This is a genomic window from Geobacillus proteiniphilus (assembly GCF_001908025.1).
Taxonomy (GTDB): domain Bacteria; phylum Bacillota; class Bacilli; order Bacillales; family Anoxybacillaceae; genus Geobacillus; species Geobacillus proteiniphilus.
This window is the reverse complement of record NZ_MQMG01000025.1, coordinates 1-48,287: the sequence shown is the minus strand read 5'-3', so window position 1 is coordinate 48,287 and position 48,287 is coordinate 1. Positions and strand designations below refer to the sequence as shown.

Annotated in this window: 35 protein-coding genes and 3 pseudogenes; 30 read left to right on the top strand and 8 right to left on the bottom strand. The window is 47.9% G+C overall.

Going from position 1 to position 48,287, the window contains the following annotated elements; all coding sequences use genetic code 11:
- From BRO54_RS10115 to BRO54_RS10055, 12 genes and pseudogenes are all read left to right on the top strand, one after another.
- Nucleotides 1-417, top strand: a 417-nt coding sequence (locus BRO54_RS10115) for a DUF262 domain-containing protein (protein ID WP_239691245.1), incomplete at its 5' end; no start/stop codon positions are given.
- A 250-nt stretch (nucleotides 418-667) separates the two neighbouring features.
- Entirely contained in the window at nucleotides 668-928 is a 261-nt protein-coding gene (locus tag BRO54_RS10110) for a hypothetical protein (protein WP_074043866.1), read from the top strand.
- A gap of 1,132 nt (nucleotides 929-2,060) precedes the next feature.
- Entirely contained in the window at nucleotides 2,061-3,827 is a 1,767-nt protein-coding gene (locus BRO54_RS10100; protein ID WP_074043864.1) for a GmrSD restriction endonuclease domain-containing protein, read from the top strand.
- A 490-nt stretch (nucleotides 3,828-4,317) separates the two neighbouring features.
- On the top strand, nucleotides 4,318-6,360 hold the full coding sequence (locus BRO54_RS10095; RefSeq protein ID WP_074043863.1) for an McrB family protein: 2,043 nt from the start codon (nucleotides 4,318-4,320) through the stop codon (nucleotides 6,358-6,360).
- Nucleotides 6,361-6,366: 6 nt separating this feature from the next.
- Nucleotides 6,367-8,412, top strand: coding sequence for a hypothetical protein (locus tag BRO54_RS10090; RefSeq protein ID WP_074043862.1), 2,046 nt, complete (start codon nucleotides 6,367-6,369; stop codon nucleotides 8,410-8,412).
- 738 nt (nucleotides 8,413-9,150) lie between these two features.
- Entirely contained in the window at nucleotides 9,151-11,571 is a 2,421-nt protein-coding gene (locus BRO54_RS10085) for an MBL fold metallo-hydrolase (protein ID WP_074043861.1), read from the top strand.
- Nucleotides 11,553-13,010, top strand: a complete 1,458-nt coding sequence (locus tag BRO54_RS10080; protein WP_074043860.1) for an HAD family hydrolase — start codon at nucleotides 11,553-11,555, stop codon at nucleotides 13,008-13,010. Before BRO54_RS10085 ends, BRO54_RS10080 begins: the two co-directional genes overlap by 19 nt.
- A 20-nt stretch (nucleotides 13,011-13,030) precedes the next feature.
- On the top strand, nucleotides 13,031-14,809 hold the full coding sequence (locus tag BRO54_RS10075; RefSeq protein WP_074043859.1) for an Hsp70 family protein: 1,779 nt from the start codon (nucleotides 13,031-13,033) through the stop codon (nucleotides 14,807-14,809).
- Nucleotides 14,810-14,837: 28 nt separating this feature from the next.
- On the top strand, nucleotides 14,838-16,529 hold the full coding sequence (locus tag BRO54_RS10070) for a HEAT repeat domain-containing protein (protein ID WP_074043858.1): 1,692 nt from the start codon (nucleotides 14,838-14,840) through the stop codon (nucleotides 16,527-16,529).
- Between the two features lie 78 nt (nucleotides 16,530-16,607).
- The gene (locus tag BRO54_RS10065; protein ID WP_074043857.1) at nucleotides 16,608-17,885 is read left to right on the top strand and encodes a hypothetical protein; all 1,278 of its coding nucleotides are present in this window, start codon (nucleotides 16,608-16,610) and stop codon (nucleotides 17,883-17,885) included.
- A gap of 204 nt (nucleotides 17,886-18,089) precedes the next feature.
- A pseudogene (locus BRO54_RS10060) lies at nucleotides 18,090-18,311 on the top strand (IS4-like element ISGka3 family transposase); the annotation flags it as partial.
- Nucleotides 18,312-18,514: 203 nt separating this feature from the next.
- Nucleotides 18,515-18,895 (top strand): hypothetical protein, encoded by a 381-nt coding sequence (locus BRO54_RS10055; protein WP_239691244.1) that lies wholly within the window; start codon nucleotides 18,515-18,517, stop codon nucleotides 18,893-18,895.
- A gap of 355 nt (nucleotides 18,896-19,250) precedes the next feature.
- On the opposite strand, the gene BRO54_RS10050 is transcribed toward BRO54_RS10055, so the two are convergent.
- From BRO54_RS10050 to BRO54_RS10035, 4 genes and pseudogenes are all read right to left on the bottom strand, one after another.
- Nucleotides 19,251-19,859 carry a DUF4411 family protein gene (locus BRO54_RS10050; protein WP_074043856.1) on the bottom strand — a complete coding sequence of 203 codons (609 nt, stop codon included), beginning with the start codon at nucleotides 19,857-19,859 and terminating at the stop codon, nucleotides 19,251-19,253.
- Nucleotides 19,860-19,872: 13 nt separating this feature from the next.
- On the bottom strand, nucleotides 19,873-20,331 hold the full coding sequence (locus tag BRO54_RS10045; protein WP_013524778.1) for a MerR family transcriptional regulator: 459 nt from the start codon (nucleotides 20,329-20,331) through the stop codon (nucleotides 19,873-19,875).
- Nucleotides 20,332-20,474: 143 nt separating this feature from the next.
- A pseudogene (locus BRO54_RS10040) lies at nucleotides 20,475-21,399 on the bottom strand (RpnC/YadD family protein).
- A gap of 171 nt (nucleotides 21,400-21,570) precedes the next feature.
- Nucleotides 21,571-22,068: a L,D-transpeptidase family protein gene (locus BRO54_RS10035; RefSeq protein WP_013524776.1), complete on the bottom strand. Its 498-nt coding sequence runs from the start codon at nucleotides 22,066-22,068 to the stop codon at nucleotides 21,571-21,573.
- Nucleotides 22,069-22,309: 241 nt separating this feature from the next.
- On the opposite strand from BRO54_RS10035, the gene BRO54_RS10030 reads away from it, so the two are divergent.
- Nucleotides 22,310-22,510 (top strand): hypothetical protein, encoded by a 201-nt coding sequence (locus tag BRO54_RS10030; protein WP_011232749.1) that lies wholly within the window; start codon nucleotides 22,310-22,312, stop codon nucleotides 22,508-22,510.
- Between the two features lie 43 nt (nucleotides 22,511-22,553).
- Here the strand turns inward: BRO54_RS10030 and BRO54_RS10025 are convergent, their stop codons facing one another.
- Nucleotides 22,554-23,027: a hypothetical protein gene (locus BRO54_RS10025; protein ID WP_011232748.1), complete on the bottom strand. Its 474-nt coding sequence runs from the start codon at nucleotides 23,025-23,027 to the stop codon at nucleotides 22,554-22,556.
- Nucleotides 23,028-23,321: 294 nt separating this feature from the next.
- Here BRO54_RS10025 and BRO54_RS10020 point away from each other — a divergent pair, with 294 nt between their 5' ends.
- Entirely contained in the window at nucleotides 23,322-24,254 is a 933-nt protein-coding gene (locus tag BRO54_RS10020; RefSeq protein WP_074043855.1) for a DMT family transporter, read from the top strand.
- Nucleotides 24,255-24,455: 201 nt separating this feature from the next.
- Complete coding sequence (locus tag BRO54_RS10015) at nucleotides 24,456-25,349, top strand: Rpn family recombination-promoting nuclease/putative transposase (RefSeq protein ID WP_074043854.1); 894 nt, start codon at nucleotides 24,456-24,458, stop codon at nucleotides 25,347-25,349.
- Between the two features lie 60 nt (nucleotides 25,350-25,409).
- On the opposite strand, the gene BRO54_RS10010 is transcribed toward BRO54_RS10015, so the two are convergent.
- Nucleotides 25,410-26,423: a substrate-binding domain-containing protein gene (locus BRO54_RS10010; RefSeq protein WP_074043853.1), complete on the bottom strand. Its 1,014-nt coding sequence runs from the start codon at nucleotides 26,421-26,423 to the stop codon at nucleotides 25,410-25,412.
- A gap of 492 nt (nucleotides 26,424-26,915) precedes the next feature.
- On the opposite strand from BRO54_RS10010, the gene BRO54_RS10000 reads away from it, so the two are divergent.
- The 12 genes and pseudogenes from BRO54_RS10000 (at nucleotide 26,916) to BRO54_RS09940 (ending at nucleotide 38,588) form a co-directional block, all read left to right on the top strand.
- On the top strand, nucleotides 26,916-28,241 hold the full coding sequence (locus tag BRO54_RS10000; protein WP_074043851.1) for an extracellular solute-binding protein: 1,326 nt from the start codon (nucleotides 26,916-26,918) through the stop codon (nucleotides 28,239-28,241).
- A 1-nt stretch (nucleotide 28,242) separates the two neighbouring features.
- Nucleotides 28,243-29,121 carry a carbohydrate ABC transporter permease gene (locus BRO54_RS09995; RefSeq protein WP_074043850.1) on the top strand — a complete coding sequence of 293 codons (879 nt, stop codon included), beginning with the start codon at nucleotides 28,243-28,245 and terminating at the stop codon, nucleotides 29,119-29,121.
- On the top strand, nucleotides 29,108-29,938 hold the full coding sequence (locus BRO54_RS09990; RefSeq protein ID WP_074043849.1) for a carbohydrate ABC transporter permease: 831 nt from the start codon (nucleotides 29,108-29,110) through the stop codon (nucleotides 29,936-29,938). Before BRO54_RS09995 ends, BRO54_RS09990 begins: the two co-directional genes overlap by 14 nt.
- Before the next feature lie 41 nt (nucleotides 29,939-29,979).
- Nucleotides 29,980-30,927: an MTP-1 family protein gene (locus BRO54_RS09985; protein WP_074043848.1), complete on the top strand. Its 948-nt coding sequence runs from the start codon at nucleotides 29,980-29,982 to the stop codon at nucleotides 30,925-30,927.
- A 2-nt stretch (nucleotides 30,928-30,929) separates the two neighbouring features.
- Nucleotides 30,930-31,988, top strand: coding sequence for a BtaManbiosPhlase (locus BRO54_RS09980; protein WP_074043847.1), 1,059 nt, complete (start codon nucleotides 30,930-30,932; stop codon nucleotides 31,986-31,988).
- Nucleotides 31,989-32,635: 647 nt separating this feature from the next.
- A complete protein-coding gene (gene galU / locus BRO54_RS09970) occupies nucleotides 32,636-33,523 on the top strand; it encodes a UTP--glucose-1-phosphate uridylyltransferase GalU (protein ID WP_074043845.1) in 888 nt (295 codons plus the stop codon).
- Between the two features lie 85 nt (nucleotides 33,524-33,608).
- The gene (locus BRO54_RS09965) at nucleotides 33,609-34,922 is read left to right on the top strand and encodes an AAA family ATPase (protein WP_013524765.1); all 1,314 of its coding nucleotides are present in this window, start codon (nucleotides 33,609-33,611) and stop codon (nucleotides 34,920-34,922) included.
- Between the two features lie 2 nt (nucleotides 34,923-34,924).
- The gene (locus BRO54_RS09960; RefSeq protein WP_074043844.1) at nucleotides 34,925-35,356 is read left to right on the top strand and encodes a hypothetical protein; all 432 of its coding nucleotides are present in this window, start codon (nucleotides 34,925-34,927) and stop codon (nucleotides 35,354-35,356) included.
- A 21-nt stretch (nucleotides 35,357-35,377) separates the two neighbouring features.
- A pseudogene (locus BRO54_RS09955) lies at nucleotides 35,378-35,683 on the top strand (DUF488 domain-containing protein); the annotation flags it as partial.
- Between the two features lie 75 nt (nucleotides 35,684-35,758).
- Nucleotides 35,759-36,244, top strand: a complete 486-nt coding sequence (locus BRO54_RS09950; protein ID WP_074043842.1) for a macro domain-containing protein — start codon at nucleotides 35,759-35,761, stop codon at nucleotides 36,242-36,244.
- A 279-nt stretch (nucleotides 36,245-36,523) separates the two neighbouring features.
- Nucleotides 36,524-37,495 (top strand): MTP-1 family protein, encoded by a 972-nt coding sequence (locus BRO54_RS09945; protein WP_074043868.1) that lies wholly within the window; start codon nucleotides 36,524-36,526, stop codon nucleotides 37,493-37,495.
- 529 nt (nucleotides 37,496-38,024) lie between these two features.
- Nucleotides 38,025-38,588: a Uma2 family endonuclease gene (locus tag BRO54_RS09940; protein ID WP_074043841.1), complete on the top strand. Its 564-nt coding sequence runs from the start codon at nucleotides 38,025-38,027 to the stop codon at nucleotides 38,586-38,588.
- 300 nt (nucleotides 38,589-38,888) lie between these two features.
- On the opposite strand, the gene BRO54_RS09935 is transcribed toward BRO54_RS09940, so the two are convergent.
- Entirely contained in the window at nucleotides 38,889-41,663 is a 2,775-nt protein-coding gene (locus BRO54_RS09935; protein WP_074043840.1) for a DEAD/DEAH box helicase, read from the bottom strand.
- Complete coding sequence (locus tag BRO54_RS09930) at nucleotides 41,660-43,303, bottom strand: hypothetical protein (RefSeq protein ID WP_074043839.1); 1,644 nt, start codon at nucleotides 43,301-43,303, stop codon at nucleotides 41,660-41,662. Before BRO54_RS09930 ends, BRO54_RS09935 begins: the two co-directional genes overlap by 4 nt.
- Nucleotides 43,304-43,519: 216 nt before the next feature.
- Between BRO54_RS09930 and BRO54_RS09925 the strand changes: the two genes are divergently transcribed.
- The 3 genes from BRO54_RS09925 to BRO54_RS09905 form a co-directional block, all read left to right on the top strand.
- Nucleotides 43,520-44,836 (top strand): SEC-C domain-containing protein, encoded by a 1,317-nt coding sequence (locus tag BRO54_RS09925; RefSeq protein ID WP_079936265.1) that lies wholly within the window; start codon nucleotides 43,520-43,522, stop codon nucleotides 44,834-44,836.
- A 362-nt stretch (nucleotides 44,837-45,198) separates the two neighbouring features.
- Complete coding sequence (locus BRO54_RS09920; RefSeq protein ID WP_033026521.1) at nucleotides 45,199-47,394, top strand: YecA family protein; 2,196 nt, start codon at nucleotides 45,199-45,201, stop codon at nucleotides 47,392-47,394.
- Nucleotides 47,395-47,919: 525 nt separating this feature from the next.
- A partial coding sequence (locus BRO54_RS09905; RefSeq protein ID WP_193408809.1) for an SEC-C metal-binding domain-containing protein occupies nucleotides 47,920-48,287 on the top strand: 368 nt, incomplete at its 3' end.

Genomic DNA, 48,287 nt, shown 5'->3' with positions numbered 1-48,287 from the left:
GATTTTCGTCGAGAGGGTGCGAAATGTGAGTTTGACAGTACAGTAGAAAGTTTGCTTGATTTGCTTGAGAGCATTCAGGAATGCCGGACACAGCTTCCGGATTTTCAAAGAGGCTGGGTTTGGGATGACGAGCGGATTCGGAATTTGTTGATCAGTGTTTCTCTCTCTTATCCGATCGGTGCGGTGATGATGCTCCAGACGGGAAATCCGAATGTCCGTTTTGCCTCAAGGCCGGTTGAAGGGGTCGACAATCCTCGCCAAGTGGAGCCGGAACGTCTGATTCTTGACGGTCAACAGCGGCTGACAGCGTTGTTTCAATCATTGAAATTGAAAGCGCCTGTAGCGACGAGAGACAAGAGGGACAAGACGATCAAACCAAGGAGGGGTAGCATCGGGAAGGCGGCCGATGATGAATGAACACCCCCAATCATGCAAAGGGGTATGGAAAGAGGAAGAGGGGTTTTGGTGACAAGTGACTTGGAACAACACATCCGCAGGGAGATGAAGGGGGAAAGCTTGATGGGAAAAGAGGAACAGAGACAAGGGCTGCCGGAGAGCAGGCAAATCGAAGTAAAATATTTATAGGTGGAAGAGCGTTCAAGACGCGATCTGCGTTATACTGAAAATGAAAAATGGAATGGGACAATAAGGAGAGGAGGAAAGCAGAATGAAATGGGAAGACATTTGCCAAGCGTTTCCGAACCGTTGGGTGTTGATCGAAGCGGTGGATGCTTATACCAATGAGGACAACAAACGGATTTTAAATCACATTGTTCCGATCGAAGCATTTTCTGATCCAATGGAAGCCATGCGGGCATATAAGCGGCTTCATAAAGAAACTCCTCATCGGGAATTGTACGTTCTTCACACGAATCGGAAAGAAATCAATATTTCCGAACGGAGATGGGCGGGGGTGTGGAGGGGATGATGCCGCTTCATATAGAGGACGGGTTGTTGCTCACGGCATTGCGGCTCACACATCGAGGGAAGACAATAGAGTTCCGCAGGGCGTTGGTTGATACTGGATCAACAGGGACGATCGTCTCCGTGGATTTAGCGGGGTAGGGGGAACGGAGTTTGTTTACGCAAAGACGGTAGATGAGGTGATGATCGGATTGATCGGAATAAAGCATTTTGAAGTAGAATTGGGAGCGATGGAGTGCGGTGTTGCGTTAGATGCCATTATCGGTCTCGATTGTCTTCTCTATATTGGAGCTATTATTGACTTGGAAGCTCTGTCTCTCTATAGCAAAAGGGTTTGAGTTTCCACTTCATGATGATTTTTGGTTTTTCATACTCCTCCAATAGCAAACTCTCCGTAAATGCCTCACTTGTGGTTTTTTCAATGCTCCCCCGTGTATCGCAAGCTTTGAACATCAAATTTTCTTTGGAGAGAACAAAACAACGGGTACGTTGATCCTTTACGGCGTACAGAGTCCAAGCTAAGAGATCGGCTTTGCTGCCATGATAATGCTAATTGCATCTCACATTTAGCAATATTTTCATAATATACAAAAAATCGGATATTCGCATAAAAATAATTTTTTGGTTCATCACCACAACGTGTACTTGACAAATGAGGCTTTTTCTCGTGTCACCATGTATGAAAATCGTTGATTTACTGATTTTTCCTTACAGAAGGAAGTATGACATGTTTTGAAACAGTCAAGTACAACTTTTGGTGAAGATCCAATTTTTTATACAAAAATTGTAAAATAATTAATTTTTATTCGGTAAAATCGGACTTATTTCAAATTTTTATTCAGGGTGCGAAATGTGAGTTATTTATATTTGTCGACCACAAGTTCATAATGGCGGTGGTATGGAATAAGAATATTTTTGTGAAAGTTCCGTATCAGGAAGAGGATTACAAATGCAAGTGTCGAAGTAAAAAGTTGCTTTCCTTAAAATTGGGCTCATCATTATGGAAAGTGCTGTTGCTGAAGTTTACAAATACGGTTGGGTGACGGGGAGCTGGTGTGGTATGGCGGTTTGACCGTATTGGGAAACGAAAGCGCACATAGTGGGAGAGGATTTCTTATGAAACGAGGAGGAAGAAAATGAGCGCCATTACTACGTTTGACAGTACGGTGGAGAGCTTGCTTGACTTGCTTGAAAGCATTAAGGAATGTCGAACACAGCTTCCCGACTTTCAGAGAGGCTGGGTTTGGGATGACGAGCGAATTCGAAATCTGTTGATCAGTGTTTCTCTCTCTTATCCAATCGGTGCGGTGATGATGTTGCAGACGGGAAATCCAAATGTCCGTTTTTCCTCTCGGCCGATTGAAGGGGTCGATACCCCCCACCAAGTTGAGCCGGAACGGCTGATTCTTGACGGCCAACAGCGGTTGACAGCGTTATTCCAATCATTGAAATTAAAGGTGCCTGTGGCGACAAAAGACAAGAGGGACAAGGAGATCAAACGGTTCTACTACATTGACATTGATAAAATTTTGGATCCAAACGTCGATCGGGAAGAAACGATCGTAAGTGTTCCGGAAGATAAAATCATTCGAGGGCCGGGGGGAAAAGTCGTTCTTGATTGTTCGGACTTGGACAAGGAATGCGAGGCGGGGATGCTTCCAGTGAACTTGCTTTTTGACCCTGCGGGGCTGTTGGAGTGGCAGACGCGCTATTTTTCGGATCCTGCGAAAATTGCGGAACGGTCATTGAAATGGCAAAAGCTTATGACGGACGTATTTCCCCGTTTCCAGCAATACCAAGTGCCTGTCATTATGCTTAGGAAGCCGACCCCGAAAGAGGCTGTTTGTCAGGTTTTTGAAAATGTGAATACTGGTGGTGTATCTCTGACTGTATTCGAGCTTCTTACGGCCACATTTGCGGCGGAAGATTTTAAGTTGAGGGATGATTGGACGGACAGGGAAGCGAAATTAAAGAAATCCGGAGAAATTTACAACAAAGTGTTGTCCGATATAAGCAGCACCGATTTCCTGCAAGCCGTCACGTTATTGGTGACGTACAATCGAAGAAAAACGGGGGACGGCGTGGCGGTCAGCTGCAAGCGGCGCGACATCCTGCAACTGGCGCTCGTAGATTACCAGGATTGGGCTGACCGTGTCACGGAAGGTTTTATTCAGGCGGCCCAATTTTTGCACGAGCAGCATGTGTTTTCAGCGCGGGATTTGCCGTACGGAACCCAGTTGATCCCGCTGGCGGCCATTTTTGTAGAATTAGGGAGAGAAGCGCATAATGTCCATGTCCGTGACCGAATCGCCCGCTGGTATTGGTGCGGCGTGTTGGGCGAACTGTATGGAGGAGCGACGGAGACGCGGATTGCACGTGACTTGGTGGAAGTCGTTGAATGGATTCGTGGCGGTATGGAGCCTACGACAGTGCGTGATGCCAATTTCGCCGCTGATCGCCTCTTGACGTTGCGTACTCGAAATAGTGCCGCTTACAAAGGCTTGCATGCGTTGCTCATGAGGGAAGGGGCGCGGGATTTCTTATCTGGCGTACCGATCGATATTCAGACGTACTATGGAGAATCGATTGATATTCACCATATTTTTCCGCGCGACTATTGCGAAAGACAAGGGATTGAGAAAACCAAGTATGATTCCATTATTAATAAAACCCCGTTGTCTTATAAAACCAACCGGATCATTGGCCATGATGCCCCAAGTGTATATTTGCGAAAATTGGAAGAAAAACGAGGCATTCCGGCAACGAAATTGGATGAAATACTGCAAACGCATGTCATTGATGTTGCATCCATAAGGGCCGATGATTTTGAGCAATTTTTTGAAAAAAGAAGGCTTGCCTTGTTGGGGATGATCGAGCGGGTGATGGGCAAGAAAGTGGAGTGAGCGGGACGGGCTGATGTTTTGGGGAGAGGTTGGCAAATTTTAAGTCTATGCTTCTATGAAAATCCGCACGATTTGAGCGGCTATTTTCATCTCGGGTAGAGTGCGGTATGGGCTTATGGACGTGTTGACCTAGTTGTCACGGTGGGTAGCCTTTGTGTTTTTGGGTGTCTTGAGTGTGTGGTTGCCTCAATGATGGCCGAAAACAACGGGGGTGGCAAGCTTTTTTTCTTTCAACCGTTGAAACTCAAGGGAAAACCGTGAGTGTGGAGGATAAACTTTTGACAATACCCTATAAAAAAGTAGGAGGTATGGTTCAAAGTGCCTGTCTCTTGAGCTTTGTCGAAGATTAGATCAAATAATCCAAAATTAACGATAAAATGGCTAAAAAGGTGGAGGAATTGGACAACGGATAATACCCACGCCTCTGAAGCTAGAACAGAGGGATGTTTTGCACTGTCGGTGAGCAGCAGGAAAAGGAGTTGCATCAGATATGGAAAGCAACGCAAGAAAATTGCAAGACTATTTAAATTCTCTCTTAAATGAGTTAGGGGCGCCGATCAACTGGACGCAGGAAGATGCTCATCAATTTTATGTGAGGTTTTGTGATCCGCAGCTTCTTGGCAGTCGTTTAATTTTAGAAGTAAGGTATGTGAAGGAGCTGCAGAATGACAACGTGTTATTAATAGCAGAAGTGCTGAATCCTGATACGTTTGCGCCGTTTGTCCTTCCTTTTAATGGAGATAAATGGACGGTAGCCTTGACTGTTCCGAATAATAGAAACAAGTATAAGAAAGGGGATATCTTAACTGCTGTTGCCGAGGAACTAAAATTCAATAAACTTTCGGATGAGAAGGAAAATAGAAAATTAGGAATGGTATTTATTAACGCAAATTCTATCCGGCGTGCTTCTTTTCAAACAAGTTTGTTAGCACGCTTCGGTGAGAGAATTGTGCAAAAGCTTGCGGAGCAGCTTGGGCCTTTGGAAAAAATTGCGCCGCTCATTGTATCGCAGATTGAATCACAAATAGAGAACGATATCCTAAGGTTAGAAGCGGAATTGAATAAACAAGAAAATGAGTTGCGAGCCAACTTTCGGGAGCAGGAGATAAAACTGCAAGAAGAATATCGTCAGAAGGAAGAGATGTTCAATAAAGAAAAAAGTAAAATCGATCGGCAATTAAAAAAGCTCGAAGGGCAGAAAAAATTAATCAGCGATGAAGAGTCTTTGCTAGATAAGAGAAAGAGGGAACTCGAAGAACAAAAAGAAGCTTTGAACAAAGAAGCCCAAAAGTTAGAAGGATATAAAAAAAGCCTAAAATCTCAATTTGAACGGTTCCGCCTTGTACATCCACTGTTAGGGAATGAAGATGATGAAGAGAATACTATTTCAAATGACCAAACCATTCATTGGAGCGATCAGGAAGATATGATAGCGACTATTCAAGGTGCTTTGCACGAACAATGCGATCTTCAGTATGAACGTGATGTTATTGAATGTTTTGTAGGCACTTTAAAGACGAATCAGCTTATTATTCTGCATGGTCCGAGCGGAACAGGCAAATCCAGCCTGGCAAGAAATTTTTCTAAAATCATTAAGGGGGCAAAGACATACACGATAAGGGTTCAGTCTAGTTGGACGGATAAGCAAGATATACTCGGGTTCTTTAATCCAATTGATTATCAATATGTCTCCACTGAATTTTTGGATGCGTTAGTAGAAGCAAAGAAAAATCCGCAATCTTTGTATTTGATTTGTTTAGACGAGATGAACCTGTCCCATGTAGAGTATTATTTTGCGGAATTTTTGAGCGCCATGGAAGAAGAAAATCCTAAGATTACCCTTTACTCTAAACATTTTCAAAAGTTGGCTTATGAAATGATTAAACCTTACATCACTGTGGATGAAAACGGATTTGAGTTTCTTGATGAAGAGAAATGCAAACAAATACAGAGCGATTCTGAAAGATGGAAAGTGCAAAATTGTTTTGATTTGTGCTACCGGTATCCTGCAGAATTTGAAATTCCACGTAATGTAAGATTTATTGGCACGATGAATATGGATCATACCGTAAAGGGACTAAGTCCCAAAATGATTGATCGTAGCTTTGTAATTGAACTGCGTTATCCAGAGGATGAGGAAGGTTTAATAGAAGAACTGGAAAAGATAAAAGTATCTAAGTTGATTTCCGTTGATTTGGAGAAAGATTTAACGGTGACTGTAATGGATGAGGATTGCAGGCAAAAGGCCAAAGAACTCAATCCGCTGCTGGATCAATTAGGAGCTAGATTGAACCGCAGAGCTTTAGACCAAATTGGTTATTACGGAAGTGCGGTAAACTCTCATTTGAAATTTGATCAAATCATTCGCGGAAAAATATTGCCGAGAATCCAAGTTTCACGAAGCGAAGAAACAGTTCAAGCATTGGAGCAGCTATTACAAAAGCTCAAGCATCAATCGGATATTTCATTATTCACTCAAATGAAAATAGAAGAAATGTTAAGTCAAGGGCGGACCATTACATATTGGAGATGATGCGAAGTGGAATTATGGATCGCTGAGATCAAGTCTACAAGCGAACGCCCTATACAAAAATTAATCAGTCCGCTGATTTTTAATGGAGAAAGCAACTGTTATATTGCTTCTGAATATGAAGGGACGATTGTTGTAAAAACATCGAATAATAAAGTCCAAAAAGTATTCTTGTCCCATTATGGTGTAACGTCGAGAGAGCAGCGAATTCCTTTAATTTATGATGAACAATGGGATGTTTGGTATGATAAAGGCGATGAACTTGAGGAACGAAGCCCCATCGGTATTAATCAATGCGGCACTTTTTTCTTTGAGGCGGAAGATGGAGACGGGTATATAATAGACAGGTCTAGCGACGTTTATATCACAAGCAGTTTATTGACAGAGGAAGAATTTCAGCAGATGAAAGACGAAATCGTCCATATGCTTGAAGATTTATTGACGGCTAACGAGGGGCCTGCGACGCCAATGAGATTGTGGAGAGAAAATGTTGAGGCGGCTCAATATGCATTGGAACAGACGAAAAAACTTCATGAAGTGTTATTGGAATTGGAAGATGCGCCCCATGAACAATTAATACGTGAGCAACAATTAGTCCCTTCTTCCAAAATAAAACGGTTTAATGCAGAATTTTTGATCAACCGCAAGCTTTTTCCGTTTAAAGATAAGTTTTCGATTCCTGTAAACGTGCGTTCCATAGATATTTTGGAACATAGAATGATACGCTGGGGGCTAGAGAGGTTAATAGATTATGCGGACCGTTATTTAAGACAGGCGCGGAACAGAAAAAGAGATTTATGTCAAAGAAGGGATTTTTTAATTTATGCATTATCTAGTGAGAAAGATCAGCGTCTAGGAATTTGGGAGCAGAAAAGAATCAATAATTCTATAAAGAAAGATTTGGTTCATGTTTCCGAATTCCTTCGGTTAGTTTGCGAGAGTGAGCGTTATTGGGAAGAGATTGTTGATATAGCAAAGAAATGTTTAAATTTGCATTACTTGAATGTAGGCGAAGAGGAACTGGCGCAAACGCACTTGTTTACATTTTCGCCTCTTTACAGTGAAGCGTATCAATATTTAGACGATTTGTTGAATTTAAAGCCGTTGAAGCAATTGTCAAATACATATGCTCCTTTGCAAAAGTCACCAAAATTATATGAAGTATGGTGTTTGCTTTCGATTATTCATTCATTAATTTACGAATGCGGTTTTATCCCGGTTCAAAATCCGTATACCCAAATTCAACGACGTCTTCAAAGAAAAAGGGGGTTAGAAGGAATATCTTTTACCTTTCACCGCCCTGTTTATCGTTATGAAAATAGTTATGAGCTGCAAGAAATGGATTTAACACTTGAAGTTTATTATGAACGTCCTTTTTTAGATGCGGAAAAATCTTATAGACCTGATTTTACTTTTATTTTCCGGGATTCGTTTCGAACGGAGACGGCTTTTTTGGATGCAAAGTATAAGCCATTGCCTAATCGGGAGTATTGGGCTGAAATCGTTCGTGATGTATCATTTGAAAAATATTATGAACCTTTGCCGAAGAAGCCTATAGCATCCTTTTTAATGCATCCAAATAAATTAAAGGATGTTTCGATTCATACATGGAATGCGGCAATAAATCATAGGAAACAAGAAGAACTTAGGCACCGTTTAGGCAGCTTTGATTATAAGCCTAGCAATAAAAAAGGGTTTGTAAAATGGATGAATATGCTGCTGCATTATCATTTAGGGTATAACGGAGTGTGCATGCATTGCGGTGCACACTTTCCTGCTAAGTGTGAGTACGATGTTCAACAGAAAAAGAAAAAGTATTTTACATGCAGTAATCCGGAATGCGAAGCCTTTTGGGTAGAGTCTTTTTGTTTCAACAGAAAAGGAAGAATTTATGCGAAAAAAGATGCTCATGAATCATCAACTGCCACTTTGTTTAAATATACTAAACATTCAGGAATGAATTATCATAAGGAAACACCAGACGAATGGGATGTGTTTTGTCCAGTTTGTAACAAACGGGCTCAGGATCGATTTACCCGAGTTCGACAGTTTTGAGGCCATTTTAGGCACATGAAAAAGACTAAAATGCAGTAATATCAAGGATTTCGCGGTATGGATCCTAGAAAAAAGCCGAATTGAATAGGCACACGAATTGACCATTTTTCCTTATTGCATGTACATGCAATAAGCCACACAAAAATAAAACTGCCGTGGCGTATCTCCAGCTTGCTCACAACGAATGGGAATCAAATGACAATTTGCAAAAATCGAATACTCTGTTCAGTTGACTGATTCTTTGATAGTTTGGATGGCGTCAGGTAGTAAGAGAGTGCCTCGCACTTAGATATTTTTCTACAAAAAACGTGAGCCTTGATCAGCATTCGAGCTGGCAACCAAACAAACACAATTCCTTACGGCTCTAGTGCTGGAGCCCCTTTCGAAGATGCTAGGCATCGCCTCTCATCCCTTTTGTATCAAGGGTTGAGAGGCATTTTGTTTGCCTAGTCATTGTCGAACTCGGGTAGGACATGTTCTGAAAAAATCAAGCACAACTTCTGGTGAAGAGCTTGATCCTCTTCCGCCATAACTATGGAGGACTTTTGGTGCATTGGTCTGTTTGCGGTGGCGCGAATGAAAAACTCCTGAGAGTTCTTGGGTAGTTCCTCGTTAGTTTTTTTGTGTAAGTATGTAGAAAATTATATTTTATTCGACGTATTTTGACAAAAAAGTTAGGAATAATTTGCTAAAATATATTTTGACGACATAAAAATAACGGGACTAGGGGACGAAAGAATGGGCAGAAATGAGGAGCTTTTTCACAAAGCTGTTTTTCTAGAAAATCGGCACAGGTTCCAAGAGGCAGCTTTTTATTACGAGGAATTGGCTAAACAAAAAGATATTACGTTAGATATGCTCCATGCTTTGGTTCAATATTTCTATAAAATAGGGAACTATGAAAAAGTGTTGTCATTGGCCAAAGAAGCCCTAGAAAAAGGCGGAGATCTGGAAAAATTTGTTCCGATATTTGTAGAAGTATGGAGGAAAGCTGGAAGTAAGATTGAAGAGCTTTGGGGGGTATACGAACAATACGGAGTCTCCAAGCAACCGAAAGTTTGCCTTCCGATTCTGCAGCAATTATGGGCGCAAGGCGAAAACGTATATTTGGAAGCAGTGGAACTATGTGAAGTCACTGAGCGGCTTTTTGCAGAAAGTATCGCTTATCAAGGCATCTATATGGATGTTATCTTATTTCTCATAGTTTTGGAAATAGAAAAAGAGAATTTTCCACAGGCCCGTTTTCACCTGCGAAAATTGTTATTTTTGCAATCTGATTTATCGAATAAGGCTGATGAACTGTTCGTCTGTTCTGTCAAACTCGACTTGCTGGAAGAGTGGTGGAAGAATGAGAATTTAAAAAATTTGTCCCTTTGTCTTTGTGAAGAAAACTGGGATTTCTTCCTAATTGTGCAAAAAATGCATCAACGAAAGATCACGAAAGAGGAATGGCAACAGTTTTGTCAGAGAACATTTGTCGATCCATTTTTGGCTGAGAAGCAATTTCTCTATATGGTTTACGGAAAGTTGGCTATCGGTGAGGAGATCTCCTCACAGGAAATAGAGAAAGTGAAACAATTCCATACTCACTGGCTGGCGGCGAAAATCGTTGTGATGGTCGATGGATTGAAGGGGTATGATTTCCTGCATCATCACTTTATTCACTATGCGGACGTGGGAGAATCGGTGCGTATTTTCCACCGTTTAGAGAAAACGAGAGGAATTGGGAAAAAACATGATCTCGATCAAGTGACAATAACCGTACTAGGAGGAGGGGAAAAAATTGGCGGTTCATCTATACTCATATCCGTTAAGGGGCATCATATTTTATTAGATGCTGGGATTTATTTGGAAGGCGAAAATGTTATCCCTAATTACGCACTTTTAGACCAATTAAATATTAGTGGGCATGATATTGACGCGTTGATTATTACCCATGCTCATATAGATCATAGCGCGGCAGCTCCGTATTTGCACCGCAAATATCCGAACATGCCGATTTATGCTACAGAAGAGACGAAACAGTTAATGGAGGTGATTCTGGCCGACTTGTTTAAGCAGTATAGGGCAGAGGAAATCGGATTCGACGAGGCTGATTTGTACAAAACGCTTGAACATATCAAATGTGTCCGCCATTCGTTTTTCATTCCTTCCAAGGACGATGAATGGAAAGTGACTTTTTATTATGCGGGGCATATTTTGGGGGCCGTAGCGGTATTGTTGGAAATAAAGGGAGTTTCTATTTTTTATACCGGTGATTTTTCTATAACAGATCAAAAAACGGTAAAAGGGATGGTGTTACCTTCAAACTTACACGTAGATGTTTTAATTACAGAAAATACATATGGGTCGCTACCAATGAATGCCTGTATGAGCCGAAAAGAGCAAGAAGAGCAGTTAATAAAGCAAATAAAGAAAGTAATGGACCGAGGAGGGAATATACTCATTCCGGCTTTTGCGCTCGGGCGTGCTCAGGAGATTATACTGATTTTGCACGAGTATTTCCAAAGTAATCGTTTTTTTCCTTTTTTTGTTTATATTGATGGTTTAGTAGTTGAAGTTTCTCATATATATGATTCGTATTTATCTTTGGAAGGCAAACATGTTTCCTTACTTACTAAAGGGATTTGGGAAGCGAGGAGCTTTTACCGTCAAGGGTCATTAGAGGAGTTTATTGAGCGTGTGATGAGTCAGGGGAAAAATTGCATTATAGCCAGTTCGGGAATGCTAGCTGATGGCAGCGCCTCGTCCCGTTATGCAGAAAGGATCGTATCGGATAAAAAAAGTGCCATTGCGTTCTCCGGATACGTAGATGAAGAGAGTGCAGGGCATTCTTTATTAAATCATCAAGTAAACATGGTGAAACTGAACGGGCGTCTATATGCCGTTGAAGCGGAAATTTTATCGATACGATTAAGCGCTCATGCCAGTCGGGAGGAAGTCATAAAAAATGCTGTGTCGCTAAATCCGTCAGCAGTTTTCCTTGTTCACGGGGATCATGAACGGAAATATTCTGTTCCTCGTTCGCAGGGAGAGGTGTATCCAACGGTCTTTTCTTTGTTAAAAAACAATATGACGGTGCCTGTGATTGCAGCTAAAAATCATACGGTTTATACATTTTTGAGAGGGGAAGTATTTGAATGGCGTTACAATGGTTAGAACAGTTTGTAAAGTATCAAGGGCTTTCTAGAGAGTTTTGGAATTTTATTGACAGGGAAGGAATTAATCGAAAAGATTTAGACCAACAACTAGAGCAATATAAACTCGATACATTTTCAAGACGGGCTCAATTTTTATGGAAACTACAGTCCATAGTGGAAAAAGTCGTTTTCGAATATGTGAATGAACAAAACAATAGTGATGTGGCTGATTTGGTTGCTAAAGAATGGAATTTGCGGTCTTACCCAGAGATTGATAAGTTTATAGCCCGGGCGATGATAGATCGTTTGCCGATCCGCCATGACACCATGAAAAAAGCATTTCAAGCAATATGCAACGGCCATTTTCTGTCCTATGAGCTGTATGCACAAGGGAATCAGCAGTTGTTCGTGCAGCTGTTTGTCCGAACCACCCTGCTCCTTGTTGATCACCCAAGTGATGTAGTTCAACTAGGGGAAATAGTTTTGCCTTCACTGTTTCAAGGAATTGATACAAAAGGCGAGATAATGAAGGCACTCCATTCTTTACTGATGACGAGAAAAGACGGTCTTGCAGATTATAAGGCGATGCACCAGTATGGCCAACTGTTTTCTCCAGACGAACTTGTTTTCAATCAAGGAATGCTTCGTATTATCATTCCAATTTTAAAAGAAAAAAAGCAAGATGAAGTAGCGGTAAAATTTTTGCACAACATAGGTAAGAAAGTCAGTCACTTGATAGGGGAAGAAATGGATCTTATAGACATGGAACCAGAGAATAAAGAGGAACAGAGTGAAGAAATTTCGTTTGCCGAAGGTGCGCAGGAAACGTATGAGAAGAGTGATGTCCAAGGGAAAGAAGCCACTGTTGCCCTATCATCGGCTAAGCATGAAATGGTACAGCGTTTGATTATGGAGGTAGATGAGTTCTCCGCTCGGATTAAAGGCGGATTGGAGACGCTGGAACAGCAACTCGCTTATCCTATCGGAGAGGATTATGCACCGCATGAGGAATATGAGGAGGTGATTGCGCGGCTGAAAGAGGAAAATCAGCGTCTGTATATAGAAATGGAAAAAATAAGGAAGAAACAAGCAGAAAATGAATGGAGACGATTTAAACAGTTTGTGCAGGCTGTCGGCGGCAGTCAGCACCACTATTTGCTTTCTGAATTATATGAGGAAAGTCAGGGCAGATCGTTGGCGAATTTGGAAATGACAAAAGGGCGCTTAATGAACTTATTTAATGCGTTGAGTCTGTTCGGTGTCGAACCTACTACTTATGGATATAGCATTGGTCAAGAATTAACAGTAACAAGACAAGAATTGAGGGAACGGTTTATGATGCTTCAACCGATCGCTAGTTCTACCGATGAGGTGCGCGTAAAAATTGTTCGTTGCGGTTGGACGATATATGGCCAGGTCATTGTGCAACCTTTAGTAGAAGAAATGAAAGAAAGCTGATAGGAAGGTGTTGGTAGGAGATGGGAAAATTAGAGTGCTATGTCGGAATTGACTTAGGAACGACAAATACAACGGTTTCGATTGCGTATTTAAGCCCCACTGGCCAACTGCAGGCAGAAACGCTGGATATCGGCCAAGTGGATGAGTATGGAAACTATATTGAAGAAAAACTGCTGCCAAGCGTACTTTACATTGATGAAAACTCTATTCCTTATGTGGGGCGCTATGCGAAAAAAATGGCGCGGATGGAACCGCAATTCACCGCCAGTAAGGCCAAACGCTATATCGGGGAAGACAAGAAATATCGCTGGAAGATGGCAAATGGCCAGTATTTCACGCCGTCCGAGGTTTCTTCGTTTTATTTGAAGGCGGTTAAAAATGCAGTTGAAAAGCGGTTTCTAGGCCAGAAAATTGATGGGGCTGTCATTACTATTCCAGCCAACTTTAACTTCCAGCAACAAGGGGCGACGCGTGAAGCAGCCGTATTAGCGGGCTTTGACCGGAATAAAATCATTATGATTCCGGAACCAACGGCAGCGTTGATCGATTTCCTCAATCAAGAAAAAGGGGCATCCGATCAATACAGTGCTTTCGATTTAAATAGCGGCCCAAAAAACATTTTGGTGTTCGACCTTGGAGGGGGCACATGCGATGTGACTATTCATCGCGTGAGCCGCAATCACAATGGAGGGTTTGACATTACTGAGCTTTCCATCTCCCAGTATACCGAGCTTGGTGGGACCGACTTTGATGAGTTGATTATGAGAAAGCTCATGGATAAATGGTTGCATAAGATGATGACAGAAAAACATCTAACAAAACAGCAGTTTCAGGCATTGTCACAACATGTGCGTCTTCAGATTAGGGAGTCACTTCTAGCCATGGCGGAGGAAGCGAAAGTTCAAATTGCGAACAAGATCAATATGACATTACAGATGAATCTCAATGGAAAAAGTTATGTGGAATTGTCGGACGAACAGAAAAAGGAAATGGACTCATATAATTTTGTTCAACTCATGGCCAATGTCCCTGAAGACCTGCGGGTTAGCCTCCATATTACCAAAGCAGAGATTGATGAGGCCATTCGTCCGTTGCTGGATGCCCAATATGCTTATGAGGAAAAGAAATGCATCGAATATCCGATTCGCAATGCCATTAAGGAAGCACGTGTCCCGTTAACGATGGATGATATCGACTATGTATTTTTGGTAGGGGGAATGACTTACTACCCAACAGTACAAGAGCGCATTTATCAATTGTTTGGACGCCGCGTTGTTCCACTTATGCCTGTTAACTCTATGTATGCTGTATCGAGAGGGGCGGCGATCTACCATTATAATCGCAATCGGATTCGTCTCTCCAATATCGATGAAATAGGAAAGACAGGAATCACGATGCCGCAAAACATTTACATTGACGTTTTTGAAGGGGAACCTGTCACCTTGATCAAGAAATATACGGAAGTTCCATTTCAAAAAACTTTTGCGAATGGTTTTTATGTGACAGGTGGGGAACATAGCGATTACGTTACGGAAATGGAGCTCGAGCTGTTTACCGCTGATGATCCAAAAGCGATGGAACGGAAGTTTTTACAAAATGCTGTATTAGAATTTTCTAAACCGGTTAGAGTAGGCGCACCGCTAACGATTCATCTTGATGTCGATCAAGATCGGAATGTTACTGTCAGCGCATGGCTTACAGAAGACGAAACGCAAAAAATTCATGTTAACTTTGGCATTCCTGAATATGACGATGATAAGAAACAACAAATCCGCAATCTCCAGGATCATTTGAGATGATTGATAAAAAAGGAAGGGAAGGGACACAATGTTCAATATTTTGGAAGTATTGCAGGAGAAAAATCGGAAAAGAGCACAAGAGTTAGAACGTTTGGCGGAAGAGGTGACATCGCTACGACAGCCTAAATATGACGAGCAACAGATTGAAGAAATACTGACAAAGCAAGCACAGCAACTTAGTGAAGGCGAAGACATAGATTTATTTTCTGATATCAGCGGCCCTGAGGTCGTGGGGGAAGAGAGAAAAAAAAGGGTGACAAGCAACCGTGGGGGAGTCATGTATATCGATTTGAGCTTTTCTTCTCTTCCATCCAAGTTGCAACCTTTATTAAAAGAAATAGAAATAATCGCTAAAAGCGATGATGAGCGTGTTGTTCAAAAAGCCATGAAACAGATTGAACAGGCGGGAGTGGACGCAGTCGGATTGATTTTCCGCGAAGTCCGCATGTTTTATCGTAAGCCTGCCAAGAGGGCTTTACTGGCGGAATTGCTCAGTCGCCTTACATTATTAAACTTGAAAGGGAGAATTATGATTAAAGGAGTGCTGGAGCACGCGACGAACCGTCAACATTTAGAATTAGCCATCCGCACGGCGGGGCTCATTCAGGAACGGGAAGTCATTCCTCTCATTTTAAAGCTTGCCGAGGACCCTGAACTGTTCCCTTACTGCTTTGAGGCATTGCTGGAAATGAGGGATTCTTCTATCATTCAGCCGTTAATTCAGCTTATTCAGCGCGTTGATCCTGCTCGAACGGAGACAATTGAAAAATCGATTCAAATTGCAAGGCGGTTCTCTCTTCTGAAACCTGCTGTCATTTACGATTTGTTTGAGGCGCTAATTGCCTGTAATTTGCGGCAAATTCGCCCTATTTATACGACGGGCATTCGTTCGTTTAAACATGAAGCTATCCCGATTTTGATGGAGATTATCAGGAAGGAAACAGATCCATATCGAATTCGTCGTGCATGCCAATTATTAGGAGGAATTCGCAAACCGATCGTTGCCCAAAAATTGAACGAGGCATTGGGTCAGTTTCCTGAAAAGAAAGCAGCGATTATTGAAGGGATTGCCCATACTCGCGATCAAAGTTTCGCCCCCCTTCTACTCGCTCATTTACAAGGGGACAAAAACAAAAAAATCAAAGAGGCCTGTTTAAAGGCATTGGCTTCTTGTGGAACAAAAGATCAAATCCCGCAAATCCGTCCATATGTAAAGGACGATTCCATTCGCGCAGAGGCGCTGTATGCGTTAGTCAGTTTAGGAGACCGACAGGCGATGGATGAGTTTTTGCATTTTTTAGTCCGCGGCAGTGCACAGGAACAACATGCTTTCAGCGGGCTCGTAAGTTTATTAAATGAAAAATATCATCTTTATATGGCGGAAAAAATGGTCAATATGGAAGACCGTGAAGCTCTAATGGTCTTAGCAGCGTTGCAAAAACCGAATCGCCTCACGCCTAAAATCGGAGTTTATTTGCAGAAAAAACTTGATCAGCAGCCGAGCGCTCCTGTCCGCTTGGAAATTTACCGGCTGATTATCAAATTCGCTAATAGTACGAGCAATAAATTGTTGCCTCTCTCAGTCGTGTACGAGGCAAAAAATCGTGAAACAGACATTGCGGTAAAAAGGGAAATTGAGCAGCTGCTTGATCGATTGCCGAAGCGTTTTGGCGGTGTGGGTACAAGCGAACATCATATGGAAACAGACGATATTTTTTAAACATGCGGGGAATAGTTCGGTTCCCTGCCTCTTTATTGAAATAATTGCATCCATCATCCATAAAAGGGGGAAGGATCGATGGCAAAAAGCAAGACGGGAAAGACGTTGCGGAGATTAAAATATATAGAAGTAGAAGGGGTGGATAAGGTATATTTAGATGCTTGCCTGCTCGCTCACTTCAATCTCGGACAGTTATGTGAGGCGCTTGAGGATGAAAAGACGTTATTGGCCAAAACAAATTTAACGATATGGAAATTAAAAAAAGGGGAAGTGACAAAACAGGAATTAATCCGTAAAGTCAGCCCACATATTAACAGTAATTACCGACTATATAACTTTTTTGCCAATATAAACAGTGAAATGTTGCGATTATCAGAGGAACGATTTGAAAACTTTTCTTCCTTATCTCTAGAGGAAAAAGCGGATTACTTAGACGGCCTCGTTCAAAAAGGGGAGATGAGCTACAGCATATATATTACTTGGCTTCGTTTTCACGAGCTGTTGCACCACCGTATTCCCAAAGTTTTAGAGGAGTATGGGGAAAAGTTTGAGGAGGAAACAGGTATTAAACTCCCTCCTTCTTTTGAGATTAAACGAGAGGCAAAGGAGGGCGAACAGATGAAAGAGGGGTTATACGGAGAACTAACGAATATCATCCAGACATTAATGGACATTCGCGATCGGGTGAAACAAGAAAGTTTTAGAGATCAGTATGAGGAGAAGAAGAGGGAAGTAGAAATGTTACAGGAGCAGTTAAAAAGAATGGAAACCCAGCTTGGTTCGAAAGAGAAGCAACTGGCTAAACAAATGAAAGAAACATCAACACTCTTAAAAAAATTAGAGGAGGAAAAGCAAAAAGTTAAACAGAAACAGAAAGAAGCAGGGCAGCTTGGACAAGAAATCGGAAAACTAAGGTTACAAGTTGAAGAATTAGAAAGGGAAAATCAATTATTAAAGCGGGAAGTCGAAAGTAAAAACAAGAAAATGGAGGTTATAACCAAAGAAATAGAAGAACGGTCAGAAAATCGTTGGAAGCTGGAAAAGGTAAAACTACAACAAACATATGAAGAGCGCATTGTTCAGTTGGAAGAGACGGTGCGACAACTAGAGGTTCAATTAGAAACATCACTTCGCGATTTCGAACGGGAGCGCATCGCCTACCAAGATGAATCTACCGCTTTACGGCAACAGGTGGAACTATATGAACAAATGATAAATAACCTTCAAAGCCAACAACAGTCTTGCAACAATGAAAAAAGTATCCTTGTTGATTCAGAAGGTGAACAGACTCAAAATGATGAGTGGTTTGATCGCTTTTTCGGAGATTTGCCTGTTAATAAACCAGAGGAAGTGTAAAATATTGTGCTTACGCCGCTTGAATCCCGCTGGTCCTTTGATCATTATATAGATGCAATTTAAAGCTTTTAACCTTCGTAGTTTTTACAGAGCGATTGGATTGACTGTCAGGAGACTGGAACAATGCCGCTTCCAGGTGGTTGTTCGGTCTTCCATTACACCAAGGTTTGTGATCAAGGGGCTGACCCCATAGCCATCAAGCTAAGAAAACAGAAAAAGGAATTGAGCGAATATAAGGCGATGAGTATGACCAAGGAATTCGGCATGGATTTCTTTCAAGCCTTATGGTGTTCGGAGGAGCTGGCTGTCCAACTCCTCTTAAAACTGTGTGAGATCATCGCTCAACACGGAACAAAATCAAGGCGTTATACAAAAAAGAGTGCTGTAGACATTATGGAGAGTTTGGGAATCGTGCCGATGTCGTGAGAAAATCCCGCCTCATACCATGAAAAAAACCTTCTATGGGGAAGGTGTATTTGGCATGTCTATCTTTTATATCTCTTATGGTCACAGCTGTCAAAGATGAAGAGTGAAGCCTTGGAGCCACTCGCTCCAAGGCTTCACTTGATGGCAATGCGCGGGGGTAGGGGAGATGGAAAAAGACACTTTTTATCATTGGGGGAGAGGGCATGAACCAACAGCTATTTGCGGAGGAAATGTGGAAGTCGTTGCTGGATAAGCTTTACGAAGGAAAAATGGTATCGACGTTCAAAGGGAAGGAAGCGTTTCGCGTCGTTTCGTTTTCCGATGAGGGGATTATCGTGCGCTTGAGTTCGAAGGAAAAGGAAGTGTTTCTAAGCAAGAAGGCGATGTTCAACGTGATTGAGAAGCTCATCGCCCATAAAGATGGCGTGCGGCAAAAAATGGTGGATCCGGAATCTCGCCTAAAGTTAGGGTTGTTTTTGCTTCACCCGTGGACGGAGAAAGTGGAACGTCATGAGGGTGGAAAGCGCCGTTCGTATTTGTTGTTAACGGGTGAAGCTCGCCAGCAATTGGCAAGTGGCCAGTAGCGGGATGACGTGTGGGATGCGTGTTCGCTTTTACGGCAAATGAAAGGGGCTGTTTCGCTCTTGTTTGCTTTGGGCGCTGAGATCAGTTACGGGGGAAAAGAGCCGCACGGTGGCGGTTCTTTGGCGCTATGGGGACGGCGGCTGATCGTTGTCCATTTCCTTCGCGAGGTCGGCGACTTCGGCGACGGTCAGCCCGATTCGCTTTGTTGTTTCCGGCATCAGGAACATCATTCTGGGAGGAAGTGATAACAAGGAATGCTTGTTTCGTTTTGATCGGCTCTGCGGTTTGCCATTGGCGACCGGCAAAATAGAGAAATGACTTTGTTATGCTTTTAGGAAGACGATGCGGTCTAAATCATCTGTTGATTAAGTCATTCAGTTCTTGGAGCATGCCCGTGAATATTGGGTCATGATGAATGGTGTCATATATGCTTGGGGAAATGGTGATATAATCATTTGATAAAAGATTAAGCAGTCTATGTTCGTGTCGAGGAAACAGAAGAGGATAAAGCGCAAAATCTTTTATATTGGCTGTGACGAGAATGCAGTCGTATTGCCAAGCGGTTAGCAGGATACGGGCATCAGACACGCTGCCGTATTCCATGTCTCTCATGGCATTGATTTTCCTCTGGTATTCAGAGCGAATATAAGCCGCCATTTTTCTTACTTGGTGTTCCATATCGGGAGTTGTCCAATCGGGAATCGTTATCGTTATATTTTCCAACAATTCCGAGATCCGTTGCCTTTCCTTTTCGCCAAGTGTGTAGGATTGCAATTCAAGCTCTCGGATGACTTCTTTAGGGATATAGAGCACAGCCTCTTCATGGCGAACTTCCTGCAAAACATCTTTCCAAAAACGCTTGGCGGCTTTTTTGTGGTTCATGTGGGCAGATGGGCTTGACTTGTATCGGAATACGTTTGTATCCAGCAAATATGCTTTTGTTTCCGTGCCGTTTCCGCTCATGAAGAACTTTCTCCTATTCTCCAAACTCTTTTTCCATTTTTTCCGCGATACGAATCGACTGGCTTTTCAGCTGTTCTCTCATTTGGAGAAATGAAGGCCAGTTTGGGTGGTGAAAAAACTGTGCGGCCGGGATGATCCATTTTCCACTGTCTCCAAGCCGTTGGTAAGCCTCGATTTTTCCTTCTGCGCAATAACGGCGCACCATTTGCGGCGTGACATCAAGCAGAAGAGCCACATCGCGGACATGGAGATCATCTGGAATTGTTTGTTCCGCCATTTCGGTAAGAATATGCCGTACGCTCTGTTTTTCCTGGTCGCTTAGGTTGGAATAGATTTCTTTTTTTCGCTTCTCAAGTTCAAGCGACTGTTGGACCAATTCTACATAACGTCGAACGTTGTCGCTTAGCACAGTTTCGTGAAGAGGTGGGGGGGCTGTCTTTCGGGTTTCTGTTTTGCGGGACAAAGTGCTCATTTTTCTTTCCCTCCTTGATGTTTATATCCATTATACTATTTTGGCTGGAGAAACAAAAGAAAAAAAGGAAACAAAAGAAATTGAGATCTTGCCAAGCAGCAAAGGGAAGATGAAAAGAGCCGCACGGTTGCGGCTCTTTGGCGCTATTGGATCGGCGGCTGATGGTTGTCCATTTCCTTCGCGAGATCGGCGACTTCGGCGACGGTCAGGCCGGTTCGTTTGGCGATCTCGTGAATGGGAAGAACATCAAGCAAATTTTTGGCGATTTCGATGGCCTTCCGTTTTTCCGTTTGCTTGATCGCCTGTTCTTTTTCCTGCATCACTTTCTTCAACATTTCTTCTCTTTCTTGTTCAAGTTCTTCGACTAACAGGCGAAACACTTTGTTCATTTTGATCCACTCCTTTACTTTTTCGGCGTATGACCGGTCGATGAATTTGTCTGTGGCGGTCAGAACGCCGGCGATGATGTGCAGCTGTTTCGGTTCGTCGCCGATCGTTTTGGCCAGTTCGATCGTTTTTTCGATCATCGTTTGTCGGTCAAAGCGGGTGTGCATGAGCGGCACGAGGATGAGTTTCATCGTTTCTTCCGGAGTAAGCGGTTCGCCGTTGTGGACTTTTTCTTCAATGGCATGGAAAATCGCATCGCCGTTGAATTCGCCAAGCAGCACCGCTTTGGATGAAAGGAAACACATCGCCGGCGTCAAGTTGTTCGCGGGCGCTCGTGACATCGCTTGTGTAGATCACAACGATGCGAATCGGGCGTATTCGTTTTTCCTGTTGATAGTATGTGTGAAGGATGCGGCAGGCATAATCAAGATACTTTAAATGGTTGTCGAGAAATCGTTCATTGCTTTCGTACTCCAGAAGCAAAATGGAATCGTCTTCGAGAAGAAACACAGTGTCGGCGCGCCGTTCATCCGCCCGTACAGACGGAAATTCGGTTGGAAGCAGTGCTTTGATCCGCGGGAGTCCGTGAAGTCCGTACACATCGAAGGCTTGGTTTTGGTACAATGCGCTCAGCGACTTGAACAAAATGTCTTTGGCGTGATGCGAGATCCCGCCTGGCATCGTCTCAACTCCATTCGCTTTTTACCTCAATTATACTACTTGCCCGACCGATTGTCAGCTGCCATCGTGAGCGGAAACACGGTGTTCGTTCGGTGGGAGTGAATGACATCTTCTTGAAAGATCAAACGGGTTGCGACCCGGAACAGATGGATGAATGACGCTGTTTTGCCCTCACGGCCGGATAAACACTTCTGTTCCGTTCGGAACGATGGAGGCGAGTTCGAGCACGTCTTTGTTATGCATGCGGATGCAGCCTTTGGATACGTATTTGCCGATCGAGGACGGGTCGTTTGTGCCGTGGATGCCGTAATGGAGTTTGGATAAACTGAGCCACATCGCGCCGAACGGCCCGCCTGGGTTCGGCTGGCGGTTGACGATGACAAAGTCGCCGACGGGTGTGGCGGTGACCATTTTGCCGACGCCGATCGGATACGTGCGGATCGTTCGTCCCCGGTGTTTTAACGTCAGCTGGCGGCGGCTGATCGAGATGTGGATCGTGTAGGGAATCGATCCTTTCGGCGGAAGGTGGGGGATGACGATCTCCTGCCCGGGAAAGATGACGGACGCGGCGGTCAACCCATTGGCGCGAAGGAGCGCCTCAACAGATGTGCGGTAGTCGCGGGCGATGGAGGCGATCGTTTCCCCACGTTTGACGATATGTTTGTACATGGCATTTCGCTCCTTTTTTCGCTGGATGGAGAAAACAGCTCCGATTGATGATACATTAGTGTATGAGAAGATTCGAATAAGGTTGCTCAAATAGGAAGAGAGTCTCATGCGCATGGCATGTGAATACGGTGCGGCCGCCAGTCGCATGAACGCGCTGTGCGTTAGTCTATACTTGACAGGGAGCGTTGCCTAACGGGTGTTTCTTGTCAAAACGTGTAGGGGAAAAAGGAGGATGGCGCGAATGAGAACGTTTGTCCTAAAACCGGAAGGACAGAAGGTTGATTATGAGCTGTATGCCGAGCTCTCCCCTGTCCCGCTTGAGATCATTGACGGCGATCTCTTTTTTACGAAAGAGGAGCGGGAAAACTTGCTTAAGCTGTTGATATACAATGTCGGCATTAATCGGACGCTTGAGATCATCGAGGAATGGAAGGAGCGGTGAAAGCGGCGCCCGGTCGATATCGGGGCCGCATAGATGTTGGGGGTTACGGGCGGTAAGGGAACAAAATGTTCTTTTCCCCTTTTTCTTTGGCGACGAAGACGTCTTGATGGATTTCGAACACGCCAAAAGCGCTATGGAACGTCTGAATGACGCGGACGCGATACACATCGTGAAGCGGTTTGTTCTCATCAGACATCGACCACGACGACAGTTTTTCCACCTCATCGATGCGGTAGTCGAACGTCTCGACGCCGAAGTCTTGCATAAAGACGTGGGCGCGGCGCTGGATGTAGACGTCTTTTGGGAATTTCTTTTTCATAAGCGGGTGAAACAGCTCCCAAGAGCTGCCAAAATCCCCTGCCTGCTCGTAGCGGTAAAACGTGTCCACGATTTCCTTTGCCTCGTTCCGTTCGTTCGAAAGAAACAGAGACAAGATCGCCACCAACACGGCGACGGCAGTGAGAACCGCCACCCCAGTCCTGGCTCGGATCGTCTTTTGGCGGTAGCGTGGGAACATGGGGTCTCCTCTCCTCTCTGTTATACCATATGCACGATGGGCGGCGGATATGGGCAGGGAAGGGGAGGAAGCGCCGTGGCATGTGTCACAGGATAGACATACGGCCGCATTTTTTAGTCAAAAAATTCATCAGAGTGTAGTAAAATGGATGGCAGGGGTTGTTGGAAATGATGCACTAGCGTGAGAAACGGTGGTTTGTCCTATTTGGAGGCGGATGGAAAGGCGGAGCGTTTAGGGCTCCGTTTTTCCTTTGCCGTTCCGCTGAAAACAGAGATGCAGGAGAGGTAGAGAGCGATGCGGAAATCATTTATTTATGCGCTGTTGGTCGCCATTATGGTTGCTTGGGGCTTGAACGTGACGGCGTTGAAAATTCTTGTGGAGCATTTTTCGCCCGTCGCGTTGACGGCGCTGCGCATTCTAACGGCCGGGTTGGTCGTGCTTTTGTTTTTATGGGGGATCGGCAAGCTTCAAAAAGTCAGTTGGAATGAGGCGAAACAGATTGGCTTGGCCGCATTGTTCAGCGTGGTGGCCCATCACTTCTTTTTAGCTTTGGGGCTCGCGAGGACAACGGCGGTGAACGCGGGCCTTGTTTTAGGGATGGTGCCGCTTGTGACGGCGCTGTTGGCGATCGTGTTTTTGGGGCAGCGGCCGACGTTGTTTCGTTTGTTTGGCATCGCGCTCGGGTTTTTTGGCGTCGTGTTTGTCGTCGCGAACGGCGACGGCGGCCTCGGCCATTTGTCAATCGGGGATGTGTACATCTTTTTGGCCGTCTTGGCGCAAGGGATCAGCTTCATTATGATCAAAAAGGCGACGGTCGAGGCGCGGGTGATGACAGGGTGGATGCTCGTCTTCGGGTCGCTTTGGCTGTTTGTCTTAAGCCTCGTGCTCGAGCCGAGCGGCCTATCGAGTTTGAAAGAGGGCACGCTTCCGCTTTGGATGATTTTCCTTGCTTCGGCGGTCGTGGCCACAGCGCTCGGTCATATGTTTTACAACCAAGCTGTGCAGCACCTCGGGCCCGCCGAGTCAGCGGTGTTCATTAATTTGAATCCGCTCTTTTCGTTGCTTGGGGCGCACTGGCTGCTTGGTGAGCCGATTTCATGGATGCAGCTGGCTGGTTTTCTCTTCATCGTCGCGGGCGTGATGTTCGGCAGCGGGGGGATGGATGACGTGATCGCCCGCTTCCGCCGGGCGAAAGTTGCGGCTGAGGGAAGGAAGGTGGGGATGTAGTAGCCTTGGAATCCCCCACTTCTAGGCCTTGCGTGCAAGTGGCGAAACATTCATATCCAGGAATGGAGGGGGCTTCACATTGCGGTCGGCGTCTTGGCTGTCTCTTCTCGAAAAGGGACAGCCATTTTTGTGCCATCGGCAGGATTTTGCTTGATGATGTCGAAAAAGAAAATACGAAACCTATTCGTGTGAGGTGAATGTATGGGGATCGATCACGACCGGTTGTTCAAGGAGTTGTTGCAGACGTTTTTTGAGGAGTTTGTGCTTCTCTTTTTCCCGGATATGCACGAGCATATCGATTTCAACCATTTGTCGTTTTTGTCCGAAGAGCTGTTTACGGACGTAACGGCTGGGGAGAAGTATCGGGTAGACTTGCTGGTGGAAACGAAGTTCAAAGGGGAAGACGGATGGATCATTGTTCATGTGGAAAACCAAGCGTACATCCAATCGTCTTTTCCAGAGCGAATGTTTCTTTATTTCAGCCGCTTGTTTGAAAAATACCGCACTCCGGTCATTCCGATTGCCGTCTTCAGCTACGATGTCATCCGCGATGAACCATCCTCATTTACGCTCTCTTTTCCGTTTGGTAATGTGCTTGACTTTCGCTTTTTCCATGTGGAGTTGCGCAAGCAAAACTGGCGTCAGTTTCTCCGCATCGATAATCCGGTGGCGGCTGCGTTGCTTAGCAAAATGGGTTATACTGAAAATGAACGAGTGGAACTGAAAAAGCAATTTTTGCGCATGTTGGTGCGTCTCGAGCTAGACGAGGCAAGACAGCGTTTGTTGATGGGCTTTTTTGAAACGTATGTGAAGCTGTCCGATGAAGAAGAACAACAGCTTCGAAGCGAGGTGGAACAAATGGAGACGAAAGAAAAAGAACGCGTGCTGGAATTGATCATTTCGTACGAGCAAAAGGGAAAAATTCAAGGCCGAAAGGAAGGACGGGAGGAAGGGCGCAAAGAGGGAGCGGAACAAGAAAAACGGCACATTGCGAAACGGATGTTGATGAAAGGTTTTGATGCGCAAACGATTCACGAACTGACCGGATTGTCTGTGACGGAGATTGAGGAAATGAAACAAAGCGGCTTCAAGTGAATGGAAATGAATCGCCACACGCCGCTCATAAAACAGGCGAGGCAAAAGGCCAGCCCCGCCCTAGCGCTTCTGTTTCGCTGCGGTTGATTCCCGTTTGATCAGTTTCGTAGACAATAGCACTTCCTGAAATGGTTCGTTCGGGTTGTCCCACCGCCATCGCAACAATTCCACCGCTCGTTTGCCGTAGCGCTTCAGGTCGATGTCGACGGTCGTGATTTTCGGCGTCGCGATTTGCGACAGCTGCCCGTTGTCAAAGCTGCAGACGGAAACGTCATCGGGCACTTTTAGCCCGTACTGCTGCAGGCCGGTGCTGACGAAAAAGCCAAGCCCGTCATTGACGCAAAACCAGGCGGTCGGCTGCCGCTTCAGCTCGCGGATGTAGCCTGCGATGACCGTTTCGTCTTCTTGCGCGTGGCAGAACATCCACTCCTCGTTCGGTTTCACTCCATAGTCTTTCAGCGCCAATAAGTACCCTTCATACCGCTCTTGATAGCTCGGCGAATAGTTGACGTCGCCGACAAACGCGATGTCAGTATGGTTGAGCTCCAACAAATGCTGGACGGCCACATACGCCCCGAACCGATTGTTTGTCAGCACCGCATCGGCTGGAATGTTCGGATGGTGATGGTCGACCAGGACGGTCGGGATGCCGGTGGCGACGATTTGTTGGATGTACTCGGTGCTGATGTGGGAAAGGACGATCACGCCGTCGACTTGTTTTTCCTCGATGAACGAAGGCAAAAGAAGCCGTTCTTTTTGTTCTTTGTTCACCGATTGGATGTGCAGCTTCATGCCGTGTGACAGCGCTTCCTGTTCAATGCTTAAGTAGATTTCGCCAAAAAATTTCAGCGAAAACGTGCGGTCGGAGGCGATGAGGGCGATTTGCTTCGGCGGTTTGCCGCGCGACTTCGCGCGGGAGGCGGGATATTCATACCCCATTTCTTTGGCCGTGCGCTTTACAAGCTCCCTCGTTTCTTCGCTCACCCCTTCTTTGCCGCGCAGCGCTTGCGAGACCGAGTTTTTGGAAATGTTCAGTCGATCGGCGATGTCTTGCATGGTGACGCGTTTTTTCATTCGTTACCTCCACTTGTTCGCTATTTTTGCCTTTCGGTGATTTGAGGCGTCGACAAGGACGGCCGTTGCGATTTTTCGCTTTCCATCATTCAAGTATACATCGAAATCTTGAAGGTTGGCTCCGCTTTCGCAGCGTTTGCTTGCTTTCTCTAGTTCAAGTATATCCCTTGTGAAAACGAAAGACATTCAATACCTCGGAACAAATATATACGGAATGATATTGTAACGTTACAATTGTTATTTGTCAAGTTGATGGATTGCGTCTAAACTCACGGTTTTTTCTTGTCTTTTCCGCAAAAAGAAGTTGACTATTTCGTTGAATCATGAAATAATGTCATTGTAATGTTATAAAATACCGTTACAAACATTCATTTTCAGTTGACAAGTTTGTCTGTCTCTATGATTTGTCATGGGGAGGAGAGGCGTTGTCTGAAGCGACTGTTTATGTAAGCGTTTTTACATCTGCTCATCAATACAAGGGGGGAATGGACGATGAAAAAGCGCAAGTGGTTCAAACTGGCTTCGTTGTTGCTTGCCGCTGCGGTGGCGGGAACAGGCTGTCAAGGACAGACCGGGAATGAACAAGGGCAGAAGAAGGAAGGATCGACCGTACAAATTGATTTTTGGGCGGCGCCGAATCCGACGCAGCAGGCATTCTGGAAGAAGATGGCGGATCGCTATATGGAAGAGCATCAAAACGTGAAAATCAAAGTATCGCCGATGCCGGAAAGCCCTTCTTCGGAGGCGGGCATTCAGTCGGCGATTGCCGCGGGAAATGCGCCGGTCATTTCCGAAAACATCTCCCGCGGGTTTGCCGCACAGCTGGCGGACAGCCGGGCGATTGTGCCGCTGGATCAATTTGAAGGGTTTGATGATTTAATCGGCAAACGGCAAATGAAAAGCACGATTTCAACATGGAAGTTTGCCGACGGCCATCAATATGTGTTGCCGATTTACTCAAACGCCATGCTGTTCGGTTGGCGAATCGATATTCTGAAAGAGTTGGGGTATAACGCTCCGCCGAAGACGTACAGCGAAGTCATGGAAGTCGGCAAAAAGCTGAAAGAAAAATATCCGAACAAGTTTCTATGGGCGAGAGCCGACTTGGTCAAACCGACGTGGTGGGCGAGATGGTTTGACTTCTTCATGATTTACAATGCGGCGTCGAATGGGACGCATTTCATCGATGGGAACAAGTTGAGTGCGGATCGTGACGCGGGTGTGAAGACGCTCCAGTTCTTCGCTGATTTAAGCAAAAATCAGCTCGTGTTGACGAAAGAGACGAAAGATCCGTTTGAAAGCGGTACATCCGTGATGTCCGATTTAGGGCCGTGGACGTTTCCGTATTGGGCTGAGAAGTTTCCGGAAATGAAGTTTAACGAGAAATACGTGTTGTCGATGCCGCCTGTGCCTGATGGCATGAACCCGTCGCAGGCGAAAACGTTCGCCGATACAAAAGGGCTGGTCATTTACGCTTCGGCGACGAAAGAACAGCAACAAGCCGCGTTCGACTTCGTCAAATGGGTGTATTCCGATCCGCAAAACGATTTGGAATGGCTGAAAGAAACGAACTTGCCGCCGGCGCGGGACGACTTGTCGACGAACGAGGCGTTTGTCTCCTATTTTGCACAAAATCCGCAGCTGAAACCGTATGCGGAAAACATTCCGAACGCCATACCGCCTATGGATAACGCCAAAATGGTTGAGCTTCAAGAGCTGATCGGCAAAGAGGCGTTGAATCCGGTCGTCAAAGGCGAGAAAACCCCAGAAAAAGCGTGGGAGGACATGGAAAAGGCGATCAATGGGGTGTTAAAATAACATGAATAAACATGCGGCAAAAGTGGGTTGGCTGCTCGCCAGCCCATACCTTATCTATTCCGCTATTTTCTTTTTGATCCCCCTGTTTTGGGCGTTATATCTCGCTTTTACGAATTGGAATTTAATTTCTCCCGAATATGAGACGGTGGGAATGCAAAACTTCCTTGACGCCTTCTTCAGCCCGAGCGTGCGGGCGGCGTTTTGGGTGACGTACAAGTTTATGTTGATGTTTGTGCCGATCGTCATCGCCGGCTCGCTGTTTTTGGCGCTGATCATTCACCATCTGCCTCGGTGGAAAGGATTGTTTGCCGTTGGATATTTTCTGCCGTATTTGGCGTCGGGGGTGGCGTCGTCGATTGTCGTCAAAGGCGTCATTTCCTACAACAGCCCATTGAATCAATTTTTGCGGGACGCGTTGGGCTGGGATATTGACTGGCTCGGCTCGCCCATCTTAGCCCCGCTCGTCATTGCGCTCATGATGGCGTGGAAGTTTGTCGGATATTATGCGCTGCTGTTTTTGTCCGGCTTGGAAAGCATCCCGAAAGAAGTGTATGAAGCGGCCGAAATCGACGGGGCGGTCGGCTGGAAGCGGGTTTGGCACGTGACGATTCCGATGCTGTACCCTTCGTTTTATACAGTGACGATTTTGGCGGTCGGTTTGATGTTTGGCATTTTCACCGAACCGTATGTGTTGACAGGCGGTGGGCCGGAGTATGCGACCCATACGTGGCAGCTCGAGATTTACAACCAGGCGTTTGAAAAATTAAATGCGGGTTACGGAACCGCGGTCGCGATTATCAATTCGATCGTCACCTTTGCGTCGATTTTCGTCTTTCGCAAGGTTTTGGAAAAATGGGGTGGCAAACATGGCTGGGAGTAAAACATGGAAGGTCGGACTGCTTTATGTTTTGGCGTTTGCCGTTTTGTTCGTCATGGTGTTTCCGTATTTGTATATGGTGTTAGGCTCTCTTGCCCCATGGAATGAGGTCGACCGAAAGCTCATCCCGTCGTCATTGACGCTTCGCTCGTATGAATGGCTGTTTCAAGGCGGCGAAGATGTCGTGCCGCGGCCGTGGCTTCGGGCGTTTTTCAACAGTTTGCTCGTCACGTCGGCGTCAACGTTGCTCATGCTTGTGACGGCGGTGATGGTTGGATATGCGTTGTCGAAAGTGAAATTTAAAGGGAGACAATGGGTCAACAACGCGATTTTGTTTCAAATGTTTTATCCATCGATCATTTTGCTTATTCCGCTGTTTCTGATCGTCCGGTATTTCGGCTGGTACAACACGTATTGGGCGATGATCTTGCCGAAGGCCGTCAACTTGTGGGCCATCTTTATGTACACGAACTTTTTCCGCAGCATTCCCGATGAATTGATCGAAGCGGCAAAGATGGATGGAGCGGGCCATTTCACCATCATTCGCCGCATTGTCTGGCCGATGTCGCGCTCGATTACGACGATCATTTTCTTGTTCCTTTTCATGGAGCGATGGGTGGAACTGCTTTGGGATATGCTTGTTGTGAATAACGAAAAGATGTTGACGTTAAACGTGTTGTTGGCGCAAATGTTTGGACCGTACGGCGGCTATCCGGGGCCGATGTACGCCGCCTCAGTGCTTCTCACGCTGCCGATTTTGATTTTGTTCCTTTTGTTTAGCAAGAATTTTAAAGAAGGCATGCAGTTCATATTAAAATAATAAAAACATCATGATAGGAAGAGGGAGCAGGGAGAGACGTTATGCAGACAAGGACGCTGACAAGGAAAACATGCCAGACATTGCTTGAGGAATTTCAGCGTGCTCCTCAGCCGCTTCGGGTGGAGAAGCTCGTGTTTGCCGGCGTTGGGGGGCGGGATGTGTACAACATTTCCGCGCCGTTTGAAGACGATGGCGAGTGGGTCATTGCCGGACGGGTGGAGGCAAGAGACAGCGAGCAATCAGAAGTATACTTTTTCGTCGAGCGTGAAGGGACATGGGTGCCGCGGGAAGGGGCGCCGGTGTTTGCTTTGCAGGATCCGTTTGTTTCGCGGGTGCACGGGCATCTCGTGTTTGGCGGCGTGGAGACGTTTCCGCATCCCGTGCTTCACGGGAAGTTGTATTGGCGGACGGTGTTTTACCGCGGAAAAACGATCAATGAATTGGCGCATTTTTTCACCGGTCCCGACGGGATGAAAGACATTCGTCTTGTTGAGCTGCGGGATGGGTCGGTTGGGGTCTTCACCCGTCCGCAAGGGGAAAAAGGCGGACGCGGAAAAATCGGCTTCACCCGCATCGGTGCGCTCGATGAGTTGACGGTGGAGGCGATTGAGAATGCCCCATTGATTGACGGTCAATTTGCCGATGAAGAATGGGGCGGCGCCAACGAAGTGCATTTGCTTGGCAATGGGCTCGTCGGCGTCCTTGGCCATATCGCTTGTTTCGATCAGGAGCGGAACCGTCATTATTATCCGATGGTGTTTGCGTTCAATCCGGATACGGGGGAAGCGTCGGACATGGAGTTGATCGCCACAAGAGCCCATTTCCTCGATGGCCCAGCGAAGCGTCCGGATTTGGCGGATGTCGTGTTTAGCGGCGGACTGATTCGCAAAGGGGACGGCACGGCCGATTTTTACGCTGGAACAAGTGACGCAGAAGCGCAAAAACTAACAATCGTTGATCCATTTACGAAATACGAAAGGCAGGGGTGACGATGCACATTTACCGCTACGAAGAAAACCCGCTCATTACGCCGGAAGATGTGCCGCCGCACCACGACGGGTTTGAAGTCATCGGGGCGTTTAACGCTGGGGTGGCGAGGTTTCAAGGGGAAGTGCTGCTGCTTCTTCGGGTGGCGGAGCGGCCGGTGTCGGATGACCCGAATATCGTGAAAGCACCGGTATGGAATCGAGAGACGGGGAAGGTCGATGTTTACGAATTTCGCAAAGACGATCCGCGCTATGATTTTTCCGATCCTCGGGTGATCAAAGAGGCGGGGGCGGAGCGGTTTTTGTATTTGACGTCGCTCTCCTATTTGCGCCTCGCCCGGAGTCAAGACGGGCGGCGGTTTACGATCGACGACCGCCCGTTCGTCTATCCATCGAATGAGCTCGAGACATTCGGTATTGAAGATCCGCGCATTACGTACATTGACGGCACGTATTACATTTATTTCAGCGCCGTCTCACCAAAAGGAGTTGGCGAGGCGATGGTGTCAACAACGGATTTCCGGACGGTGACGCACCACGGCATGATTTTCGCTCCGGAAAACAAAGATGTGCTCATTTTTCCGGAGAAGATCAACGGCAAATATTACGCTCTCCATCGCCCAGTGCCGCGAAGCAACGGCCGCCCCGAGGTGTGGATCGCTGAGTCGGAGAATCTGCTTCATTGGGGGAATCACCGCTTTTTGTTCGGTCTGCGTGAAGGAAAGTGGGACAGCGCCCGCATCGGCGGCGGGGCGGTGCCGATCAAAACGGAGCACGGCTGGCTCGAGTTGTACCACGGTGCGTCGGATGACCACCGCTATTGCATGGGGGCGGTGCTGCTCGATTTGAACGATCCGGCAAAAGTTATCGCCCGCTCGGAGCGGCCGCTTGTTGAGCCGGAAGCGGACTATGAGGTGAACGGCTTTTTCGGCCGCGTCGTGTTCTCATGCGGGGCGCTTGTTGACGGTGATATTGTGAAAATGTATTACGGCGCCGCCGATACGTCGATGGCGTGCGTCGAGCTGAAGCTGGACGAGATTTTGGATTCGCTTGTGAAAGTATGAAAGCGAAGTTGCCCGCACGTTGCGGTGTAAGAACGGAAACGCCTGGATGGCCGGGCGTTTCTTTTTTGGTTTGCCGCGAACATACGGTGCATGGGATATTTCCCTCATTTTGTGCTGATGCGGGGAAATTTGCCCACTCCCTCAAGCGGCGTCCGCGCGCTCCGAGGCTGGCTGCCTAAAAGGCCGGTGATGTAAGGGGAAATACTGCTCTCCAACAGTGTTTCTCAAATTGAAAAACCTTGCAACACCATGACTTCATTCCTTGTGATTTCTCACAAATCGAGCGAATCCGTTGTTTTTCACCAGCCTTCTAAGCCGCCAACAAAGCCATGCTTTTATCATCTCGCGCCGAGAAGACCCCCACTTCCACGCGTGAGCGGAAGTGGGCGGGGATGGCTTGGTTGACAGCCTGCCGTGGGGCGGGTGTTCCCAAGAATCTCCCATCTCGAAGCGTGAGCGCAGGTGGGAGGGCGTTCAACGTTCATTGCGTCGTTTCGTTTCTTTTCCGTTCAACAGGATTTGGTATAATAAAAACAACGCCGATTCATCGGTCAGGTCGGCAGAGCGGTTTGCGGCTGGGCAATGAAAGACACTGGCCATGACTCGAAAGAACAGATGATCATCGGATAGAGGAGGAACCATCGGAGATGAAAAAAGTGCGCAAAGCGATCATTCCGGCGGCCGGGCTTGGGACGCGGTTTTTGCCGGCGACGAAGGCAATGCCGAAGGAGATGCTTCCGATCGTTGATAAGCCGACGATTCAATATATTGTCGAAGAAGCCATCGCCTCGGGCATTGAAGACATCATCATCGTCACCGGGAAAGGGAAGCGGGCGATTGAGGATCATTTTGACTACGCGTTTGAGCTGGAACAGATGCTCAAGCAAAAAGGGAAGCTGGATCTGCTTGAGAAAGTGAAAGAGCCGTCGAAGGTTGACATCCACTACATTCGCCAAAAAGAGCCGAAAGGGCTGGGGCATGCGGTTTGGTGCGCGCGCAATTTCATTGGAGACGAGCCGTTTGCGGTGTTGTTGGGCGATGATATCGTCCAGTCGGAAAAGCCTTGTTTAAAGCAGCTCATTGAGCAGTATGAACAAACGTTCAGCTCAGTGATCGGTGTCAAGCGCGTGCCGGAGGAAGAAACGCATCGCTACGGGATCATCGACCCGCTCGAGCAGCAAGGCCGGCGCTACCAAGTGCGCCGCTTCGTGGAAAAACCAGCTCCGGGCACAGCGCCGTCGAACTTGGCGATCGTCGGCCGCTACGTGTTGACGCCGGAAATTTTCTTGTTTTTAGAGAAACAGGAAGCCGGCGCGGGCGGGGAGATTCAGCTCACCGATGCGATCGGGCGGTTGAATGAAATTCAGCGCGTGTTTGCCTATGAATTTGAAGGAAAGCGGTACGATGTCGGCGAAAAGCTCGGCTTTATCGAAACGACGATTGAGTTTGCCCTGCAAAACGAGGAGCTGCGGGATGACTTGCTTTCGTTTTTGGAGCGGGTGGTGGCAGAGGCGAAGGGATCGAAGAGCAGCTAATCAAAAATAAGTCGTTCGTGTTGAAATGCTCTTAATGACTGTTAGTCGTTTTTCAGAGGATGGAGACAAAAAAGGAGGGTAGGATGTGGCGCGCATACGGATTGAACATTTTGGTCCTGTGAAGCTGTTTGATGAGGAGATCACGGATGTTACCGTTTTGATTGGCCCCCAAGCGAGCGGAAAAAGTACGATCAGCAAATTGATTTTTTTCTTTCAATCGATTCCTGATGAATGGGTAAACTATTTGCTTTCAGTACGTCAAACGGAAGAAAACAACCCATTTTTTGAGTTCAATAAACGTCTTCGGAGAAAATTTGTTGGGTACTTTGGCACAACCAAACATATGAAACCGTTTCATATTCGTTATGAGTATGATGTTGAAAAGTTTGTCCGTCTTGATTTAAAGGACGGTTATGTACAAATCCATTTCAGCGATCCGCTAAAACGGGAGATTCAGGAAAATTTTAAACATGTTGTGCAGATGAAAAAGGAAATGCAATACGAAGAACAACAGTTGGATGATTTTTGGAATGTCTCCTCGTGGAAAGTGCGGCAGCAAAATGTGTTGGAAAAGGTCAAAGCAGCGATCGCTGAGGTATTCGGCGATTCCAAAACACCCATTTTTATCCCTGCAGGGAGGAGTTTAGTTGCCACATTGTCGGATCAGCTTCAGGATATTAACCCGCAGCAACTCGATGTGTTGACAGAACAGTTTATCGAGCGAATTAATCTGCTAAAGAAGATGTTTTCGCATTCGTTTGAGGAAATCATCGAAGATCGAAAAAAATTCTCGACAGAAAAAATTGACTTTGAGGCAATCCGACTGGCCATCAAGATGATCGAAGGCGTGATGAAAGGGAAATACATGTTCTCTGATTATGGGGAAAGGATTTTTTTTAATGAAAGAGAGTATACAAAACTGAAATTTTCATCTTCTGGACAACAGGAAGTCGTTTGGATTTTGCTGCTGATATTTACAATCATTCTGGAACGGCAGCGAGTGTTTATGGTGATTGAAGAACCCGAGGCACACTTATATCCGAACGCACAAAAAGAAATGGTTGCCTTATTTGCGTTGTTGCTAAATGTGACGAATAGTACGCTAGTGATTACGACTCATAGCCCGTACATTTTGTCTGCTTTTAATATTTATTTGTACGCTGCCAAAATCGGAAACAAACTGGATCAACGTGCGCATCCAATTGTGGACCGAAAGCTGCGCCTTTCTCCAGAGCGGGTAAAGGCCTACATGCTGGAGAGTGAAGGAGGGAGATTCCGCTATCGAAGCATTATTGATAATGAATTACAGTTCATACAGGCCGAAGCGATCGATGAAGCATCATCTGCGATCAACCGCGTACTTGATGAACTCATGGAGGCGGAGGAAGCGGGGGAGTAAACATGGCGGTTGTAGGTTGGGAAAGTTGTTTACACTATTGCGACTGTCGAAAATTAGCAGTTGTTGAGGAAAACGGGAGAGGGGTTCGTTTCGTCAATAAGAGGGAAAAGAGGGTGGCTTTATACCGTGTAGACGGTTGTTTGATTAAAGAGGGGGTAAAATGCGACTTTTTATTTTTAGTGATCGAAGGGGGGCGGGCATTTTTCATCGAACTAAAAGGGTCTGACCTTGAGGAAGCTGTACACCAGATCGCCCGAACAATCGAACAGTTAGGGAAATGGTTGCCTGGATATCGATTCGAAGGGAGAATCGTGACTACCCGTGTGAGAACGCCTGCTTTGAAATCGACTTATTTGATGAAGCTGGAAAAAATGTTGAGGAGAACGGGTGGGACATTAGTGGTAAAAGCCAAGTGGGACGAGGTAAACGTATAGGGCAGGAAAGAGGCGACCGGTATGGGTCATTACAGGCTAAAACGGATTCATACCCCAATCGGACAGGATGACGGCACCCGCATTCTCGTCGACCGCCTTTGGCCGCGCGGGGTGTCAAAGGCCGAGGCGCGCATCGACCGCTGGATGAAAGAGATTGCCCCGAGTCCAGCGCTGCGGCAATGGTTTGGCCATCGGCCAGAGCGGTTTGCCGAGTTTGCGCGGGCGTATGAGCGGGAGTTGGAAACAGAGGAAACGAAGCGGGAGCTTGTGGATGAGCTGTTGTCGCTTTCCGGAATGGTGACGCTGTTGTATGCGGCAAAAGACGAATGACATAACCATGTCGTTGTCCTTTGTGATTTTTTGCGCAAAATAGCCGAGAGGCGAAGCAAGGAGGGATGAACGATGATTTCTGCGATGGTCGGCGATTTGACGAAGGTTGAAGGGGTCGAGTACATTTGCAATGCCGCCAACGGCATTGGACCGATGGGCGGCGGGGTGGCAGCGGCGATCCGTCGGGCAGGCGGGCGCGTGATTGAAGAGGAAGCGATCCGCGTCTGTCAAGCGCAAGATCCACAGCCGGGCGATTTGTACGTGACAGGGGCAGGCTCGCTGCCGTTTCGGGGTGTGATTCATCTTGTGACGATGAAGCAGCCAGCAGGGGCGACGTCGTATGAGATCGTCCGGTCGTGTCTTGAGCGGCTTGTCGCGCACTGTCGGGAACACGGGATCAAGAAGGTGGCGCTGCCGGCGTTGGGGACCGGAGTCGGCCGGCTTGACAAAGCGAGAGTGGCTAGGTTATTTCGCGAGGTGCTCGCGCCGGTTGAGGATGTGGAATTTGTGGTCGTTGATATCGACGAGTCATTTATCCGAATGGTTGATTCATATTAAATAAAAATAAGAAAAAAAGGGCCTTGACAGACGCTTGGCCTTTCTTTTTTTGGCAAAGAATAACGTGTTTCACAATCCCTCATATCATATTATAATATAACATACAAACCAGTTTCATTGACTTCCTTGCCTAGCCTAGGAGGTGGCGCAGCCATCCATGTCCGATTGATTGGACTGGCATGAAAGGAAGTTGGAGATCGTTTCCTGTTCGAACCTGTTCAGGGAAAATGGCCAAAAGCGATGCATACGGCGTTTTTGGCAACGCCTGGAGGGATGATCATGTTATTCCAATTGCCAACATTAAAGACATGTCAAGTATTAGTCGATGAATTCCGCCTGGCCCCACAGCCGTTTGAGCCGGAAAAACTCCGCTTTGCGGGTGTCGGGGATCGAGACGTTTATAATATTTCCGCACCGTTTTTGGATGAAGGAGAATGGGTGATCGCTGGGCGCGTCGAGTCGCGCGACAGCGAGCAGTCGGAAGTGTACTTTTTCATCGAGCGCGACGGCGTTTGGATTCCTCGTGAAGGGGCGCCAGTGTTCGCCTTGCAAGACCCGTTCGTGTCGCGCATTCACGGTCAGCTTGTGTTTGGCGGCGTGGAGACGTTTCCGCATCCGGTGTTTGTTGGCGAGCATAGCTGGCGGACGGTCTTTTACCGCGGACCGAACATTCGCCGCTTGGAAAAGTTCGCCGAAGGGCCGGATGGGATGAAAGACATTCGCCTCGTCGAGTTGAAAGATGGCTCGATCGGCGTGTTTACCCGACCACAAGGGGAAAAAGGCGGCCGCGGGAAAATCGGTTTCACCCGCATTTTCTCGCTCGATGAGTTGACGCCGGACGTGATCGAGGCAGCGCCGATTTTGGATGCCCAATTTACGGATGAAGAATGGGGCGGCGTGAATGAGGCGCATTTGCTTTCAAACGGGCTTGTTGGGGCGCTCGGCCATATCGCTTGCTTTGATGAGCAAGGCAACCGCCATTACTACCCGATGGTGTTCGTGTTGAATCCCGAGACGATGGAGCGTTCGGAGCTGGAATTGCTTGCGCTTCGCTCCCACTTTTTAGACGGGCCGGCGAAACGGCCGGATTTGGCGAACGTCGTTTTCAGCGGCGGACTCATCCGCAAAGGCGACGGCACCGCCGAGCTGTACGCGGGCGTTGGCGATGCCGAAGCGCAAAAAATTTCGCTCATCGACCCGTTTGCGAAATACGAAGCGCAAGAGCTCGATCGGATGTATGCTTCCGTTTAGCGAAAGGATCGGTGCGACAGACCTTCTCTTGATGAGGAAGGTTGGCGGCCGGTCCTTTTTCACATTTGGCCGGCCATGTTTCTTGCCTTGTGCGAAGGGCTTCGGTTTGACATAAACGTGACTTGTTCGCAGGATAGACAAGAATAGCCGCCGGCAATTGGAGTCACGTTGCTCTCCTAGAAGGCGGGTGATGTAACAGGAACGCGGCTCAACAAAACGATTTCTCAAATTGAGAAACCTCATAAATGCTGTTTTCTCTTCACTCGGAGACCATCAATTTGGCGAAAATAGTTGTTTTTCACCAACCTTCTAGGAGGCTGGTGATTTAGTACAAAATGCTGCTAGTTCCAGATATTTCCGAATTAGAAAAACCTTGCGAAATCAGCCTTCTTTTTTGGCGAAATGCCGCTGATTTGCTCGTGACAGCCGTTTTTCACCAGCCCTCTAGGGAAGACCATTTTCCTTCTCCCATTGCCCCTTCCGAAGCCATCCGGTATACTGAGAAAAAAGGAATGGGGAGGGGCCTTCGTTGTCTTTGCCGCTTGCTTCTGGTGTGTCGTATGAGCGCTATTGGGTCCTGCGCGAACAAAGCGATGATCGTTTAGAGTATATTGATGGGGCCGTGTATATGACCCCGTCCCCAAGCGTTCGGCATCAGCTCATCTCGAGTCGACTTCATTTTCAGTTCAGTTTGTTTTTTCGAGGAAAGCCGTACTATGTGTTGGCGGCGCCGCTTGATGTGGAGCTGATCGACGAGCAAACAAAGGAACGAAATGTGGTGGTTCCCGATTTGACGGTCATTGGCGGCGAAAAAGGGTTGGATGGAACGAAGTACATTGGGGTTCCGCCGCTGATCGTCGAGATTTTAAGTCCTTCGAACCAGGCGCATGATCTTGTCACAAAGTTCAATTTGTACATGGCGTGCGGCGTCCATGAATATTGGATTGTCAATCCGATGAAGCAGGCTGTGACGGTGTATGTGCTTAATGAGGAACGGCTATATGAGCAGGCGGATGTTCAAGTGAAAACGGGAACGGTTCGCTCCGTGTATTTTTCGGGGCTCGAAATCGACATGGCCGAATTGTTTCGTTGACAAGATGCCGAGAGGACTGCTTGAAAGCGAACAGCGTGGGATTCTTCCCACGCTGTTTCCGTGAAAATGCACGCGTCTTGATGGGTCATTTTCATGCCTGGGTGAAGGGCAAAGGTTGCCCATGGATCTTTTCTGTGTCCAACGGGATCGGGGCGACGTTCATCGCCCGCGTGATGTCCCTTTACGGTTGCTTTTGCCGCTTTTCCCGCTCTTTCAGCTTTTCTTCCATTCGCTTCAGCAATTTCTCCCATGGGTTTTCCGCCGTTTTTTTCTTGCGCTTCGGTTTTTCTCCCGCCATGCTCAAGCGCCTCCTTTCGCGGCGGCCGATAAGGCGAGCAAGTCTCGCAGTTCGTCATCGGACAGTTCGGTGATCCACGCCTCGCCTTCGGTGATGATGTCGGCGAGCGCTTGTTTTTGTTCGAGCATCTCGTCGATTTTTTCTTCGATTGTCCCGATGGTGATCAATTTATGGACGTGGACGAATTTCGTCTGTCCGATGCGGTAGGCGCGGTCGGTCGCTTGGTTTTCCACAGCCGGGTTCCACCAGCGGTCGAAATGGATGACGTGGTTGGCGGCTGTTAAGTTGAGCCCAGTTCCGCCCGCTTTGAGCGACAAAAGGAAAATCGGCGCTTTTTTCGCTTGGAACTCATCCACCATCCGGTCGCGCGTTTGTTTTGGGACGCCTCCGTGCAAAAACAACACCCGCTCATCAAACAAGTCGGAAAGCAGCTCTTGGATCATCTCGCCCATTCGCACGTATTGCGTGAAGATGAGGCACGATTCGTCGTTGGCGCGAATTTGCTCGATCAGTTCGATGAGCTTTTCGAGCTTGTGCGACCGTTCGACGAGCTGGCGGGGGCGGCGTTCTTTCAAATACAGCGCCGGATGGTCGCAAATTTGCTTAACACCGTTTAGCATTTGCAAAATCAAGCCGCGCCGCGCAAACGGACTGGCTTCCTTGGCCCGTTCGAGTGTGTCGTTGACGAGTTGCTCGTACAAGGCAGCCTGTTCGGCTGTGAGCGGGCAATATTCTTTTTGTTCAAGCTTATCCGGCAAGTTGAGCGCAACCGCTTCATCCGTTTTCGTCCGCCGCAAGAGAAATGGGCGGATGAGCGTCTGCAGCGCCGCTTTTTTGCGGGCATCGCCTTCTTTTTCGATCGGTCCGGCAAATCGGCGTTCAAACTCGGCCGCACTGCCGAGGTAGCCCGGGTTGAGGAAGTGGAAGATGCTCCAAAGTTCGCCGAGACGGTTTTCAACCGGCGTGCCGGATAAGGCGATTTTATGTTTTCCGCTCAAGCGGCGGATGGCGCGCGCTTGTTTTGTTTGTGCATTTTTGATGTTTTGCGCTTCATCAAGGCAAATCGCATGCCAATGAATCTGTTTTAAATCGTCTTGGTCCAAATGAGCAAGGTTGTAAGACGTAATGACGAGATCGGCCTCGCCTGCCGTTTGCACGAACGCATCGTTTTTCGCCCGGTTCGGTCCATGGTGCACGTAGACGCGCAAGTCTGGGGTGAAGCGGGCGCATTCCTTTTGCCAGTTGCCGATCACGCTGGTCGGGCAGATGAGCAAGGCCGGCGTGTCCGGCCGTTCCATTTCTTTTACATAGGTCAAATAGGCGAGCAGTTGCACCGTTTTGCCAAGCCCCATGTCATCGGCCAAGCAGGCGCCAAAGCCAAATCGACGCAAAAAGACGAGCCAGTCGACGCCGCGCTGCTGATACGGGCGGAGCGTGCCGCGAAACGACGGCGGCACATTCGCTTTCGGCAATCCATCCAGTTGTTGGAGCTGGCGGATGAACGCCCGGAATTGATCATGGACATCGATGTGGATCGGGATCGATTCGTCCGCTGCCTCTTCGTGCTCCTCTGCTTCTGAAAGCAGCGTTTGCGCCACGATGTCGTGGATTGGTACGCCTTCTTTTTTCGCCTTTTCCATGAGCGCCTGCGCGCGGCGGACAAGGGCGGGATCGAGAATGAGCCATTGGCCGCGCAGGCGGATGAGGCGCCGCTTTTGTTCCGCCAAAGCGGCAAACTCCTCTTCCGTCAGCTCAATCCCGTTGGTCGCGACGCGCCAATCGAAATCAGCGAGGCGCTCAAGGCCGAATAATGATTCCGCGTTGACGGAAGGCGACAGTTTCGCTTTGATCGACAGCTGTGCCTGGCGGATGTCGTGCCACCAGTCGGGAAGCAAGAGGCGCACACCCGCTTCCGTCAGCTTTAAGCTGTCTTCGGACAAAAAGCGCCACGCTTGTTCGTCAGACAGTTCATGAAGCAACGACTCGCTCCCATTGCCAAGCCACGGCACGATCGTGCAAATGCGGCGAAGGGCGCGCTGGATCGATGGTTCATACGGGCGCCAGGCGCGCGGAATGTCGCTCGCAGGTGTGATGACGCTGTCGTCGATGGCGATTAACACCGCTTCAAGCGTCCATACGTCGCCTTCCTCGGGCGGCTCGACGAGGCGAAGCCCGACCGTAAACGGCGGCCGGTCGCCGAGCCAGCCGATTTGTTCGAGCCAATCGTCTTCCGTTCCGGTCCATTGGCCGCTGGGAGAGGCGATCAATGAATAAGCGCGAACGATTTCGCCCCAAATGCCGCGAAGCTCCGGATCGCGGGAGAGCCAGTCGGCAATCGCCAGCGACCGCCATGTGGCGACGAACGGATCGGGATCGTCATCCGCGCCGCGCCAGCGGGTGCGTTTCGCTTCGCTCCATGCGCCGCCTGTGTTTTTCCATAAGGAAGCATCTGGAAGGAAGCGGCGTTCGCGCAAACCGTTCCAAATGTGTTTCGCCCACTCTTCCAATCGGGCGGTGAACTCGTCTGCCCATTCAATGGCGGAAAAGCGCGAGTGCGGACGCAACGCGAACAGGGTGAGCGCTTGCCACGGCGACAGCCGCACGATCCCGTTTTCACCGTCATGGTCGATATCGAGCAAGGTGCCGTAAAACGTCTCTTCGTGCCAAGCGAACAAAGTCGACGCCCATGACGAGACAGGCGTGGAGCTTGAGAGTTCGAAGCATTGATCTTCTTCGTCCCACTTGCACGAAAGCCGAATCGTCTGCAACACGTTCATGAGAGCAATTTTCCTTTCTTCAATTCTTCATGAAACGCGCGCATGCGCGCCGTTTTGGCGAGCAGTTGTTCGAGATAGGCTTCCCATTGGTCGATCCGCTTCATCGAACGGTAGTGGGTCCGCAGCATTTTCAAATGGCGGACCGCCCTTTGGTAGCTCGCCCTGTTTTTTTCTTCCAGCCGCCTCATCACGGCCCGGTGATATAACGGCATCACGAGTTCTGGATTGCGCGCTTGCAATGTTTTAAGCAGCTGTGGATGCAATTCATCGGCGGTGATGTTCGCCCATAAAAACAGGTCAACGACTTCTCGGTAGCGCCCTTGCCGATACAAAAAGTTGGTATAATAGTTGACGCTGTATGGAAGACTGCGCTGCAAAAAATCTTCCCATGCGTCCGAGCGGTTTCGTTGGCGGGCGTACATTTCAAACCAGTGCGCCGTTTCGTCCAAAAAACTGCTTCGGATGGGAGCGGGTATATGCGAAAGATAAAGCGGCCAATCGTCTTTTGCTTTTTCCCAAACGGCTTCAAACCGTTTCAAGAGGCCGTTTTGAATGAATCGCTCGATCCATTCCACCAAAAACAAGCCTGCCTGATCGGGGAACGCGCGGTAAAGCGCCATCGCTTCGTCGTCTTCGCCAAGCAAAAAGGAAAGATGAGCCGCCGCCATAGCGGCGCGGATGTCGTCTCGGGCTTTGGCGAGCCGAAGGAGTTCGGCCCGTTCCTCTTGCCGCCATGTTGGCTTGGTGAACAGCGATTCCCACGCGGTTGTGTAAAAGTCATAGCCGAATGATGACAGCGCACCGTCCAAAAACAATACATCACGAACATACGGAATCGTCTGTTCAATCAACGCGTTGAGCGACCGCGGCAGCGATTGATCAGACAATTTTTCCAAGGCGTCAAAGGCGCGGTCGGCGACATAGTTGACGTCCTGCTGCCAGGAAAAGTGCCCGTAAGAGGCGAATACGACGTCATTCCACCCTTGCGCCTCTCCGTACTGCCGAAGCTTTTCCAACAAAAAGAGGGCGGCATGAAGCTCCCGCAGCGGACGGGCGCCGGCTTGCTTTCCTTCGTTTTTGCCAAGTTTCGGGAGCAGCTGGAAGGCTAAACGGTACGGCCAGTTTTGGCCATTTTGATGGCGGGAGAAAAAGTCTTCATACTGTTTCTCGAACTGGCCCCGCCAATCTTCAACCGTTTCATTGGCTGTGATCGAAAGGCCCGCCGTTTTCCCCGCACGTTTTGGAGCAGGCGTTTTTGGTTCATGGACAGCGGATTCTTTCCGCAACGCGCCGATTTGCCCTTTTTTCCAAAGACGGAACAGCTCCCCAACGTCGAACACGTTGCCGTATACATAAAAGAACAGCGCCAAAACGTGTGGACACAGCCCTTCCGTCCCGCACGGGCAGCGATGGCGGCGGGTGACGTTGGACAAATCAACCATGACGTCATGAGGAGTTTTGTCGGACACGACCCCTTCCACTTCATGGCTGTTGATGACCATCACGTTATAGACCAACCCGTTTCTTGACAAGTCGCGCCCTTTTTGAATGAGATTGTGGAAAATGGGAAACGGCAATTCTTTCAGCAATTCCCCAGCCGCCTGTTGCAAAAGCGGCTTGGAAACGGTAGTTTGCAACATGTCGGTCCGTCCTTTCCGTTCCATTCCTTATCATCTAATTATAGCATGTTACAGCGTGTCGAAAAAAGAGGGGCAATGTGACAAAACGCGTCTGTTCTCGAGCCGGCATGAAAGGACATTGCGAGCTTTTGAACGTGTACGCGTTTTGATAGAAAGAAAGCTGGTGATGGTTGAACGTCTATCGATGATGGTATAATAGGAATAGGAAAAGTCCAAATGGAAAAGAAAGCAGGTGCATCGAATATGGCGGAAACGCCGCGGAACGCGTTATGCCCGTGCGGAAGCGGGAAAAAGTACAAGCATTGTTGCGGAAAAAAAGAGGCGGTTTCGATTTCGTCATTGATTGACCGCGAGTTGATCGAATGCATGAATGATATGCGTCAGTTTGTTTTGCAACGGTATGAGAGGGAGGCGGAGGAGCTTTTAGACCAGTTCCCGCTTGATGAGATGCCGGAGGAACTCGAGCTTGGCGTGCAGATCATGGCGGTGAACTGGATGTTGTTTTGTTGGCCGCTTGATGAAACAGGACAAACGATCTTTTCCGCTTACCGGAAAAGCCGTCATTGGGAGCGGTGGCGCTCGTCCGTTCAAGCGCACATCGAGAGGTGGGAAGGAGCCGTTCCGTCGCTTGGCGAGTTCATCGGCTATGATGACGAAAATCGCCCCGTTGTCCGGGATTTGTTGACGGGAGAGGAAAAGATCGTTCATTTATTGGCTTCCGATCAATGGCCGAGCGTGATCGAAAAAGGAGATGTGGTGTTCGGCTTCCTTGTGCCGTACCAAGACGTGTTCACGTGTTTCACAGCGGTGTTTCCGCTCCCGGCGTCAGGGAAAGATCGATTGCTTCGGGCGATTCAACAAGAAGGGGAGTGGAGCGGTCAGCCATCGGCTTTATGGATGCGCGATCGGTTCGTCGCTGTGCTTTCCGATGTGCTCTTGGAGTGGCTTTGGCAGTTCGCCAAACAGTTCAAATGGGATGATCCGAAACAAGCGGCCGTCATTCGCGAGCTCGATGAAAACGAGCCGGAGGCGCCAGCGGCGCTGCTCAATCAAGCGTTCGCCATATGGGCGATCTATTGCGGAAAAACATCCCGCCTCCCTTATTCGGTTCCCGTCTACGCGGCGGCGCTCCGCTATGTGGCTGGGCATTTGATGAAGGCGGAAGGATCGGAGGTGGAAGACATCGCCGATCGGTATGACGTGATGCCAGAAGATGTGCGATCGGCGGCGTTGGATTTTTTCCTGATGGCTGTTGATGATGAAGACGACGAGGAATGGCTCGATGACTGGGAGGAAGACTGGTTCGAAGAGGAAGGGGATGAGCTTGATGCGCGCATCAATGAATGGATCGATGACATCGATCTGATGTTGATGCGTGAAGGATGGGACGAGAAGCGAGTCAACCGTCATATTGACCGCGCCATCCGTTCGTGGAGGAATGAAGGCCTGCTTGAGGAAGTGAATGAAAAAGAATTGCGTAAAGAACTCCGCGATGTAGCGTGGGAGATCTTCACCGATCGGGGGTTCATCTAAAAGCTGGCGGAAAAACGGCAACATCTTCCTTGGCCGATCTCAGTACGTCACGCGATTCATCTAGAAGCTGGCAGAAAAACGGGCGCTGCGCGCAAGTCAGCGGCATTTCGTCAGAAAGGAAAGCCGGTTCCACAAGGGCTCTGTCATTCAAACATCATTGGGCTCAACCCAAGCCCTCTATAAGCAAAAACAGGGAATGGGATGCGCTCCATTGGTGAAACTCCGAAAAAGGCGGCGGAGAACGATCGTTTTGGCCGAATCCATGAAGGCTTGGGAAAAAACGGCTTTGTGCGCGATTCCGCCAGTTTTTTAACATCTTGGTCGACGTTTTGAAAAGGAAAGATTAGAAGGGAGGATCTTGCATGGCAATCGGCCGGAATGACCCGTGCCCGTGCGGAAGCGGGAAAAAGTATAAGAAGTGTTGCATGAACAAACAGCAGGAGCATGAAATCAAGCGGGTGCGGCAGCGCCGCTTTTTTGACCAAAAATATGAGCTGTCGCAAATGGTGCAGCGGTTTTTGGATGAAGCGCTGTCTTATGATGAACGCGAAGCGGTCAACCGTATATTTCGCCAAATGATCGAACAAAAGGATCATCGTGAAGAGTTGAAGGTGTTTGAGACGCTTTGGCGTTTTTTCCTCCATCGTTATCCGAATGGATTGCGCGGCGTTGAATGGTTTCAACAGGAAAAAGGGCGCCGTCTGTCTCCGGAGCTCAAAGAAATGTTGGACCGCTGGGTTCGGCTTGTGCCGCGCCTTGTGCAATTTGTCGATTTGCATGATGAAGGAGGAGTGGCGGTCGACCGGCTGACGGGTGAGAAACTTCTCATGCCGTATTGCGAGACATTGAAGGTTGTGCGCCCATGGGGCGGCATGTTTGCCTTTTTGGAGCCATTTGACGGCGGCTATTATGTTTGCGGTGTATCATCGATTGTTGATCCGAAGGGCGTGGAACGGGCGGAAGAGAACATTCGCGCCTTGTTGACGCAAACCGATTGGCCGTATGACAAGGTAGCCGTTGAACATTTTCTCGATATCGTCGATGCAGGCTATCCTCCGAGAGCGGACGATGTGCAAGAGGAGCGAACGCGGTGGACGTATGAATACGAATGTAAGGAAGCCGCTGAGGCAATGAGGAAGCTCGCTTCGATCGGACGGGCTCAGATTGATCATGACGATGGGGAGAAAGTGGAAGGTTCATGGTGCACCAATGTGTACCATTATGTCGGAGTGATTTCCCCCAAGCCGATTCATGTGTTTGAATTAGGCGGGTCATTATCCGCTCATCGGTCGCGTCTAGTGTTGTCTACCGAGGAGGAAGGGACGGCCGAACAGCTCGTGTCGCTGCTGCAGGCGTTTGGGTATTCCCCAAAAGAACGAAAACGGCGGACAGAAGCCATTTTGCGCCGCAAAGGGATAGAAAACGTTTCGTTTCATATTGATTCAGATCCAGACTCTCCCCCTTGGATGGGGACGCTGGCCGGATTGGATGTTCAAATGGAAAAAGCCCTTCACACTCCGCTTGAGAAATGGAATGGAAAAACCCCTCACGAAATGGCGCGCGAGGGGCGTGTGCAGGAAGTGGATGAGTGGCTGAAAGAGTATGAATTCCATTTGTTTAACATGCAAGAACGGGCAAATTTGCCGGTGCTCATCGGAGTGAATCACATTCGCTCCCGTTATGGATTGCCCCCATCTCCGTTTGGCACATCACATCGTCTTTCGGACTTATGGAAAATGAAGTGGATTGGTCCGGAAAGAACCGAGACATTGTTGATCCGCACGGAATGGGACGGGATGTTTTTCACCGATGACGTATTGGCGTTTTATAACGAAGTGGTCGTGAGCGGAGAAAAAGAAGTCAAAGAGGCGTGTTTGGTCGTTGTTTTGCTCATGTGTGAATATATGGCCGGGCGGCTGTTTTCATCGTGGGAGGACGTAGGAGAAGAAGACTGGAAGCAATGCATCGTCGAGCAAATCCCTGCAAGATGGAGTTCGCTTCCATGGGAAGCGGTGAGCCAAGCGCTCGATATGCTGCTTGAGTTGGCCGATTGGCTGGACCGCCGTTATAGAACGAAGCATCGAACCGTCGTTTGCACCGTGTTGGAAGATGTTAGAAGCGAATTGGAACATTGCTTCGCTTTGCTGGATGAATGGGGGGGCGAGAGAGGAAAGGCGAATGAGGAACTGATGGCTTGGCAGCTTGCTCATTTGTTTGGCTTGCCTATTCCCCTTTCTGTCGATTTCTCCTTTTTCCGCGTCAAGCGTGTGGAACGGGGGAAGGCGGTGCTTGATTGGCTTGTCCATAACCGAACGGTGACATGGGACGTTCCGGAGCGAGCAGAGCCGCATCTTTTGCAGGGGATGTATATCGTCGCCGTGGTGGATCGCAACGGCAAGATGAGCGATCTTGCCCGCGTGTACCCGCCCTCTTTCTCTCCGTACTTGGAGCCGTGGCTTCAGGCGCTGAAAGAGTGGCCGGACAAGGTGGAGAAAGAACGGGCTGCGCTTCAAGAGCGCATGCTTGCCTCGTTGTCCCGTTTGATTCGCCGTCCGTAGGCGTCCCGACGAATGACGGGGCGCTTTTTTCTCTCGGCTCGGCCTCTATGATTCTCCATTATGCAGGCAAGACCAATGGTAAGAGCCAGTCATATTCTTAGGATTTTGGTCCATCACCACAACGTGTGCTTGATAAGCAGGGTTTTTCTCGTTTTACCCAGAAACGGATGAGGACGCGAACGATCCAAGAATCCCACGCCTTTAGGAGTGCGGAGTGTCAACCGGCATGAAAATCATGGATTGGCTGATTTCTCCTTGGAGAAGGAACGATGACATGTTTTGAAATAGTCAAGGGCACCTTTTGGTGAAGAACCAGGATTTTGGTTAGGCATAAAAAATGGAATGCGAATCGATGTTCTCGACATGAGCGGCGGAAGTCCCAAAGTGCTTGCGATATGTATTGCTGAAAGCAGTTCCATCACACGTTGATCGTTAATGTCTCCCCAAAGTGTTTGGCTGGCCCGAGCGTTAGCGTAGATGGGGAGAACGTTCAATGACTATGATACAAAGAAAGTAGGTAGCTATATGGCGAAGGCATCGCGAAACAATCTTTGTCCATGCGGCAGTGGGAAAACGTACAAGCATTGTTGTGGGAAGAAAGAAGCAGTACCGATAGAGTCTCTAATTGACCGTGAAGTGGCCAAATGTATGGAAGATGTGTTTTCGTTTGCGTTAGAGCGATATGAGGAAGAGCTTGCATTCATGATGTCTGGTTCTCCATTTCAAGGGCTTCCTAACGAGCTGGAGACCAGCGCCAATTTATTGCTGACGAACTGGGCGATTTTTCACAGACACGTTGATGACAAAGGGATGACAATTTTTTCAGCCTATATGAGAAGCCGGCGCCGCACGCGGTGGCGTCCAGCAGTGCAAACTCATTTGAAGCGATGGGA

Coding starts and splice junctions, on each gene's coding strand:
- BRO54_RS10110 (WP_074043866.1), top strand. CDS start 668: ATGAAATGGGAAGACATTTGCCAAGCGTTTCCGAACCGTTGGGTGTTG.
- BRO54_RS10100 (WP_074043864.1), top strand. CDS start 2,061: ATGAGCGCCATTACTACGTTTGACAGTACGGTGGAGAGCTTGCTTGAC.
- BRO54_RS10095 (WP_074043863.1), top strand. CDS start 4,318: ATGGAAAGCAACGCAAGAAAATTGCAAGACTATTTAAATTCTCTCTTA.
- BRO54_RS10085 (WP_074043861.1), top strand. CDS start 9,151: ATGGGCAGAAATGAGGAGCTTTTTCACAAAGCTGTTTTTCTAGAAAAT.
- BRO54_RS10080 (WP_074043860.1), top strand. CDS start 11,553: ATGGCGTTACAATGGTTAGAACAGTTTGTAAAGTATCAAGGGCTTTCT.
- BRO54_RS10075 (WP_074043859.1), top strand. CDS start 13,031: ATGGGAAAATTAGAGTGCTATGTCGGAATTGACTTAGGAACGACAAAT.
- BRO54_RS10070 (WP_074043858.1), top strand. CDS start 14,838: ATGTTCAATATTTTGGAAGTATTGCAGGAGAAAAATCGGAAAAGAGCA.
- BRO54_RS10065 (WP_074043857.1), top strand. CDS start 16,608: ATGGCAAAAAGCAAGACGGGAAAGACGTTGCGGAGATTAAAATATATA.
- BRO54_RS10055 (WP_239691244.1), top strand. CDS start 18,515: ATGAACCAACAGCTATTTGCGGAGGAAATGTGGAAGTCGTTGCTGGAT.
- BRO54_RS10050 (WP_074043856.1), bottom strand. CDS start 19,859: ATGAGCGGAAACGGCACGGAAACAAAAGCATATTTGCTGGATACAAAC.
- BRO54_RS10045 (WP_013524778.1), bottom strand. CDS start 20,331: ATGAGCACTTTGTCCCGCAAAACAGAAACCCGAAAGACAGCCCCCCCA.
- BRO54_RS10035 (WP_013524776.1), bottom strand. CDS start 22,068: ATGTACAAACATATCGTCAAACGTGGGGAAACGATCGCCTCCATCGCC.
- BRO54_RS10030 (WP_011232749.1), top strand. CDS start 22,310: ATGAGAACGTTTGTCCTAAAACCGGAAGGACAGAAGGTTGATTATGAG.
- BRO54_RS10025 (WP_011232748.1), bottom strand. CDS start 23,027: ATGTTCCCACGCTACCGCCAAAAGACGATCCGAGCCAGGACTGGGGTG.
- BRO54_RS10020 (WP_074043855.1), top strand. CDS start 23,322: ATGCGGAAATCATTTATTTATGCGCTGTTGGTCGCCATTATGGTTGCT.
- BRO54_RS10015 (WP_074043854.1), top strand. CDS start 24,456: ATGGGGATCGATCACGACCGGTTGTTCAAGGAGTTGTTGCAGACGTTT.
- BRO54_RS10010 (WP_074043853.1), bottom strand. CDS start 26,423: ATGAAAAAACGCGTCACCATGCAAGACATCGCCGATCGACTGAACATT.
- BRO54_RS10000 (WP_074043851.1), top strand. CDS start 26,916: ATGAAAAAGCGCAAGTGGTTCAAACTGGCTTCGTTGTTGCTTGCCGCT.
- BRO54_RS09995 (WP_074043850.1), top strand. CDS start 28,243: ATGAATAAACATGCGGCAAAAGTGGGTTGGCTGCTCGCCAGCCCATAC.
- BRO54_RS09990 (WP_074043849.1), top strand. CDS start 29,108: ATGGCTGGGAGTAAAACATGGAAGGTCGGACTGCTTTATGTTTTGGCG.
- BRO54_RS09985 (WP_074043848.1), top strand. CDS start 29,980: ATGCAGACAAGGACGCTGACAAGGAAAACATGCCAGACATTGCTTGAG.
- BRO54_RS09980 (WP_074043847.1), top strand. CDS start 30,930: ATGCACATTTACCGCTACGAAGAAAACCCGCTCATTACGCCGGAAGAT.
- galU (WP_074043845.1), top strand. CDS start 32,636: ATGAAAAAAGTGCGCAAAGCGATCATTCCGGCGGCCGGGCTTGGGACG.
- BRO54_RS09960 (WP_074043844.1), top strand. CDS start 34,925: ATGGCGGTTGTAGGTTGGGAAAGTTGTTTACACTATTGCGACTGTCGA.
- BRO54_RS09950 (WP_074043842.1), top strand. CDS start 35,759: ATGATTTCTGCGATGGTCGGCGATTTGACGAAGGTTGAAGGGGTCGAG.
- BRO54_RS09945 (WP_074043868.1), top strand. CDS start 36,524: ATGTTATTCCAATTGCCAACATTAAAGACATGTCAAGTATTAGTCGAT.
- BRO54_RS09935 (WP_074043840.1), bottom strand. CDS start 41,663: ATGAACGTGTTGCAGACGATTCGGCTTTCGTGCAAGTGGGACGAAGAA.
- BRO54_RS09930 (WP_074043839.1), bottom strand. CDS start 43,303: ATGTTGCAAACTACCGTTTCCAAGCCGCTTTTGCAACAGGCGGCTGGG.
- BRO54_RS09925 (WP_079936265.1), top strand. CDS start 43,520: ATGGAAAAGAAAGCAGGTGCATCGAATATGGCGGAAACGCCGCGGAAC.
- BRO54_RS09920 (WP_033026521.1), top strand. CDS start 45,199: ATGGCAATCGGCCGGAATGACCCGTGCCCGTGCGGAAGCGGGAAAAAG.